At 36.8% G+C, this 57,554-nt stretch carries 58 protein-coding genes, 2 tRNA genes and 1 other RNA gene (2 of these 61 cut by a window edge); 36 read left to right on the top strand and 25 right to left on the bottom strand.

Translation table 11 applies throughout. The features are described 5' to 3' along the window. The 3 genes from H6850_00620 to H6850_00610 form a co-directional block, all read left to right on the top strand. On the top strand, positions 1-305 hold the end of the coding sequence (locus H6850_00620) for a CDP-alcohol phosphatidyltransferase family protein (GenBank protein ID USO02489.1). 313 nt of this gene lie to the left of the window's left edge; only the last 305 of its 618 coding nucleotides appear in the window; its start codon lies beyond the left edge, outside the window; its stop codon occupies positions 303-305. Between the two features lie 206 nt (positions 306-511). Continuing rightward, complete coding sequence (rpoD, locus tag H6850_00615) at positions 512-2,353, top strand: RNA polymerase sigma factor RpoD (GenBank protein USO02488.1); 1,842 nt, start codon at positions 512-514, stop codon at positions 2,351-2,353. 80 nt (positions 2,354-2,433) lie between these two features. Further along, a complete protein-coding gene (locus tag H6850_00610) occupies positions 2,434-3,195 on the top strand; it encodes a Fic family protein (protein USO02487.1) in 762 nt (253 codons plus the stop codon). A gap of 31 nt (positions 3,196-3,226) precedes the next feature. On the opposite strand, the gene H6850_00605 is transcribed toward H6850_00610, so the two are convergent. The 10 genes from H6850_00605 to H6850_00560 form a co-directional block, all read right to left on the bottom strand. Beyond that, on the bottom strand, positions 3,227-3,775 hold the full coding sequence (locus H6850_00605; protein USO02486.1) for a hypothetical protein: 549 nt from the start codon (positions 3,773-3,775) through the stop codon (positions 3,227-3,229). Positions 3,776-3,886: 111 nt separating this feature from the next. Continuing rightward, positions 3,887-4,096 carry a Fe-S cluster assembly protein IscX gene (gene iscX, locus H6850_00600; GenBank protein ID USO02485.1) on the bottom strand — a complete coding sequence of 70 codons (210 nt, stop codon included), beginning with the start codon at positions 4,094-4,096 and terminating at the stop codon, positions 3,887-3,889. Positions 4,097-4,120: 24 nt separating this feature from the next. Next, a complete protein-coding gene (gene rpsP, locus H6850_00595; GenBank protein ID USO02484.1) occupies positions 4,121-4,426 on the bottom strand; it encodes a 30S ribosomal protein S16 in 306 nt (101 codons plus the stop codon). A 14-nt stretch (positions 4,427-4,440) separates the two neighbouring features. Continuing rightward, entirely contained in the window at positions 4,441-5,763 is a 1,323-nt protein-coding gene (ffh, locus tag H6850_00590) for a signal recognition particle protein (GenBank protein USO02483.1), read from the bottom strand. A gap of 47 nt (positions 5,764-5,810) precedes the next feature. Further along, a complete protein-coding gene (locus tag H6850_00585; GenBank protein ID USO02482.1) occupies positions 5,811-7,028 on the bottom strand; it encodes a M23 family metallopeptidase in 1,218 nt (405 codons plus the stop codon). 59 nt (positions 7,029-7,087) lie between these two features. Beyond that, positions 7,088-9,688, bottom strand: a complete 2,601-nt coding sequence (locus H6850_00580) for a hypothetical protein (protein USO02481.1) — start codon at positions 9,686-9,688, stop codon at positions 7,088-7,090. Between the two features lie 230 nt (positions 9,689-9,918). After that, the gene (locus tag H6850_00575) at positions 9,919-10,392 is read right to left on the bottom strand and encodes a hypothetical protein (protein USO02480.1); all 474 of its coding nucleotides are present in this window, start codon (positions 10,390-10,392) and stop codon (positions 9,919-9,921) included. A 74-nt stretch (positions 10,393-10,466) separates the two neighbouring features. Further along, positions 10,467-10,958, bottom strand: coding sequence for a CarD family transcriptional regulator (locus H6850_00570; protein USO02479.1), 492 nt, complete (start codon positions 10,956-10,958; stop codon positions 10,467-10,469). Between the two features lie 163 nt (positions 10,959-11,121). After that, a complete protein-coding gene (locus H6850_00565; protein ID USO02478.1) occupies positions 11,122-11,865 on the bottom strand; it encodes a hypothetical protein in 744 nt (247 codons plus the stop codon). A gap of 293 nt (positions 11,866-12,158) precedes the next feature. Beyond that, positions 12,159-12,232 (bottom strand) — tRNA-Cys (locus H6850_00560). Positions 12,233-12,309: 77 nt separating this feature from the next. Between H6850_00560 and xseB the strand changes: the two genes are divergently transcribed. From xseB to H6850_00545, 3 genes are read left to right on the top strand one after another with little or no spacing between them, the layout of a single operon-like run. Next, positions 12,310-12,516: an exodeoxyribonuclease VII small subunit gene (gene xseB, locus H6850_00555; protein USO02477.1), complete on the top strand. Its 207-nt coding sequence runs from the start codon at positions 12,310-12,312 to the stop codon at positions 12,514-12,516. Between the two features lie 60 nt (positions 12,517-12,576). After that, complete coding sequence (locus H6850_00550) at positions 12,577-13,260, top strand: hypothetical protein (GenBank protein ID USO02476.1); 684 nt, start codon at positions 12,577-12,579, stop codon at positions 13,258-13,260. Further along, a complete protein-coding gene (locus H6850_00545; GenBank protein ID USO02475.1) occupies positions 13,236-14,414 on the top strand; it encodes a hypothetical protein in 1,179 nt (392 codons plus the stop codon). The genes H6850_00550 and H6850_00545 overlap by 25 nt, the downstream gene beginning before the upstream one ends. Before the next feature lie 15 nt (positions 14,415-14,429). Here the strand turns inward: H6850_00545 and H6850_00540 are convergent, their stop codons facing one another. Beyond that, positions 14,430-15,008 carry a hypothetical protein gene (locus H6850_00540; protein ID USO02474.1) on the bottom strand — a complete coding sequence of 193 codons (579 nt, stop codon included), beginning with the start codon at positions 15,006-15,008 and terminating at the stop codon, positions 14,430-14,432. Between the two features lie 159 nt (positions 15,009-15,167). On the opposite strand from H6850_00540, the gene H6850_00535 reads away from it, so the two are divergent. From H6850_00535 to H6850_00515, 5 genes are all read left to right on the top strand, one after another. Next, on the top strand, positions 15,168-17,471 hold the full coding sequence (locus tag H6850_00535) for a hypothetical protein (GenBank protein ID USO02473.1): 2,304 nt from the start codon (positions 15,168-15,170) through the stop codon (positions 17,469-17,471). Between the two features lie 86 nt (positions 17,472-17,557). Then, positions 17,558-18,256 carry a sigma-70 family RNA polymerase sigma factor gene (locus H6850_00530; protein USO02472.1) on the top strand — a complete coding sequence of 233 codons (699 nt, stop codon included), beginning with the start codon at positions 17,558-17,560 and terminating at the stop codon, positions 18,254-18,256. Positions 18,257-18,298: 42 nt separating this feature from the next. After that, positions 18,299-18,988, top strand: coding sequence for a cyclase family protein (locus H6850_00525; protein USO02471.1), 690 nt, complete (start codon positions 18,299-18,301; stop codon positions 18,986-18,988). Positions 18,989-19,102: 114 nt separating this feature from the next. Continuing rightward, positions 19,103-20,338, top strand: coding sequence for an exodeoxyribonuclease VII large subunit (locus H6850_00520; GenBank protein ID USO02470.1), 1,236 nt, complete (start codon positions 19,103-19,105; stop codon positions 20,336-20,338). A gap of 35 nt (positions 20,339-20,373) precedes the next feature. Beyond that, positions 20,374-20,709, top strand: a complete 336-nt coding sequence (locus H6850_00515; protein ID USO02469.1) for a hypothetical protein — start codon at positions 20,374-20,376, stop codon at positions 20,707-20,709. On the opposite strand, the gene H6850_00510 is transcribed toward H6850_00515, so the two are convergent. After that, complete coding sequence (locus tag H6850_00510) at positions 20,684-21,175, bottom strand: DnaJ domain-containing protein (GenBank protein USO02468.1); 492 nt, start codon at positions 21,173-21,175, stop codon at positions 20,684-20,686. The genes H6850_00515 and H6850_00510 overlap by 26 nt on opposite strands. Before the next feature lie 123 nt (positions 21,176-21,298). Between H6850_00510 and H6850_00505 the strand changes: the two genes are divergently transcribed. Further along, positions 21,299-21,541: a hypothetical protein gene (locus tag H6850_00505; protein USO02467.1), complete on the top strand. Its 243-nt coding sequence runs from the start codon at positions 21,299-21,301 to the stop codon at positions 21,539-21,541. Position 21,542: 1 nt separating this feature from the next. Here the strand turns inward: H6850_00505 and H6850_00500 are convergent, their stop codons facing one another. Then, entirely contained in the window at positions 21,543-22,214 is a 672-nt protein-coding gene (locus H6850_00500) for a polyphenol oxidase family protein (protein USO02466.1), read from the bottom strand. 89 nt (positions 22,215-22,303) lie between these two features. Here H6850_00500 and H6850_00495 point away from each other — a divergent pair, with 89 nt between their 5' ends. The 7 genes from H6850_00495 to H6850_00465 all read left to right on the top strand — a co-directional run bounded on the left by H6850_00495 (position 22,304) and on the right by H6850_00465 (position 26,244). Then, positions 22,304-23,044 (top strand): peptidase M15, encoded by a 741-nt coding sequence (locus tag H6850_00495; protein USO02465.1) that lies wholly within the window; start codon positions 22,304-22,306, stop codon positions 23,042-23,044. After that, entirely contained in the window at positions 22,998-23,630 is a 633-nt protein-coding gene (locus H6850_00490) for a hypothetical protein (GenBank protein USO02464.1), read from the top strand. Before H6850_00495 ends, H6850_00490 begins: the two co-directional genes overlap by 47 nt. A 61-nt stretch (positions 23,631-23,691) precedes the next feature. Then, complete coding sequence (locus H6850_00485; GenBank protein ID USO02463.1) at positions 23,692-24,030, top strand: hypothetical protein; 339 nt, start codon at positions 23,692-23,694, stop codon at positions 24,028-24,030. A gap of 11 nt (positions 24,031-24,041) precedes the next feature. Then, a complete protein-coding gene (locus tag H6850_00480) occupies positions 24,042-24,377 on the top strand; it encodes a hypothetical protein (protein ID USO02462.1) in 336 nt (111 codons plus the stop codon). Between the two features lie 166 nt (positions 24,378-24,543). Continuing rightward, a tRNA-Met gene (locus H6850_00475) sits at positions 24,544-24,620 on the top strand. 20 nt (positions 24,621-24,640) lie between these two features. Then, positions 24,641-24,874: a DUF2312 domain-containing protein gene (locus H6850_00470; GenBank protein USO02461.1), complete on the top strand. Its 234-nt coding sequence runs from the start codon at positions 24,641-24,643 to the stop codon at positions 24,872-24,874. 98 nt (positions 24,875-24,972) lie between these two features. Further along, positions 24,973-26,244: a proline--tRNA ligase gene (locus tag H6850_00465; GenBank protein USO02460.1), complete on the top strand. Its 1,272-nt coding sequence runs from the start codon at positions 24,973-24,975 to the stop codon at positions 26,242-26,244. On the opposite strand, the gene H6850_00460 is transcribed toward H6850_00465, so the two are convergent. After that, positions 26,241-27,089: a hypothetical protein gene (locus tag H6850_00460; GenBank protein USO02459.1), complete on the bottom strand. Its 849-nt coding sequence runs from the start codon at positions 27,087-27,089 to the stop codon at positions 26,241-26,243. The two genes, H6850_00465 and H6850_00460, sit on opposite strands and share 4 nt — an antisense overlap. A 21-nt stretch (positions 27,090-27,110) precedes the next feature. Between H6850_00460 and H6850_00455 the strand changes: the two genes are divergently transcribed. The 5 genes from H6850_00455 (at position 27,111) to H6850_00435 (ending at position 32,163) form a co-directional block, all read left to right on the top strand. Further along, positions 27,111-28,736 (top strand): Hsp70 family protein, encoded by a 1,626-nt coding sequence (locus H6850_00455; protein USO02458.1) that lies wholly within the window; start codon positions 27,111-27,113, stop codon positions 28,734-28,736. Positions 28,737-28,793: 57 nt separating this feature from the next. Continuing rightward, positions 28,794-29,285: a hypothetical protein gene (locus H6850_00450; protein USO02457.1), complete on the top strand. Its 492-nt coding sequence runs from the start codon at positions 28,794-28,796 to the stop codon at positions 29,283-29,285. Between the two features lie 11 nt (positions 29,286-29,296). Continuing rightward, positions 29,297-29,824, top strand: a complete 528-nt coding sequence (ysxC, locus tag H6850_00445) for a ribosome biogenesis GTP-binding protein YsxC (GenBank protein USO02456.1) — start codon at positions 29,297-29,299, stop codon at positions 29,822-29,824. 46 nt (positions 29,825-29,870) lie between these two features. Then, positions 29,871-31,295, top strand: a complete 1,425-nt coding sequence (locus tag H6850_00440; protein ID USO02455.1) for a hypothetical protein — start codon at positions 29,871-29,873, stop codon at positions 31,293-31,295. Between the two features lie 91 nt (positions 31,296-31,386). Next, positions 31,387-32,163, top strand: a complete 777-nt coding sequence (locus tag H6850_00435) for a hypothetical protein (GenBank protein USO02454.1) — start codon at positions 31,387-31,389, stop codon at positions 32,161-32,163. 117 nt (positions 32,164-32,280) lie between these two features. Here H6850_00435 and H6850_00430 read toward each other — a convergent pair whose 3' ends face one another. The 4 genes from H6850_00430 to H6850_00415 form a co-directional block, all read right to left on the bottom strand. Then, positions 32,281-33,636 (bottom strand): ABC transporter ATP-binding protein, encoded by a 1,356-nt coding sequence (locus tag H6850_00430; protein ID USO02453.1) that lies wholly within the window; start codon positions 33,634-33,636, stop codon positions 32,281-32,283. Next, positions 33,620-34,234, bottom strand: coding sequence for an ABC transporter permease subunit (locus H6850_00425; protein USO02452.1), 615 nt, complete (start codon positions 34,232-34,234; stop codon positions 33,620-33,622). The genes H6850_00430 and H6850_00425 overlap by 17 nt, the downstream gene beginning before the upstream one ends. A gap of 190 nt (positions 34,235-34,424) precedes the next feature. Continuing rightward, on the bottom strand, positions 34,425-35,066 hold the full coding sequence (locus H6850_00420; GenBank protein USO02451.1) for a hypothetical protein: 642 nt from the start codon (positions 35,064-35,066) through the stop codon (positions 34,425-34,427). Then, positions 35,063-35,437: a biopolymer transporter ExbD gene (locus H6850_00415; protein ID USO02450.1), complete on the bottom strand. Its 375-nt coding sequence runs from the start codon at positions 35,435-35,437 to the stop codon at positions 35,063-35,065. The genes H6850_00420 and H6850_00415 overlap by 4 nt, the downstream gene beginning before the upstream one ends. A 92-nt stretch (positions 35,438-35,529) precedes the next feature. Here H6850_00415 and dnaN point away from each other — a divergent pair, with 92 nt between their 5' ends. Further along, positions 35,530-36,684 carry a DNA polymerase III subunit beta gene (dnaN, locus tag H6850_00410; protein ID USO02449.1) on the top strand — a complete coding sequence of 385 codons (1,155 nt, stop codon included), beginning with the start codon at positions 35,530-35,532 and terminating at the stop codon, positions 36,682-36,684. A 2-nt stretch (positions 36,685-36,686) separates the two neighbouring features. Here dnaN and H6850_00405 read toward each other — a convergent pair whose 3' ends face one another. Next, on the bottom strand, positions 36,687-37,952 hold the full coding sequence (locus H6850_00405) for a hypothetical protein (GenBank protein USO02448.1): 1,266 nt from the start codon (positions 37,950-37,952) through the stop codon (positions 36,687-36,689). Positions 37,953-38,273: 321 nt separating this feature from the next. Here H6850_00405 and H6850_00400 point away from each other — a divergent pair, with 321 nt between their 5' ends. The 6 genes from H6850_00400 (at position 38,274) to H6850_00375 (ending at position 48,752) form a co-directional block, all read left to right on the top strand. Next, positions 38,274-39,041, top strand: coding sequence for a hypothetical protein (locus H6850_00400; GenBank protein ID USO02447.1), 768 nt, complete (start codon positions 38,274-38,276; stop codon positions 39,039-39,041). A gap of 86 nt (positions 39,042-39,127) precedes the next feature. Further along, positions 39,128-41,578 carry a CTP synthase gene (locus H6850_00395; protein ID USO02446.1) on the top strand — a complete coding sequence of 817 codons (2,451 nt, stop codon included), beginning with the start codon at positions 39,128-39,130 and terminating at the stop codon, positions 41,576-41,578. 130 nt (positions 41,579-41,708) lie between these two features. Further along, on the top strand, positions 41,709-43,004 hold the full coding sequence (locus H6850_00390; GenBank protein USO02445.1) for a type VI secretion system baseplate subunit TssK: 1,296 nt from the start codon (positions 41,709-41,711) through the stop codon (positions 43,002-43,004). After that, positions 42,994-43,641 (top strand): DotU family type IV/VI secretion system protein, encoded by a 648-nt coding sequence (locus H6850_00385; GenBank protein USO02444.1) that lies wholly within the window; start codon positions 42,994-42,996, stop codon positions 43,639-43,641. The genes H6850_00390 and H6850_00385 overlap by 11 nt, the downstream gene beginning before the upstream one ends. Before the next feature lie 132 nt (positions 43,642-43,773). Next, positions 43,774-47,838 (top strand): hypothetical protein, encoded by a 4,065-nt coding sequence (locus H6850_00380; protein USO02443.1) that lies wholly within the window; start codon positions 43,774-43,776, stop codon positions 47,836-47,838. After that, on the top strand, positions 47,835-48,752 hold the full coding sequence (locus H6850_00375) for a type VI secretion system ImpA family N-terminal domain-containing protein (GenBank protein USO02442.1): 918 nt from the start codon (positions 47,835-47,837) through the stop codon (positions 48,750-48,752). Before H6850_00380 ends, H6850_00375 begins: the two co-directional genes overlap by 4 nt. An 82-nt stretch (positions 48,753-48,834) precedes the next feature. On the opposite strand, the gene H6850_00370 is transcribed toward H6850_00375, so the two are convergent. The 4 genes from H6850_00370 to H6850_00355 all read right to left on the bottom strand — a co-directional run bounded on the left by H6850_00370 (position 48,835) and on the right by H6850_00355 (position 50,715). Beyond that, entirely contained in the window at positions 48,835-49,167 is a 333-nt protein-coding gene (locus tag H6850_00370; GenBank protein ID USO02806.1) for a hypothetical protein, read from the bottom strand. A 29-nt stretch (positions 49,168-49,196) separates the two neighbouring features. Then, the gene (gene dnaX, locus H6850_00365; GenBank protein ID USO02441.1) at positions 49,197-50,264 is read right to left on the bottom strand and encodes a DNA polymerase III subunit gamma/tau; all 1,068 of its coding nucleotides are present in this window, start codon (positions 50,262-50,264) and stop codon (positions 49,197-49,199) included. A gap of 44 nt (positions 50,265-50,308) precedes the next feature. After that, positions 50,309-50,403, bottom strand: an RNA gene (gene ffs, locus H6850_00360) — signal recognition particle sRNA small type. A 111-nt stretch (positions 50,404-50,514) separates the two neighbouring features. After that, positions 50,515-50,715, bottom strand: a complete 201-nt coding sequence (locus H6850_00355) for a 30S ribosomal protein S21 (GenBank protein USO02440.1) — start codon at positions 50,713-50,715, stop codon at positions 50,515-50,517. 91 nt (positions 50,716-50,806) lie between these two features. On the opposite strand from H6850_00355, the gene trpS reads away from it, so the two are divergent. Together trpS and lnt are read left to right on the top strand one after the other, a co-directional pair. Further along, the gene (trpS, locus tag H6850_00350; GenBank protein USO02439.1) at positions 50,807-51,784 is read left to right on the top strand and encodes a tryptophan--tRNA ligase; all 978 of its coding nucleotides are present in this window, start codon (positions 50,807-50,809) and stop codon (positions 51,782-51,784) included. Next, positions 51,781-53,061 (top strand): apolipoprotein N-acyltransferase, encoded by a 1,281-nt coding sequence (gene lnt, locus H6850_00345; protein ID USO02438.1) that lies wholly within the window; start codon positions 51,781-51,783, stop codon positions 53,059-53,061. The genes trpS and lnt overlap by 4 nt, the downstream gene beginning before the upstream one ends. Positions 53,062-53,462: 401 nt before the next feature. On the opposite strand, the gene H6850_00340 is transcribed toward lnt, so the two are convergent. Further along, complete coding sequence (locus tag H6850_00340) at positions 53,463-54,827, bottom strand: 30S ribosomal protein S1 (GenBank protein USO02437.1); 1,365 nt, start codon at positions 54,825-54,827, stop codon at positions 53,463-53,465. A gap of 142 nt (positions 54,828-54,969) precedes the next feature. Beyond that, positions 54,970-55,659, bottom strand: a complete 690-nt coding sequence (locus tag H6850_00335) for an ATP-binding cassette domain-containing protein (protein USO02436.1) — start codon at positions 55,657-55,659, stop codon at positions 54,970-54,972. Between the two features lie 210 nt (positions 55,660-55,869). On the opposite strand from H6850_00335, the gene H6850_00330 reads away from it, so the two are divergent. The 3 genes from H6850_00330 to H6850_00320 form a co-directional block, all read left to right on the top strand. Further along, positions 55,870-56,499 carry a phosphatidylserine decarboxylase family protein gene (locus H6850_00330; GenBank protein USO02435.1) on the top strand — a complete coding sequence of 210 codons (630 nt, stop codon included), beginning with the start codon at positions 55,870-55,872 and terminating at the stop codon, positions 56,497-56,499. Next, positions 56,489-57,259 carry a phosphatidylcholine/phosphatidylserine synthase gene (locus tag H6850_00325; protein ID USO02434.1) on the top strand — a complete coding sequence of 257 codons (771 nt, stop codon included), beginning with the start codon at positions 56,489-56,491 and terminating at the stop codon, positions 57,257-57,259. Before H6850_00330 ends, H6850_00325 begins: the two co-directional genes overlap by 11 nt. Before the next feature lie 62 nt (positions 57,260-57,321). Then, positions 57,322-57,554 carry the 5' portion of a DUF2608 domain-containing protein gene (locus H6850_00320; GenBank protein ID USO02433.1) on the top strand. The gene runs 493 nt beyond the window's last position, so the window shows 233 of its 726 coding nt (coding positions 1-233); its start codon is at positions 57,322-57,324; the stop codon falls past the right edge of the window.

Genomic DNA, 57,554 nt, shown 5'->3' with positions numbered 1-57,554 from the left:
CTGATAAGATTTTTGTTATCAGTACATTTTTGATGATGGCTATTTTGAAGTGGATGAAGAATGTAGATTTGATCCCTGTCTTTCTTATATTATTTAGGGATTTTGCAATCTCAGGGTTGCGTCAATTTTATAAAATGCGCGTTGATATTTTTGGAAAATTTAAGACGGTGTTTCAAATTATTACACTTTTTCTTATTTTTCTTTCGGTTTTTTCTGGTGGTTTGTATGGGCTGGAGCGCGTGTTTTTATGGGTTTCTTGCTTACTAGGACTTTTAAGTTTTCTAAATTATTTAAGATATATGTGATTTTCTCTTGGCAACTACAATAATTCACCCTATAAATACGTTAAAGAAAAACCTAGGGCAAAATCCGCTAAAAAATTGACATTTTTTACAGAATAATGCATTAAAATTTATTCAAAATTTGGAGACTGATTTTAGCTTTGCTACTATAGAATAGAGTGGTGTTTTAAAAAAGCACCTCTTTTTTTAATTTATGCTGGGAGATCATAATGGCGAAAAAAAAGATGTCAAATAACAAGGCTTCGAAACTATACACAGATATAGATGGAGTGTATGACTCCGAAGAAGAAGATAACTTGTTAGAGACAAGCAAATTACATCCAAGTGTTAAGCAACTTATCGTTAAAGGTAAAAGGCGAGGTTATGTAACTTATGATGAGATTAATGACGCTTTGCCACACGATCAACTAACATCGGATCAAATCGATGATACGATGAATTTAATTACAGACATGGGTATTTATATCATCGATAGTGATGAAGTGGAAGAAAGTGACAACACAGAAGAAGGCAGCTCATCAGAAGATAGTCTAGATTTTCACGAAGAGATAGAAGTCCGTGATGAAGGTGTTGCGGCTGGTCATGCTGATGATCCTGTACGCATCTATTTACGCGAAATGGGTAATATTGAGCTTTTATCACGCGATGGGGAAATTGAAATCGCAAAACGCATTGAGTCAGGGAAGATTCAAGTATTGACGTGGATTAGTAAAAGTCCATTGACATATAAAATGGCAAAGATCTGGCATGAAAATCTTTCAGAAGGAAAGTTTGTTCTGAAAGACATTGTTACAACAACAGATTCAAGCAGTGAAAATGATTTTGATGATGAAGATGAATTTGTGAGTGATAATACGGAATTAAAAGCAAGCGTTCTAAATGCTTTAGCAAAACACATTGAGCTGTATGAAAAGATCAATGCGATGCAAGAAGAAGATGAGATGTTAATAGAAGAAATTCGACAAAACTTTGATGCTTTATCAATCAATGCAGAAAAGATGGCTACACTTCTTGCGATGCATGCTGAAGAAGTGCAGCCCCTTAATAAGTTTGAGCGAGAATTGGTCGGCCCAGCAGAAACAATTGGTATTGGGCGTGAGGTATTTCTCAAAAACTTTGGCGAAAATGTCTTATATGATAAAGTTTGGCTTGAAGACTTGAAGGCTCTAAACGACTTCCGTTGGAAACGTTTATTAGAAGAGCATGAAGTTTTAATTAATGGTTTACAAGAACAAGCGCAGAGAATTCAAGATGAGTATAATATTTCTATCGTAGAATTTAGAAAAATTGTACATTCCCTTCAAAGAGGTGAGCGCGACAAGGAGCGGGCAAAGAAAGAAATGATTGAAGCGAACTTGCGTTTGGTAATTTCTATTGCAAAAAAATACAACAATCGTGGTTTGCAGTTCTTAGATTTGATTCAAGAGGGGAATATCGGCTTAATGAAAGCTGTGGACAAGTTTGAATATCGTCGTGGTTATAAGTTTTCCACATATGCAACGTGGTGGATCCGTCAGGCGATTACCCGTTCGATTGCGGATCAAGCAAGAACAATTCGTATTCCTGTACATATGATTGAAACAATCAACAAGTTAGTGCGTACTTCAAGGCAGATTATGCATCAAACAGGACGCGAACCTACGCCCGAGGAATTGTCAGAGAAGCTAATGATGCCAATTGAAAAGGTTAGAAAAGTCATGAAAATTGCCAAGGAGCCTGTGAGTCTAGAAACGCCAATTGGTGATGAAGAAGATTCACATCTTGGTGAGTTTATTGAAGATAAGAATGCGATTTTGCCAATTGAATCAGCAATGCACTCTAACTTAAAGGAAACTACGACTAAAGTATTGTCCTCGCTTACGCCGCGTGAGGAGCGTGTATTACGTATGAGATTTGGTATTGGTATGACTACAGATCATACGTTAGAAGAAGTGGGAACGCAGTTTTCTGTGACACGTGAGCGTATTAGACAGATTGAGGCAAAAGCGTTGAGGAAATTAAAGCACCCTAATCGTTCCAAGCCGCTACGTAGCTTCTTGCAGAATAATTAACAGAGCGCTGTTTTTATTTTTGACATAATTTTTGTCTCTTGTGTATACTGAATTTATTCCAATAAGAATTTATATCATCTATGTTATTTTTAAGTTTGTCAATAGTTTTTGCAAGCGCAGAGCTTAAGGTTATAAAGACTCTCACTGCTTTTCTTGCTATATCTACAGTGGCTTTATTGACTCCCATTCAAGCGGATGAAAGCTGTTCTTCTTCAGATTTAATGGGGCATCCAGATCCTTCGTGTGGCGAAGGTTATATGCAGTATAGAACAAGCTCTGTGTATTCAAGCAAAGGGCAAGAGCTTTTTAACCCGAGATGTTTTGCTTTTGTTGAAGGGTTGGAAGATATTTTATATGCAATTAAAAAAGATATAGAATTTCCTAGTGGAACAACAGTCCCAGATGTTTTATTGACGCTTTATCTAGATGGAAACTTAAAGCCTTATGTTTCAGAAGAAAAGTATAAAGAAATAGAGAGAGTTATTAGGGCAAACTTCCATATATTTGATAAGCCTGTTAAAAACATTGAAAATGATTTATTAAGTATCGGAAAGGATTTTGTTACTAAGACTCAGAAGATAGAATGTGTTAAGGAAGCGGCTAATGTGCATTTAGAGGTTGTAAAGCTACATCCTTTTAAAGATGGAAATGGGCGATATGCCCGCAAACTCTTAAGGAACTTGTTGTCAAAATATTGTGGTAAAAGTTTGAAATCGCTAGACTATCACTCCTACCGAAAATCAGTAGAGAATTTTTTGCAAGACGGTAATAGAGTTCATTTTCAAAAATACATTGCGCAAAACATTCAACCAAAATCAAAAAAACGTCAGAAGAGAAAATAGTTAGGGACGTGTTAATCTAGGAGATTTTAATTTAAGAGAGACGATTTGTCTTTTTATACTCCGGCGTTAACATATAATATGGTTCTTTCAGAATTTTCTCCTCAGCTTTCGCAATAGGATAATACGCTAAAAGTTTTTCTGCCAGATTAAATGTAACCTGTCCAGACATATCCTGAAATATATCTGCATCTGATGCAAAAGTCTCTTTATATTTCTCAGCATATTTACGCACATCTTGCTCTGACATAATCGCCTCGCCTAAGTCCTGGTGATAGGTGAAAAAATCCCCACGACGCGTTTCAAGGGCTAAAAAATAATTAGGAAACACAAAGCCTAAAAAGTCAAAACGCTTGATGAGATGACAAGGAATGCCATAGCCTTGAGCATACCCATAAGCTGTTGAAATAAAAATACGCATTCGAGTGAATGGGTAGGGGCCGCCAGGTGTAACAACCCCGTCATATTTTTCAGCGGGCAGATGTTTATAAACATCTTGTTCATTATCTAGTTCAACAGCATATGATTGTGTAGAGGTTGCTACATATAGTTTATTTCTGAAAATGCAAAAGGCTAGAGTCATAAGCAGTGTCCTTGGGATGGGGCGTCATCACGAGGCGCGTAGCGCCGTGGTGATCCAGTATAGATGGCCGCGGCACTTCGTGCCTCGCCATGACGACTGTCTGGAAAAACACTAAGCTTGCTCATTGTATTTTCGCTCTTCTAGCCATGCCATTTGAATAGCTTCTAAAATACGTTCATTGGATTTTTGAGGGTCATCTTCAAAACCAGGAAGATCTTGCACCCATTGCCACAGGTCTGTAAAGCGGATACTAAGAATGTCAACCTCAGGAAATTTCTCATCCAGCAAAATGGCGATATCTTCAATTTCTGTCCACTTCATGTTGACCTCTTATGACGCGACGTCTTATTTTTTCCCTTTAGGTTGAGATTTTTTTGGGCGCTCAGGAATTTCTGGCGCATCTGAAATTTTAAGTTGACCAAAGATCTTCGCTACACGCTCTGTTGGTTTTGCACCTACAGACATCCAGTGCTTTGCGCGATCTTCCTTAATTACATAGCGCTCTTTGTGATCTTTACCAACCATTGGGTTGTACGTTCCAATACGCTCTACGAATTTACCATCACGTGGGCTTGTGTTTTCTGCCACAACGATGCGGTAAAATGGTTTCTTTTTTGCGCCACCTCGTGTTAAACGAATTTTTAGTGCCATATTTTTCTCCTTCTTTACAGTCCAAACATACTTTTTAAGCCGCCTAAAGCGCCGCTGTTTTCACTTTTGCCAAACAACCCAAACTGTTTCATCATTTGACGAACATGTTCATATTGTTTAACCAGCTTGTTTACATCAGCTGCTGTGACACCTGCGCCTTGCGCAATTCTTTTCTTTCTGGATCCACCCAAAATTTTGTAATTTTTACGCTCTTTGGGGGTCATCGAGCAAATAATTGCAACTTGCTTTTTTAAAAGTTTATCATCTATCGACTGGCCTTGCAATTGTCCTTGTGCCATCGCACCTGGCATCATTTTCATAAGCGATCCCAATCCGCCCATAGAATCCATTTGTTTGAGGTAAGTCATCATATCATCAAGATCGAATTTACCTTTCTCTAGATTTTTAGAGACTTTCTCATTTTCTGCATCGTCAGCGAATTTTTCTGCTTGTTCTACAAGGCTAACAATGTCTCCCATATCGAGAATGCGCGATGCAATGCGCTCAGGATCAAACTCTTCCAGGGCATCGATTTTTTCACCAGTTCCAATATAACGAATTGGGCAATCTGTGATGATATTCATAGATAGTGCCGCACCACCCTTAGCATCACCATCCGTACGTGTAAGAATTATACCTGTCAATCCAATGTTATCCTTGAATGTTTTAGCCATATTCGCTGCGTCTTGACCAATCATAGAGTCAACAACCAGAAGTGTTTCAGCCGGATTAATCTCTTTTTCAATTATTTTTAATTCTTCCATCATTTCGTCATCAATATGTAGACGGCCTGCGGTGTCAAAAATAACATAATCAAATTTTTTGGCTTTACTATACTGTAGTGCGCTTTTGTAGATCTCTTTGATATTAGTCTGACCAATTGGAAAGACCTCAAATCCATGTTGTTCGCCAACTTGTTTCAACTGTTCTTGTGCGGCAGGACGGTATACGTCGAGAGAAACAAGTAAGGTATTTTTACTTAAACGATGAGCTAATTTACCTGCTGTAGTTGTTTTGCCTGCGCCTTGTAGGCCTACAAGTAGAATATTACCTTTCTTAATAGGTTTATTTTTTTTACCTAATGTATGAACAAGCTCATCATGAATGATTTTGATCATCATATCTGAAGCGGAAACGCTTTTGATAATCTTTTGATCAACAGCTTTATCGCCAACCGCTTTTAAGAAAGTTTTAATGACGGGTAAGGCAACATCGGCTTCCAACAGGGCAATACGTATTTCTCTGAGCGCTGTATTCACACTTTCTTGTGTAAGAAGGCCGCGTTTTGTTATCTTGTCAAACAGCTTACTAATTTTTTGCGAGAAAGTGTCAAACATGCATTTTAGGATTATTCATGTATTATGTTCATTATAGCGAATTCGCCTCAAGCATGTATACTTTCATGTATCATGCGTTTTAAGTGAGAGAAGTTCTTATAATCTACACCATAGAGCCTGGGACGTAGCAAGTAAACTTCTTTTTTTGGATCAAGAGGTTGGTTATTTTTCCGAATTTCAAAGTGTAAATGCGCGCCTGTTGCTAAACCAGAGCTCCCAACTTTTCCAATAGTTGCGTGTGTGTCTACAAATTGACCTCTTTTAACCAGAATTTTGCTCATATGCGCATAACGTGTGATGTAACCATTTCCATGCGCAATATCAACAACACGCCCATATCCGCCATTCCAAGAGGCAAAGATGACGCGACCTGGTGCAGCAGCGATAATATCAGATCCTCTAGAGATATTGTAATCAATACCCTTATGGAACGTACGCAAGCCTGTAATAGGGTGGATGCGCCAACCAAATCCTGAGCTGATGCGTGCAACGCGAGATTTTAAAGGCCTTTGAAAGCTATTTTGTCTGAATAATACACCTTTTTCATCAAAAAAACCTTTATAGCCTGATTTTTGCTCAAAGTAATAGAGCTTTAAGGGTGCGCCTTTCATCTGGCACTCAATATATCGCAAAGATGGACGTGTTTCATACCCGTTTGGCATTTTGACCACATCGTAAATAATTTTAAATGGAGAGCCTTTTTTGAAAGTTGTGTGATTTTGCTTAAGGCCAGAGACGCATTCTGCGATGACAGATGAAGGTGTGCCAATGTGAACAGCTGAGTTGTAAAATGAATTTACAACGTAGCCAGATATGCACTTCATTTCTCGTTTTAGCATCGCTTTTGAAGCAGTGAATTTTTTGTCCTTTATTTTTATATCTAAGTAGTAATCTTTGAGGTAATAGTGCAGTGTCTCAACCTGCATATCTTCACCATGTTGTTTCACTGAGAAAAACAGCTTATGCCCTTCTCTAGGATTAACATTCATTTTGCTGAGAAAGCGCGTAAATTCTTTAACTTGTTGAGGTGTGAAAAAATATAGAGCATTTCTAAGATGTCTCGGACCTTTCACTGAGATGGTTTTTGATGTCACCAAATCTACAGGTGTTGTTACAAACTCTTCTTGCGGTAACAACGCTGGCTTTACAGTAATATTTTCCACATCTTTCGGTCGTGTTGTGGCGAAATGTCTTGAGGCATATTCAAAAACTCCACCTGAGATAATGCCAAAAATTACAAAGAATGGTAGGTACTTTTGTCGCATTTCTACAGGTTAAGGTGATGATAAATAATATACACCATTATGGGGTATGAGGTCAAAAATTACTGACGCATGCGCATTGTTTCGTCGAATATATCTCTAAGCGCCTTACTAACTGTTTTCATATTTGACACATTGCCATCAGCTAGAAGTCTTTTAAGTATTTTTTCGCTTCTGCTATAAGAAGGTCCATGCTGGGCTATTGTGTCTAGGCTTTCTCGTTCTTGATAGGTTAATGGTTCCATGCCAGTGTCTTTAAGTTTCATTTCTGCTGTGTGTTTTGTACTTTCCATTAACTCAAAAACTTCTAATAATAATTTCCAGACGTTTAACTTCTCAATCTTAAGAGATAGCTGTTTTAACTCATCGAAAGCTCTGTGAGAAAACGCTAGTTTTATACTATATTGTCGTTCTTTTGTCAGAACTGCCGTTCTATAAGTCGATTCGCCTTTATTTAAAGTTTCTAGGGCGATAATATGTTCTTTTTTCTCCAGAGTAAGATTATCCCAAATTGTTTTTTCAACTTTTTCTCCGCTCATTTTTATGATAATTTCTTCTAATATTGTGTCTATGATAGCGTGTGTGGTTATATCTTCAATTTTAAAGGCTTCAAGTTTTTTAAACACAGGTTCTATAATGCTATAAAATATAGTTTCATGCTGACTCATGATTTCAAGTATGCTTAAGAACTCTACTTCTAGAAATCTTTCTCTAAGTGGTTCAATTTTTAGTAAAATATTTGTGGCGAATTCCGGAGATGTTTTTTGAAGAATTTGTATTATGCGTAAAACATCTGGTTTATTTTGCAACTTATCTTTCATAAAGCGCATAACTCTGATTATATTTTCTTTTAATGTATTGTTGTCTGAAAGTTTAGATTCAGACTCGTGAATGAGTCGATCAATTTCCCAGACCTCTAAGCTTTCTTGTAAAACTAACACTTCCTTTATAAAAGGAAGTATTTTTGTTTGCGTTTGTGAATTTACTTTTGACCAGCTTTTAAGGATGTAGTGGGGGGATTTTGAATTATCAGCTTTGGAGCAATATTTCATAAATATAATCATATTAGCTTTAATTGCGCTTTTTTTATCCAAATCTATGTTTCTCCATACCTCTAATGCGTCAGGAAGATATAACTCTTTGTGACCTTTAAACATCTCAATCATATCATTCATTATGGGTTCAGAACCTTTAGGGCCATATTTTTGATATATGTCTAGCCATATATCAAAAGAGACGCGAAATTCCTTAGAGAGTTTTAGCAGTTGATCAAGAAATCCAGGGCGGTCTTGTTCTGTGATAGTATTATTTTCATAAACTGCAATCCATTTTAGATAGGCATCTTTCCCAATATGTTTATTTAAAAATATTAGATCTTTAAGAAGTGCTTTTGCTTTTTCAAGGGGATTGTTAAGTATGAATTTCACCAGCTCTTCTGACACTATCCCAAAGTCATTGATAAGAATCTTGATATCCCCATCAACCTCAGTTCTTGTATTGGGATCTAGCTTGAACCAGATATCCAATAGTTGAGGTCCGTTTGAAAGTGAATAAAATAAATTGATTTGACTGATACTTAATCCATCAAGCCCGGACGTTTGGTTTCGATTGGTTTTCCACCATATCTCTAAGAAGGCTGTGAACTTCTCAAGATCATGGCCACAAAATTTAAATATATTAGGTAAATCTCCAATCTGTTCTATTGCAACCTCTTTTCTAGCGTGAGAAAGGCTAGGGTCTTTGCAAAAATCTAGGTAGCTTTTTACAGCATTAGTAATTCTCCCGCTACGTTCATTCGCTTCTCTGAAATCACTAAAGTAATACACATCTTGAGTGCCTACTTTTACGCTGAGCTTTTCTTGAGAATCTACAGGTCTAACAGTTTGAAGTTGTGTGAATATGAGTTTTCTTTGTTTATTATTCGTATGTTTATATATTTCTGCCCATAGCTTAATATCTTCAAAAACATTATTAACGTACCCTCCTCTTGGGTGACCTGGAAAAGTTCTGTTCATGAGAATAAACAGGGTTACCTGTTCTTGAATGGAGGTTTCTAACCACTCATGATTACTCTCAAGTATTTTATCAACTTGTTGGTTTGCGTGGAAAAAGGATTCTAAGTTCGTGGGGATATTGAGGGGGTGACTTCCATAAACTATAAATTCTGGTAATGCTTTAGCACGTTCGAGTATTTTTGCTATTTGCGCTAAGTTTGTGTCGGGTTTATTTTTATAGAGATTTGCATACACTTCTATAATTTTATCCATATGCATCCACGATTCCTTAAATAACACTTTGTTTTGCTTGATGTTTTGAAGGGATTGAAAAATCAAATGTCTATGTTCTGCGGGTGCGAGCTCATAAAGCTTTATCCATGCAAGAATAATTTCGGCGTGATGGTTGCTAAGGTTGTTTTGTAAAGCTAAAATTTGTTGCACAACCTCATCTATATCTGCTGCATCTTTTAGGGCTTGCCATAGAGTTGAAGCAAGTGTGCGAATATATGGATAATCATTTTTTTCATTGTAAGTTTTTGGGTCATTATGGTAACCACTTTTATAGCCATCTGGATAGAGAGGAGGAACGCCATATAGTGTGCTTATAAATGATTCTTGCTGATTTTTCGATAATGCATGCCAAGCAAGATCTTCTCTAAACAACATATGAACCTTTAAGGATACACCTTCCCTCCACCAACTTTCTCCCAGGGTAGCATTAGGCATATTTTTAGAAAGCAGATCAGGTGAATGAGCATTTAAATGTAAGGAGTTCAAAGCGACTAATGGTAAAAGCATCGAGACAGAGACGCCAAGTATGATTTTTCCTAAACAATTTTTAGACATTTCTAGAAATAATTCAATGACATAGTTCATTGTATCATTTTTTTACTAAATTATATATGACGAAAAATAACACTAAACATAAAACGGAGATATCCAAACTTTTTTATATCGTTGTTGTCTTTATGATCAAAAAGTGGACGGCCCTCAACGCCAAAACCTAAACCAAACGTACGTGTTAGATATATATCCACATTACCACCTATAAATAAATTACCCCTATTAAAGGATTCTTTTTCGCTGGTTTGGCGCTCAAAACCAATAGAGCCATACATCTGAACATTTTCTTCAAATTCATATCCAAATAGTCCCTTAGCTCCATAATATCCTTGATTATATGTGCCGCCAAAAAAGCCCTGTATGCCAAAAAGCCAGTCGTTATAAAAAGTTACATAGCCTAAAAATGCTTTTATGGATTTAAACGCCTCCTCTTTTTCTTGATCTGTTTCTTTTGAAAAAAATCCACTAATGAGTCGATGTGAGGCGGAGGCCCCATAATGAATTTGTGAATTTAAAAAGAAAAACATTATTGCTTCGGTCGTAAGAGTTTGTATTTATACTAGCTTAGATAAGGTGAGTATTACAATGAGTACGCAGAAGATTAAGCAGCCTCTAAAATATCGCGGATATATTCGTACGCTGCATCTTCTTTCATAGATTTTACAATAGCAAATTCTTTTGCCAATCTTGAAAGAGCTGTTTGGTAAATTTGTCTCTCACTGTAAGATTGATCGTAGTCGTTTTTCTTATAAAGTTCACGCACAACTTCAGCAATAAGCACAGGATCTCCTGAATTGATTTTTGTTTCATACTCTTGCGCTCTGCGGCTCCACATCATGCGGCGCATGCGAACACGTCTTTTTAACACATCTTCAATTTCATTAATTTGTTTTTTATTGAATAGCGGTCTAACGCCTAGTTTATCTGCATTTTTCAAGGGTATTTTTAAGGTTAATTTTTCATATGCAATTTTAATTACAAGAAATGTAGCCGTGATTGTATCAAATGTACACTCTTCAATTGCAGTGATTTCTCCAACGCCATGTACAGGGTATACAATAAAATCCCCAACCTTATATTTATGCTTTTCCATTTTTTATTTTAAAAAGTACCCAATTTTAAGTATTATATAGGGAAAAAGTATTAAAATTCAACCCCTGAGCGTATTATTTTAATCCTGAACGTAGTGGAGAAGGTAATCTTTTTGGCGAAAACTAGGAAGAGTCTTTGCCTTCGATTCAGAATGACCAGGTGTGTCAAAAAAATATCACTTTCTTACTATCACACCGTACAGATGTTACTAATCGTTCCGACAAAAATCTCGGTTTTTTGCCATAAAAATTTCGCTCACCGTTCCAAATTCTAAAATGTTGCATAAGTGCATCAAAAGAATGCAACCCTTCAAAGGTTAGGCGGAACATTTTACAGAGTTCGCGGGTCATAACAAAATTATCTTTCGTGCTAAACAAGACATAGCCGATTTGTGAAATAAATGCCTCAAAATCATTTCCCAGATCAAAAATAATTACATTATAGCCATGTTTTTGTGCTTTTTTAATCCATTCATATAACAGTGTCAATGCTAGGTTGATTTGGTATGCTTCCCATTTGAATACAAGATCAATTGTTTTCATTACAAACTGGGTAAGGGATTTTTTGTAAGGATGTTGTTTTAAATATGTTGAAAAAAACAATCTCCATCCTCTGTAATGTTGATACTCTAGATCTCCTGAAAAAATATCATGATATGGAAAGTCATATTTTTCTCTTACAAAAAGAGCGGCAAGATATGCATGAGACGCAACATTTCCGTCAAAGTACTGAACCAATTTATCCAAATCTTTAAACTGCAGTAGATCTTGAATCGTGCATGCATTTAGATAAGATGCAACAGAGGAGGATTCAATAAAACAACATATATTATACTTGCTAAAAAACTCTAACCATCTTGGATTTTGGGCAAAAGTTTTTGCATATATTGTGTCTATTTCATAAAGCATCGATATTCCTCATATTGGATAACACGCCATTTTGAATGAGTGACTTTTCTAAAGATGACTCATCACGAACACTCAAAATCATAAGAGCGATAAAGGTAATTAGCATGTTTTTTGTTATCTATTTGAAGCTATGTTTATTAAATCAGAAAGCTGTAAAGATTTTTATTGAAACAATAAATAATGTTTTAAAAAAGCAGTATGTTAACAGTTTGTTAAGAATTGCTCTGGCACCCTGAATAACGCGAGCGTTCAGGGATTGTGTATAGCTAGATAGATTGGAAAATAAAGTAAGATGGAGGCCGGAGCCGGAATTGAACCGACATAAAAGGATTTGCAGTCCTCTGCATAGCCATTCTGCCATCCGGCCTCTAATACCATTGTAACATGTTTCGTTTTGGTAAAAAATATGATACTCATGTTTTAGATAATGAAAAGGCATGAAATATGAATTTTGAAGAATCTCTAAAACGACTTGAAGAAGTGGCGCGAAAATTAGAAGCAGGAAATATCTCTTTGGATGAGTCTGTAAAATTGTTTGAAGAAGGATCTAAATTAAAAAAACACTGCGAAACTTTACTTAAAGAAGCGCAGCTTAAAGTTGAGAAAATTATCGAAAACCCAGATGGGAGTATTTCTGTTAAAGAAGAGTAGTTTGAGTCTTTTATGAAGAAGTGTTAAAACAATCTAGCGAAACTTTTATGGGTTGTTGTGATGCTTTTATTTTTAATGGCGTCTGGGGCTGATCAGCCTGTTTTTAATCCTGTGGTTATGCAAGAGCTGCTTGTGAATATGAGCGCATGTTCTGAGCATGCAACGAATAAAGATGTCATCATCTTAGGAGGTCTTGCGCGAACGGGCAAAAGTACGCTGATCAATCATCTTTTGTTTGGCATTACTTACCAAAGAAAGCCCAGAGGGAGAATTGAATATTCAGGAGATCTCCCTGTTCCAACGAGTCCTCAAATTACAGGGCACACCTTTTATCCCCATGTTTATGAAAGAGATGGTAAGATTTTTGTTGATATTGCTGGCATGGATGGTTTCGAAGATTTTGAGCACAGGCTTGCAGGTAATATCGGATGGGAGATGATTATCAAAAAAGCTAAAAGTGTTAAGCTTCTATTCGTTGTGGAATCAGACTTTGATAAACCATCTGCGAAGGCAATGTTTGTGAAGTTTTTAGCAAACGTGAATCGTTTATTAGGCGGTTTGCCTGTTGATTTGAATAGGTTGCCAGATGGCATAAAATATCAAACAAAAGGGTTTTTACAAGAAAAATCTCAGTCAAATTTAACTCTTGGTTTTCTTATTAACAGCAAAGCATCTGAAGACTCAACGGATACTGTATTAGAAGCTATCAGAGAGGAGTTTTGCCAGAAGTTGCAAGGAATTTGACAGACTATATAAAACGCAAAAATGATGGACAGCCGTTTTCATCAGATGATCAGATTAAGCTTGAAGACTGGTCAGGTGCATTTTATGCTTTGGTTTACATGGTGCAAAATCCACAGTTTGTAAAAACAGTTAATCCTGCAAGAACCAGTGAGTTAAAGGAAAAATCTGATACAAGAGAAGTTGTTATAGAGATGATAGATGAAGTGCTGCAGCCTGTTCCTAAAGAAATATTTAGCTTTGGAACTTATTCTCAAGATCGCAAATTATTTTTACAACATCTTGGTCATATAGTGCATGCGTATCTACTTTTGCTGGAAGCGCAGAAGCGTGGGGAAATCAGACAAAGATTCGTTGAAGAGGAGGTGAGACAAAACCTTCAGAGACTTGAGAAGTATAAAAGTTCAGAAGGTGTAACGGTTGAATTGGATATTGTTCAACTTAAGAAAGAGCTAGAAAACGCGAGAGATGCGTTAAAGTTACGCTTGGATAGTTTGCAAAAACGGATGGAAGCCCAGCGCGCTTCAGCAGATCGTGGGTTTAGTATCTCAGATGCAATTTCTCTTATGTTCTTGGTTCCTGTGTTCATTCTGGCGCCTCATGTATTTTCTACCAAAGAAGATAATGAAGCTGATTTGAAAAGAGCTATTGACGCTGCTCAAAAGAAGATAGATAGCTTGCCAGAAACAGTGCGAGTTTTTTCTGGAAAAGCGTCTGCAGCGGTTATTGAGTTTCTAGAAGCACGTTTCAAAACAATGCAGAGCCTGCTAAGCGCTTTGGGTAGAGTGAGTGCGTTATATAAATCTCAGATCGATAAAATGAAAGCAATTCACAGTGTTATTGGGCAGTTAGATATTGGCGATATTCAGCAAAAAATGAAGGAATTTAAAGGTGCTTTTGAAGCGTTCGATAGTGTGGTTAGTGTTTCAGATCAACATATGTTTATGGATATTCAAATTGGGGCTTGTAGGCATGTTGTGTCTCAGGTTGAGTGCGCTATGGCGGGAGAGAGGTTTGAATGCCCTGCATGTGGCGAGGCTTTGGATATGGAGGCACTGGAATTATTTTGTTGGAAGGGGTTAGAAGAATCACTTGCGGATATGATTTTGGCTGAGAAAAGAGCACAAGAGGAAGAGTTGAGGAAAGTGTTGAAATAAAGGGGGGTGTGTTATTTAGCCTTCTGGGTTGTAATAGTTTTCGCCGTGGATTCTGAGGCCGAGGGAGATGGAGGCTGAATGCGTGGTTAAGTTTTCATAAGGCTCCCTTGAGAGATATAGTTTATATGCGGCTTCACAGAAAATTGATGCATAGCGTGCTACACAAAACTCACACCCAAGATGCACTTTTCCAGAGGCAGTTAAATCTTCTTCGGAATGGATAAAAGAAATTTTCGGCATAGACACACCTGCATAAAGTGATTTATTTTTATGAAATGTTTTGCCAAACCGTAAGCTGAGGTCTAAATTTATTCGAGCTTTTTTGTCATAAAAATTGAAAGGCGTTCTAGAAATTACTATACTGTTGGTTCTATCGTAATATTGGTCAGATATATTTACTGTTACATCAATAAATGCTCTATCTGTGCTTTTAGCAAAATATCTTTGTCCAAGTTGGGCGTATCCATATGCAATGATTGTTTCAAACTCTTTTTTACTATTATTAAAAGGTGAGATTTTTTCTTTGCTTGTGAAGTGTTTTGAAATTTCTGTTCCGATACTAAAAAACTGCACTCCATCTAAAATAAAAAACATATTCTATCATGCTTCATATGTCATCTTTGATTGTGCAATTTTTGTTTTCTATGTGTCAATTTAATGCTTTGCATTTGTTGAAAATTTTTTTTATTTTTTACTTGCGGTTTATTTTAAAAAAGTGTTAAAACGATTTAGAAAAACTTAAATTGATTTTGAATGTTTTTATCGATCTGCTTTTTAGAGGCGTCAGAGACTTCACAATCTCGCCCCACATTTAATCTCCCAACTATGCAAGAGTTTCTTATGAACATGAGTATGTGTTCTGAGCACGCAGCAGGTAAAGATGTTGTTATTATAGGAGGGCTTGCACGAACAGGAAAAAGCACGCTTGTTAATAATCTGCTTTTTGAAATTGATTATCAGAGAAAACCTCGAAGAAAAATTGAATATTCAGGAGAGCTCCCTGTTCCAACGAGCCCTCAAATTACAGGGCACACCTTTTATCCCCATGTTTATGAAAGAGATGGTAAGATTTTTGTTGATATTGCCGGCATGGATGGTTTCGAAGATTTTGAACATAGACTTGCGGGCAATATTGGCTGGGAAATGATTATCAAAAAAGCAAGAAGCGTTAAACTTCTATTCGTTGTAGAATCAGATTTTGATGCGCCATCTTCCAAAGCAACATTTGTGAAGTTTTTAGCAAGTGTAAATCGTTTGCTAGGCTGTTTACCTATTACCTCTGATAAACTGCCCAATGGTGTAAAAGATCAGATGAAAGAGTTTTTGGAGGAGTTTGCTCTGCAGCAAAAAATCAAAGAAGATCAGAAAGACTCTCAATCTAAACAACAAAGCTCAGCAGGGGAAAAGAGGATGTCTAAACAAGGCGTTTCTGGGTCGCAAAAAACTGAAGATATTAAATCTCAACTATCCCCTAAATTAACCCCAACCCTTGGCTTCCTCATCAACAGCAAAACCTCAGAAGATTCAACAAGCTCAGTATTAGAAGTTATTAGAGATGAATTTATGCCAGAAGTCACAAAAAATCTCGTTACTTATCTCAAACGTAAACATGAAGGGCAGCAATTTACAGCAGATGATAACAGCAAACTCGAAGATTGGTCAGGTGCGTTTTATGCACTAGCTTATATGTTGCAAAATCAACAGTTTATTAAAACAGTTAATCCTGCAAGAACTAATACTCCAGAAGAGGCGTCTGATACTAGAGAGTCGGTTTTAGAGATGATATATGGAACAGGCTTAAAACCTGCCGTTTTGCAACCCATCTCCAAAGAAACATTCAACTTTGGCACCTATTCCCAAGATCGCATGTTATTCTTACAACATCTTGATCGGATGTCGCATGTATATTTACTTTTGTTGGAAGCAAGGCGTTTTGGAGATGCGAGAAAATTATTTGTTGAGGGAGATATAGAAATAACATCTGAGAAGCTTGAGAAATACAGAAAAGCGAAAGAAAATCCAGACACAACAGATGTGCCATTGGATATCGCTGCGTTAAAGAGAGAATTAGAGAATGCGCGGGATGCGATCAGATTTAAGCTTGTTGGATTGCGGGAGCGAGAAACTCAGCAACGTGGGGGCAGATTAATCAAAGAAGACTCAAGAAGCTATAGTGGATCAGGTAGAAGTACAGGCATGTCAGTGTTTAGTGGAGCGGTTGCTGCAGTGGTTGGATGGTTTTCAGGCGGGTTGCTTGCGCCAGCTGCAGCGGCCGTTGCTTCTGAGGCGGCAAATTATTTTAGCTCATGTGCAGGCGGTCCTTCTTCATATGCATGGGAAAAGTTTAGCTATGGCTATGGAAAATGGGATCTTTCATATGAGCCTAGTTTGGTTGTGCAAAGCTGTGAAAATGGAAAATTTGATGCAACGATTGTAGATAATGGGTCAAAATATGAAGTGATATTTCAAGGTAATTGCAGGAGTGGCGTTTTTAAGGCCAAAGTCAGCTTTTTCCAAAAGTATCCAGGATACGATGAGTTGCTTGTAGAGATAAGACAGTTAGATGCCGAAGTATCCGCAATTCAACAAAAGATAAACGACCTTCCTAAACAAGCGCAATCCAGTTCTACAAATATCGCAGCAAAGATTGTTGAAGGTTTAGAAAGACGCCTAGATAGGCTAAAGAACTTGGCAGAGACTTTGGAAAGACTTGATGAGTTGCATCAGGCACAAACAGCTCAAATGCGGTCTCTCCATGAAATTATCGAATATACAGGTGTTTCAGATACACAGCAAACAGCAAGAGAGTTTAAGGCATTGTTCGAAGAGTTGCGTAACAAAACTACGCCTGCAACGCCAGCACAGCCTTCGTTTAGTGATATGCGCATTACTCCCGAAGGAGGTGTAGTTGCTAAGGCGGAAATAGCTCTTGGAAAGGTTGCTATAGAGGGAAGGTTAGCACCGTTCCCTTGGATAGGTCTCGAAGAGCAAATACATGAAACAATGATCGAAGAGCAAAAAGCGCAGGAGGGTTTTATGAAGGGAAATGTTGCTTAGGACGTATTTCACTATATATTTTGCTTAACCATCTGTTCATTTTTAAAATACTAATCTCACAATAAAGAAATGAATATGTTTTTTATATGTATCAAAAACATTTTAAGTGCCAAATTTTACCACATGAATTAGAATTAAAACTTTGGACGGATTATTCATATGACGAGCGTGTTAAAATTCTTATAGAAAGTCATTTGAAGTTAATTTTTAAAATTGCACGCGGATATAAAAATACAGAAATTCCTTTTGAAGACTTGGTTCAAGAAGGGATCATTGGCTTAATTAAAGCTTCAGAAAAATATGAGCCGCAAAAGGACAAGCGTTTTTGTGTGTATGCAAAAATGTGGATTCAAGGAACGATTCAAAATTATATCATGACCAATTGGTCTATTGTGAAAAATGCATCTGCAGGACAGAAAAAAATGTTTCAAGAAACGCCAAAACCAAATAATCCACAAGCGACTTTTGTTTTAAAAAAGGATTATTCTTTGGATGAGCCAAGTGCAGATTATTTAAGCATGTCATCACAAAATTCAGAAGCCTTTGAGGATGCGTATTTTGAGAAAGATAATGAAGAGTCGTTAAATATTATTTTAAAAAAGGTCATGAAGGTTTTAACGCCAGAAGAAAGAAAGGTTATTTTGTCCAAGTTTTATGAAAAGAGAATATATGACAACTTAAAACCAGCCCAGATACATAAATTGGAAGTCTCAGCTATGCGAAAGATGCACTTTTATTTTCGAGAGCATGTGGATTTGCTACGTCAGATTGCGCTATTGCGTTAAATTTTTTATTGTGTGCGTAGGGAGAGTGAATGTGCAGTTTTGATGCTTAATGGTTATCGAGTGATATGTTTAACACATAAACTGAATTCTGGCATTCCATCATGGGATATGAGTTGTGATTTTCATAGTCACAAAATTCAGGATTATGATGCATGTGAGACAGAAACCAAGTTTTGTGTTCAGAAAATCAATATGCCAGCAGGAATAGGTACGCACATTGATGCGCCTGCACATTGTATGAAGGAAGGTTTAACTGTTGATCAGTTATCGTTAGATGATTTGATGACACAGTGTGTTATGATTGACGTTTCTAGTCAGGCTCATGAGAATTTTAAAGCTACGATTCAAGATGTTGAAAGTTTTGAAACACAATATGGTATTATTCCAAAAAACAGTTTTGTGATTTTTTACACAGGGTGGTCAAAGCATTGGAGCGTGCCTCAAAAGTACAGAAATAACCTTACATTTCCTAGCGTAAGCGCTGAGGTTGCATATTTTTTGGTTAAGAGGGGAGTTGCAGGTATTGGTATAGATACATTAAGTCCTGATCGTCCAAAAGATGGTTTTAAGGTGCATGAGATTATTTTAGGCGCTGGAAAGTATATCATTGAGAATATTGCCAATGCTGATCAATTACCACCTATTAATGCTTACAGTATTGCTTTACCTATCCATTTTGAAGGAGGAACAGAAGCCCCAATTAGGTTAATTGCCTTTATTCCGAAAAAATAATTTTTTAAAAAGATTTTGAAGACTGAATTTTTATTCTTTAATTTGTAACTTGAGTTTGGATATTGCATAAAATAATCTGATATTATAAAAAAACATTCAAGCATTTCCGGGTTTATGGCTGAAGACGATAAAGATATTTTATCTATCAAAGAAATTGCAACCTTGATTAAAAATTGCGTTGAAATAAATTTTTCAAATGTGAAGATTCAAGGAGAAATCTCGGGATATAAGCAGCATACGTCAGGGCATCATTATTTTGCGCTAAAAGATCAAGACGCGGTATTAGATGCAATTTGCTGGCGAGGAACGCAGTTGGCAATTCCTTTGCAAGAAGGGCAGGAAGTTGTAGCAATTGGGCGCATCACAACATATCCTATGCGTTCAAAGTATCAGATTATTGTGGAGCAGATCTTACCAAAAGGCGAAGGTGCTTTGCAGGCGTTACTGAAAGAACGAACAGCATATTATAAGAAGCTTGGATATTTTGAGCGCAAAAGACCGTTACCAAAGTTTCCTCAAACTGTTGGTGTTGTGACATCTGAGACAGGGGCGGTGATACGAGATATTTTGCACCGCATTTCTGATCGTTTTCCTATACGAGTGATATTATGGCCAGTTACAGTGCAAGGCCCTGGAGCTAAAGAAGAGGTCGCTAAAGCGATTCACGGCTTTAATGCATTAGATCATAAGCCTGATGTACTCATTGTTGGTCGTGGTGGCGGAAGTTTAGAAGATTTATGGGCATTCAATGAGCCAGAGGTCCTTGAGGCAGCTTTTAAAAGTGATATTCCAATTGTATCAGCAGTTGGACATGAAACAGATGTAACTCTGTTGGATTATGTGGCTGACAAGCGCGCACCTACACCAACAGGTGCTGCGGAAATGGTTGTACCGTCTAGATTGGATCTTTTGCAAGATTTAGGGCAGTGGAACAACCGTTTGTTATTAACTATAACGAATCAGCTAAAGCATAAGTTTATGCATGTTAAAATGATCAAAGTATTATCACCAGAGAAGATCGTAGAAAATTGGCAAATGCGTTTGGATGATTTGTCTGAAAGACTTGAGTTAGCTGTGAAAACGGCTTTTGATGCGAAGCAAGGTATGAAGATTAAAATGCTATACGACACAATCTATTTCAAAGTTACAAGCTTGATAGACAGAAAAAAACAGAATTTTACTATGTTTGGAACAATTTTAGAGCAAAATTCTGTAAATAAAACGCTTAAGCGAGGGTTTTGCATTCCAACATTATCAGATGGACATGTTGCGCGTTATGAGGATTTGAAAAAAGATGATCAAATTGAGTTGAAATTCTATGAAGGTCTCAAAAAAGCTGTTATTTCATGATATAATGTAACAAAGCACTTTTCTGTATTAATGTGATGGCAACGTATCTTGTGCCTCAAGAAAACAGCATTCCAATTTTAACTGCAACTGCATTAACGGAAGCTATGACAATACCTCATACAATTTTGCTTCTTAGTCCAACGCCTATGCTGAACATGGATGTTATTTGCGCAAAGTTCAGAAGCAAGGCTCAACCTGCTCTATCGACTGACTTGAAAAGTGGAGATGTGGTATTGTTAGAACTTCCACTTTCAACCTCAGATCATGCAATTTGGACAGGTTTGTCGCTTTATAAAAAAGCAATTCAAAATAAAATCGGTGGAAATGCTGTTTTGAGTGTGTTGCCTATAAGTTGTTTTGCATGGTCTTAATTGGTTTTGATACCGACTTGCTCAAATATTTCATTGTCGAAAAACTTTTTTTCAGCAAAGATAAGTTTTTTTCTAAAAACGCACGCGCAAAGTTTGTTTGCGCCTTATCAAAAGTTCGTTGAATCAATTGAGAATCTCTTATTTCTTGTAGTTGTATTATCTCTTCTAAAAATTCAAGGTCAGGCTGAGATGCAGTTGCATCTACATCTATGTGTAAGGTTTCTAATAATATGCTAGCGCGTTGAATAGGATCTCTAAGTTTTTGAAACGCTTGATTAATCAGCATGGCTTTTGCGGTCATAAAATCTTTTTCTGTTTGTGTGTGATAAAGGTCAGGGTGTACTGTTTTCATTAATTTGTGATAATTGCGCTGCAAAAGCTCATCAGGTATATCAAATTCAAGAGGCAGACGTAGCAATTCGAAAGGATTTTGCATCATAACAGTCGCGTAAATTTTACCTACCATATGAAAACATATTTTTCATAATTGCTAAAGTGAGAAATAATTTTATTTTTTAAATATATTTAACTATTGACATAATATTTTATTAATTATATAATAATAGTAGAAAAATCAATAAATAATCAGATGACAGACAATACAGACGGTAACTTTTTTTCAGGTGACAAAAGATCCATACTTAAAAAAATTTTTGATATTGCTGCAAGAATTTGTTTGATTGCAACGATAATCACAGCGATGACGCCAACAACAGCTGACAACAAGTTTGTTGAGAACTTTATGTTAAAGCCTCTTAACATGGCTGCGGGTAACTTTGGTTACAACGTGAATGCTGACTCTGGTGAAGTAACTGATACTCAAGCAGAGTAATTCAGATCAGGCATATTGCTGCATTTTGTCGGTCTAATAGACTTTTAGACTGATGTGTTGCATGGCGATAACTGAAAAAATTTGGGTTATCGTATGTATCTATGAGAATTGTTTCGATTTCTACGAATCCTAGTTTGTTGAATTTATGTTTTATATATGATGGGAAGTCGAAATAATTTTTTTTGTTTATGAATATGGAAGAGATATTATTGTAAATTGCTGGACCTGCCTGAAAATTTTTTTGATGTAGGCAAGGGCCTAATGCTACAATATAATTTTTCAAATTATCTAATTTTTGCAGTTCTTGTGCTGTATTTTCAATAATCTTTCCAAGAATAACCCCTCTCCACCCTGTGTGGATGGCTGCGATAATCGGTTTTGATTTATGTGCAATTAAAATGGGCGCGCAATCAGCTGTTCTTATACATATTGCTAAAGACGGTTGCGTTGTGATGAGAGCATCTCCAATTAACCTTGCTTTTGGCGGAGTGTTAATTGTATGAACTATTGACGAATGCGTTTGATAAAGTCGCACTATATTTTCTGCGTTTAATTGGTTTTTGGTTTGTATAAGATTATGTCTTTGATCAACATATTCACCCGTAGGCAAGGTTTTGTCAAAAAACCCATGACGGACATGCGGAAGTTTTTGAAGATTTTTTGCAAGAAGCACAGCAGCACTTTTTTGATTTATTATAGACGATTGCTATGAAAAGCATAAACGTTATATTATGTCGCTAGAAAAAGCGTTACATCTATGTCATGGAATGTATAGATACTTTTGAAAAGGCTGAGTGGATTGATATTAAAGAGCTTGTTCCTGATGCAATTGTGCATTTGATCCTTTTAACAGATGAGAATTTTGTTGGGGAAAAAATTGACGGATATCATGCGAATATTGCATATATGAAACTTGAAGCTGCGCAGGCGTTAAAGAAAGCGGCGGATATATTAAGGGTGCAAGGATATAGAATCGTGGTGAGCGATACTTATAGACCTTATCGAGCGGTTAAGCATTTTTTGAGATGGGCAAAAGATCAAAACGATACAAAGAAAAAGGCAGAGTATTATCCGCATTTGGATAAAAAGACAATTTTTGAAAAACAGTATATTATGCATGATTCGGAGCATTTGAGAGGCGGAACGGTTGATTTAACGATTATTGAATTTGATAAAGAGCTAAAACCCCTTCAAAAGATAAAGCGTAAATTAAAAGATGGTTCTGAATTTTTATTTTTGGATGATAATACAGTAGATATGTTTACGTCGATGGATTTATTTAGCTCAGCCTCACATCCAGGAACGGAATTAATTCCTGAATATGCGCTGAAAAATAGAAAAGTTCTGCAAGATGCTATGGAAAGAGCTGGGTTTAGAATAAATCCTCAGGAGTGGTGGCATTTTTGTTATGATGCGGTTACATTAAATCAAAGATATGATTTTCCGATAAAAGATTATGCTGTTAGTAGTAGGAAAAGGCAAAACAGGCAGTCAAGTTATTAATCAAATGAAAGATAGTGAGTTGCTAGCTGTATGTGATACAAAGCAACCCCTTACTTTGGAGCTGGCAAAGAAAGCGAGCTGTATTGTTGTGTTTGTCCCTACAAACGCTTTTGCAGATCTCAAATCTTTGCTTGAATTATCAGAAAAGCCCGTTGTTATAGGAACATCGGGTATTAACCTTGATGGAATAATACCAAAAGCACCTTGGATTATAGGTAGTAATTTTAGTGTTGGAATGAACTTAATGTATAAATTTGCACGTGAATTGCCAAAAGAACTTTTGAATCAGGTGAAAATTGAAGAAACGCATCATGTTCATAAGCAAGACAGTCCTAGCGGTTCAGCGTTGTATTTAAAGAGCTTATTTCCAGATTTTGATGTGAAAATTGACGCAAAAAGAGAAGGTGATGCAAAAGGAGAGCATAAATTAACACTCAAACTAGAAGGTGAAACGTTGAGCGTGCATCACAAATCCTTAGATCGCAGTATTTATGCAAAAGGCGCGCTTCTAGCTGCGCGAAATATTGAAAAATTTTCAGCTGGAATCTATCGATTTGAAGAAATTTTTGAAAAGTTTTTTCATTGATCCTTGTAAGATTTATATTTTGAACATATAATAATAATATATTTCTTATATTTCGTTTGATATGCATTCTATTCACTATGCGCTTAAAGATCTTAATAAGATAATCAAGGCGTTTAAAAAAGAAATGCCTCAAAATGTTATCAAGTCTTCATTACGTGAGATTATTGGAATTCTAACGGGGTTAGAAAACTGTTCTGATGTTGAGGTTGGCGTTATAGGTACAGATTTTGAGAATTACGTAACAATTGATGGAAAAAAAGCTGTATTGCCAGATAATACAAGCATTTTGACAATGGCAGGACAATACTTCTTGGGGCAAGATGAAGTGCAAGACGAAATTCAAGAAGGTTGTGTATATATGATTGGTACAGAAATAGAGGAAATTAAGCCTAAGAATTAAGGAGGTCTCTCATGCATGCACATAGGTCTTTAAAACAAAGCGCTGCTTACAGGGCGGAGCATATTTATAAAAGATTAAGAACAATGGAAGAGAGATTTAGATCTCTTAGAGGTTGTGATTATCGGTTAAAAGAATTGAGGAATGAAATTAATTATACAGAGCAAAAATTGTATGATATTCAAAAATACGCCATCAAAGAAGTGAAGTGTATTAGTATTAGTTTGCTAAAAATGATTCAAGAGAATGTGCCAGAAGCTCAAATTCTTACAGAGTTTGCAGACTTGCTAGCGCAAGAGGAAGAGTGGCGCAAAGATGTTAGTGGATATGAACATTGTTATGAGTGTTGATAAAATAGGCGCGTCATCACGAGCCTTGCGTAGCAAGGTGTGGTGATCCAGAAAATATGGATGACCACGATTTTCTAAGGAAAATCTCGTCATGACACTTTTTTTTGCGTATAATTCATTTCGATTTTTCCTTGCTTTTTCTCTCAAAATTTCCTATACATAAGTTAGCGGGGTAGAGCAGTCCGGTAGCTCGTTAGGCTCATAACCTAAAGGTCGTTGGTTCAAATCCAGCCCCCGCGCCCAATTTTTATGGCGAGGAATTTATGACAACAGTTGCGATTGACAAATTAAAAGCCATTATAGAGCGCGTTGAAACGCTTGAGGAGCAAAAAACAGAAGTAGCATCTCAGGTAAAAGAGATTTTAGATGGTGCGCGCGCTGATGGATTTGATATTCCAACCATCAAAAAAGTGATGCGCCTTCGTAAAATGAAGCGCGAAGATTTGCAAACACAAGATGCGTTACTTCAACTATACCGCGATGCGGTTGGTGTATAACTCGTCATGGCGAGGTTTTCCTTAGAAAACCGTGGTCATCCAGTTGGATCACCACGTCGCTACGCTCCTCGTGATGACGACTAAGAGAGTTTGAACACATGAAAAGATCATATGCATTCTGTCCTACATTAAAAGAAGTTCCAAAAGAAGCGGCACTACCATCACACAGGTTGATGCTCCGCACGGGTATGATTTATCAAACTGTTTCTGGTATTTATTCTTGGCTGCCACTTGGTCAAAAAGTATTAAAAAATATCGAAGCGATTATTGATAAAGAAATGAGTAAAATTCATTTCCAGCGTATTATTATGCCAACAATTCAGCCTGCAAGCTTGTGGAAAGAGTCTGGGCGTTATGACGCGTACGGAAAAGAAATGTTACGAATTCAAGATCGTCATGATCGTGAGATGTTATATGCGCCAACGAGTGAAGAGGTTGTGACAGATATTATGCGGCATTTTACGCATTCATATAAATCTTTGCCACAGCATTTATATCAAATTCATTGGAAATTTCGTGATGAAATCAGACCGCGTTTTGGAGTGATGCGTGGACGTGAGTTTTTGATGAAAGATGGTTATTCTTTTGATTTAACGGAAGAAGCAGCGCGCAAGACATATGAAAATGTTTTTAACGCATATATTCGGATTTTTGATGAGATTTTTGTTGATGTCCCAGATTTGAAAGCCGTGCCTGTAAAAGCGGATACAGGGCCAATTGGCGGGGATTTGAGTCATGAATTTCAGATTTTAGCACCACATGGTGAGTCTGATTTATTTTTTGATAAGAAGCATTATGAAGTGAAAGATCGCTCTTATGAAACTTTGAAAGATTTGTATGCCGCAACCGATGAAACACATGATCCTAATGCAGTTGATGCAACTCAGCTAGCAACGGCAAAAGGTATAGAGTTAGGGCATATTTTTTATTATGGTGATAAATATTCTAAGGCATTAGATTTTAAGGTAACAGGCGAGGATGGTAAGCCGGTATATCCATTAGGTGGATGCTATGGTATTGGCGTATCTCGTTTGGTAGCGTCTATTATTGAGGCGAGTCATGACGACAGAGGTATTATATGGCCTGTATCTGTTGCGCCTTATAAAGTTGGGATTGTAGATTTGTTGAAAGGCGAAGCTATTGCTCAAGAAATTTATGAGATGCTAGGTGATGAGATCGCGTTATGGGATGATCGCTTAGATGTGAGTCCTGGCATTAAATTTTCGGAGATGGATTTGTTGGGTATGCCGTACCAGATTATTTTAGGTAAGAAATGGAAAGAATCTGAAATGGTTGAGATTAAAAATCGCAGAACAGGTGAGGTTTTTGCGGTTAAAAAGAATGAGATTTTGGCGAAATTGCCTGTTTAATTATCTCTGTTAGCTTTATGGAATTCTAGACCGATTGAGATGCGATGGCGAATGGCTTCTGCAGAAAGCGCTGGTTTGATGATAGGCTCTAACATTTCATTATATTGTTTTAGATCTTCTTCAGACATGCTGTTTTTGAGTTTTTTCTGAAGCATTTCAGAGCTATATATGTCAAAATAGCTTATTTGAAGATTATATTCAGCAATAAAAGATGCGCCAGAGCTGATTTTATAGGATATTCCCAATCCTGCTCCGAATCCTAATCCATGAAATGGAACTAGATAATCTAGGTCTTTAAGAGCTTTATTTGCATCCTTTTTTCTGTATGCTTCTATTATTTTTAAGCTATCTGTTGCCATAAGAACACATGGGGAGATGCTTCCGTAAAATGATAGACGATTTGAATAAATTTTTCCTAGTCTAAAATTTGTAAAGAATGAAAAACCTTTTGAGAAATCTAAAAAGTTCCAATCCAAAAACCATTGCTGAGGAAGTGCCCACCTGTAACCTAAATATAATCCAAAACTCCAGTCAAAAATCTTGTTCCACTTAGTTTGTTTATATAGGACGTTTGCTATAGTTTTTTTGTCTTCGTATGTTCCAGGCAAGTTTGAATCCATTGCTACTTTTTCGATTCCTTCACCTTTTTCAATCTCTAAAAAATACCCTCGAAGTGCTTCTAGCTTGAGTGAATCAGAGGCTTTTTTTGTTTTATCTGATTGGCGAGGGCCATAATGCACATAACCAAAATTTGCTAGCCCGCCAAAGTGAAACCCATTTGCGGATAATGTAAAAAATAACAAAACTTTAATATTGTTAATCTGTGTATTACCATAGCTTAACATGGAGAAAAACAATCAACAAATATGCAAATTGTCAACCCCTTTCGCAAGAAGGTAAAAATAGAGGCAATTCCTTTGGGAATTGACCTTGGGACAACGCATACGTTAGCAGCATACTACGATCCTCAAAAGGGTGTGCAATTTATCAAATGGGATGATGGGGGTATTTTATTGCCGTCGGTTGTGTCTCATGAGGGTGTGATATTTTCTTCTACAAAGCGATACATGACAGATGCAACAAAAGTGATTAAAGATGGAAAAACCGCTCTAGATATAGCATCAGATATTTTATTGCATGTTAAAAAAAGAGCGCAGCAGCAGCTAAATAAGGAAATTGCGCATGCGGTTATTACGGTCCCAGCTTATTTTGATGATGCTGCAAGGCAGGCTACGAAGATAGTGGCAGAAAAAGCTGGTTTGAATGTGCGCCGTATTATCAATGAACCGACAGCTGCAGCCCTTGCATACAATATTGATAAAGAAGGAGTGTATGCTGTCTATGATTTCGGTGGTGGAACATTTGATTTGTCAGTTTTGCGCATGAGTCAAGGTGTGTTTCAAGTGTTAGCGACGATTGGTGATTTGCAGTTGGGGGGTGATGATATTGATCAAGCTATTGCGGATGCATTAAGCATTGATATTGCGGAGGCAAAAAAGATGAAGGAAGGTATTGGTCGTCATCACGAAGCCTACGAAGTAGGCTGTGGTGATCCACAACAGATGGCCACAGCCCCTTCGGGGCTTCACCATGACGGTTTAATGAATATCACAAAACCTTTGATTGATAAAACCTTGAAATTATCACAAAAAGCTTTGAGTGATGCTAGGGTCACAAAATTAGACGGCGTTATTTTAGTAGGTGGGTCGACGCGTCTCAAAGGTTTAAGAAAAATCTTAGAAGATTTTTTCAAAGCTCCTATATATGCAGATAAAAACCCAGACCTGATTGTTGCAGAAGGTGCTGCGTTGCAGTCTTATGCGCTTTTGCATGGATCTGAGCATGTTTTAATTGATGTCAATCCCTTATCTATCGGTCTTGAAGTTATGGGTGGTTTAGTGGAAAAAATTATTTCAAGAAATACACCTCTTCCAGTGTCAAAAGAACAAACTTTTACAACGGGGGCAGATGGTCAGACGGCAATCGAGTTTCATATTGTGCAAGGTGAGCGTGAGATGGCTTGCAATAACCGCTCTCTAGCTAAGTTTGTGCTAAAAGATATTACACCAATGCTGAAAGGGCGCGCAAAAGTAAGAGTAAAATTTTCTATCGACACAGATGGTCTGCTGACGGTTGAAGCGGCAGATACTATAACAAATAAGAAGATATCTGTCGAAGTTAAGCCAACATTTGGATTGTCTAATAAAGATATAAATGCTTTTGTATTAGATGCGCAAACACATGCAAAAGATGATATTGAAAAGCAGACCTGGATTGCAAAAAGTATTGAAGCGCATAATATTTTAGAGGCTGCTAAAGCATATAAGTGTGATGCATATGATGATATTGCTGCGCTGCAAAATGCCCTTGATACAAACGACCTTCAGGCGTTGAAGATATGCTTAGAGAAGGTTATTGAGATTTTAAAGCCCTTAATAGAGCAAAAAGTTGCTCAAGATCTTAAGAATGTTTTGTTGGAGCAGGAATTTTAACTTTTCTGCAGGATTTTAAGGTGCAATAATACAGAAGATCAGCGGTGAATTGGCTCAATGTTTTTCTTATTTTTAAATGCAGATGTAGGCGTTCAGACTGAATACATGCTAGATAGATGTGCAACAAAATGTAAAATATGCACAAAAGGATGTATCAAATGCTCAAAACATTGTGAGGACAGCCTCAAGGATTTGGTATCAAAAATGCATCAAGAAATGCTTAAGGTATGTATAGAAAAGTGCAAAAATTGCGCTCAAGAATCTTTTAATTGTTTAAAACAGTGCCGTTTAACAAAAAATAAAATGGATGATAAAAAGGCGCTGAGAAAGATGCAGCAAAATTTAGCTGTTTGTATTGACGAACTGAAAGAGTGTGAAAAAGTCTGCAAAAAGTGCGCTTACCAGTGTGAAATTGAGCGTAATAGAAATCCGGAAAATGATATGGTATTTATGTGCATTTATGAATGTTATGATTGTGCAGATTTGTGCATTGTTTGTAAAAAAACATGTGAAGAAGCTTTGGCGCAAGTGGAAAAACTGTTAAGCTAAATAAAAAAACTATGTTTGTTTTTAAACATGGCGCATATGCCCCAGGGCACGTTCTTAAGTATCACCCTTATAAAGAAGTTGCGTTTGTGGGGCGGTCTAATGTTGGGAAATCGTCTTTAATTAATGCAGTCACAGGGCAAAAAAATCTTGCGCGTATTTCAAAGACACCAGGACGCACCCAGCAGATCAATTATTTTCTTGATGAAAAACAAAAGTTATATCTAGTAGATTTGCCAGGCTATGGATTTGCGAAAGCGGATAAGAAAATGCAAGGCAGATGGCAATACCTTATGGATGCATACTTCGCAGATAATCCAGCATTACGAAAAGTATTTATTCTGATAGATGCGCGCAGAGGTATTTTGGATGTGGATCGCATGATGATCGATTATGTGCAGGCATACGGACATGATTGCAGCTTAGTTTTAACAAAATGCGACAAAAAAGATACCGTTAAAGTTGAGCAAGCTGAGTTTTGCACAAGTGTGACAAAGAAAACAGGTATTGAGCAGTTAAAAAAAACTATGAGTGCATTGTAATAGAAAAGATGATATAATTAGAACATAGAATTAAGTCGTCTGATCTATGTCGAATCGTTGTATAGAAAAGCTCCTTCTTGGAACGTGTGTTGCATGGATTTTACCTGCTTTAAGTTTGCTGTTATCTAAAAATATAAAACGAGATTCTACTGATTCACTGCCCACTGCGTCTTTGTATGCACTTGAAGATTTAACCCCATTTCGCTCTTTTGTAGATGTATTGAATGAAGTTAAAATTGAAGCAAAGGAAGATTTTATTCTCGCTGCACAAGATATTTATTCTGCCGCTCAAGCAGATTGGGCGTTTGCGCAAGATGCAAGAATCAAAACGTTAACAATTGAATTTATTGTCCGAGCAGACTCTGTAACTGGCTCAAGTCATGATATATATTATGTCAGAAGAATTTTGGAAAAGTTGCAAAATAAATTTGAAACAGTGCATTTTATTATAAAATTTCATAAAGAGAGTCAGTTACCTGAGAGTGTAGATAGGTTTTTAAGAGAAAATTTAAATCTTGAAGGAGTTTCATTCACCTTTGGCGATATTGAAGCAGGGGCGATATTAGAAGATGAATTAGATTTAACACTTTATCCTGACATCGAGAGCTTCGAAATTTGTAGTGTAGAAAAAAAAGATAAAAAGCAGCCTAAGCTTAACTCCCAAGCAACTCTTAAGATTGGTGGGAAGTGTAAGTGGTTAAAATTTACTTCTATCGATGAAAATAAACGGTCAGTTAAGCATATAAACCTAGACCTTAGCGAATTAAAGAGCGCAGGATTGATTTTAGAAGCAGATGATTCACTCGAAGTGTTTGTTGATTCTGTAATAGTGCCCAAATCATTAAGGGAGTTAAACATAAAGCATATTAAATTTATAGATTTAAGCGCTTTCAAAAATCTGCAGCTTAATAAGCTTGTTATTCTGAATTCAGATGAAACCATTCAGAAGTTAAGCATTCCTGTTTCTTTGGAAGAGTTGAATGTTTCACTCAATATACCTTTAGATAATCAATCAGCTCCTGAATTGGACTTAAAAACAGGCAAAAATTTGAAGAAGTTGGTTATAGAAGGTATGGGGTATTTAACGCTCAATGGGTCGCTGCAGCAATTAGAAGTTCTTGAGATAGGATCCTATTCTCCATTTCTTTATCAATACAAAGATGTGTTGATCAATGAATTGCTAAAGTTTTTCAAGCACGTACCTAGATTGAGAGAATTAAGTCTTACAGGTTATTTCTCTATGTCAGATGCATTTTTTAAAAAGTTTATTTTTGCCTTGAGGGAGATGCGCTATCTTGAGAAATTGGATATTTTTTTGCAAGGGGAATTTGGTGAGCATGCGAAAGAAATTTTGCGCAATACAAGAGGGTTAAAAGTTTTAGGGATAAAGACTAACTATGTCGGGCATGAAAAAATTGTTGGGGAGTTGAAAGAGGAGTTTTCTGGGGTGACGGTGTATGGCTATATGTAGTTAAGATTTATGGTAAAAATTTATGAATTAACTATTTTTTAAGATTTTGGTGTGTTTTAATTAGTCAGATTGTTTTTAAAGTGTATAAGTTATGTTTTTCTTGTATAATTTTTTTGCGGTTGCGAGCGATGCGGAACCAGCTACCGCGTCTACACCAACCGCTAGTGAATTAGGTATAGCATGGAGGTTTTATGGAGAAAGAGCTAAGTTAATAGCCTTGTTTTCTAAGGTGGAGGAGAAAGCTCAAAGACAAGGGACTGTCATTAAACAAAAGGCAGAAGATTTAAGAAAGATGGATGATGTGAGTAAGTTTGATTCTGCATTCGAAGTCCTGCCTGATCAGCAGGGAGATGGAGGGTCTCAAAAGGTTGGAAAATTTATGGGAGTAGATTTATTTGACAATATTAGGGCATTAACTACGGCCGATGATAGTCATGTTGATCAGGAGGCGCCGAAGGCTTGTGAGTTTTTAAAGATGAAATTCCCTGAATTTTCTTTTGACGCAAATCCACAAAGTCAAGAGAGGTGGAAACTGGGAGGAAAGGCCTGGGTAGATGCATTTAAGCGTTTCAGAATGAAGGCAGTAGATGAGTTGAAAACAAATGTGGCGGTGGATGCTATTGAATGCGTTGCGAAAGATTTACTAGCTCTATTTGCGGCACCTAACATAGGTACATTTTCTATCGCATTGAATGAAATGCTAAAAATGCACATAGAGTTAAAGGTGCCATCTAACGGTCCTCAAAAAGCGGTCGCAGAGCTTAGAAAAAGATTCTTTAGAGAAGACAGCGCTTTGGAAATTTCAACTCTGAAAGGGGTGATCAATACTGTTTCGTGCGCCACCTTTTGCGGTATTCCATGCAAATAAATAAAGCACTGTTTTCTTTTTAAGATTCAATTTGTATAATCAAAAACAAAACATGATTTTGAAGCGGAGCGTAACTCAACCTTCAATTTATGTAATTTTTTTGTTTGGATTTTTGTCCTAGAGGCAGTAATGAAGTTTTAGAGTATTATGTGCAATCGAGTTCAAAACTTTCTTGTCATGAGAGATGAATATATACGTTAATCCTAAATCTCTTTGAAGCTCTTTCAACAATAACAAAATTTCTTTTTGAATCGTTTTGTCTAATGACGCGGTTGGCTCATCTAAGATTAGCAACTCTGGCTTAAGTCGAAGTGCACGATATAAAGCAACACGTTGTTTTTGTCCGCCTGATAACTTGTCAGCTCTTAAGGACATAAGCTCGTCTGATAATCCAAGTCTTTTATATAAAACCTCATCGAGCTCTGGATGTGGTTCTTTTAAAAGATTCAAAACACTATATTTTGGATTCAAACCAAAGGTTTGTAAAATCAACTGAATTTGTGGCCGCAGTTTGCGGAATGTTTTTTCTTTTAAATGTGTGATATTTTGATTGTTAAAAATAATCTCGCCATATGTAATTGGAATAATTTTAGACAAAATATAGGCAAGCGTTGTTTTACCTGATCCAATTGGACCCATAATTCCAAGCGTTTTGCCTTGAGTCACCTGAAAAGACAAATTTTTATAAAGATTTTTGTAGGTTAAATTCTTAACTGAAAGTATAGTATTTTCATATTGACGCAAAGATTGCACAGGCCTGCCTTGAGGGTCTGAAGAGATCAACTCTTGCGAGTAAGAAAGTTTAGGTTTTTGAGAAGGTTTAAAAAGCTCAATGAGCGAGCCATCCTTCATAATACCAACACGATTCGCAATGTTTTTCACAAGAGAAAAGTCGTGCGTTACAAGCAAAACAGCTGTTTGTTTTTTGAGCGCTTTGAGCTGTTTCAAAATCATCAGTTGATTTTCTTGATCTTGTGCTGTTGTTGGCTCATCTGCAATGATTAGTTTCGGGTTTAATGCAACAGCCATTGCAACCATGATCTTCTGCTTTTGTCCTCCCGATAATTGATGTGGGTAAGTTCGTTTTGTGATGTAGTCTATATCGAGATTTTTCAGTAAGGCATCTGTTTCGTCCTTTAGGTCATGCAAGAAAAAAACCTCCTGAAGTTGCTTATATACTGTAACGGTTGGATTAAGCAAAGGCTCTTGGGGGATATATGCAATATCTTTACCTCTTAAGTTTTGTAAATTTTTTTGGTTGAGTGTGAGGAGATTCTTACCTTGAAATATAATCTGACTATTTTTTGTATAGTTTGCGTTCAATAAATTCAGAATAGATAAACATGTGATAGATTTGCCTGAGCCACTTTCACCAATAAGCGTAAAAAATTCTTGCGGCTGGATATCAAAATTTACATTATGAAGCAGCTTTTTTTTGTTAACACTAAGAGATAAGTTACGAACTTGAAGCATAGTAATTTAACTCCTCGCTTATAAAAATTAACAAACTCAATGTGAGTGTCATAACTATAATGATACTTCCAGTGAGCCAGGGTGTTTGAAAGTATTTATCTTGCAGCAAAAGATCGCCCAAAGATGGGTGTTGGAATAGTGTTTTGTAATTGCTTAGAAAATTAAATGATGCCAGTTGTACAAGACTCAAATTAAAAATAAAAGGGAAGTGTGATTTAACGCCAATATATGCATTAGGCAGAATGTGTTTAATAATAATCTTAATGGGGTGCAGCCCCAATGCTTGAGACGCAATGACATAATCCAATGTACGAGCTCTTAAAAACTCGATTCTTATGGTGTTTGCAAGAGAGAGCCAATTAAAAAACAGCATAATGGAAATCAATATTGTAACTGTAGGTGCAGGAATCATTAGAATCAAAAATAAACTTGGCATACTTGCCCATATTTCGATAAGGCGACCAATCAATATATCTGTTTTTCCTCCGAAATATCCCTGTAATGTGCCAAAAATAATCCCCAGAATACTTCCAAGAATGGTAAGCAGAAGTCCAAAAGCAAGGGATGTACGCGTGCCATATAAAAGCTTTGATAACATTTCATTGTGAATCCAGGGGGCGAAAAGCGGGAGGGTTATTAGAATGCCAAAGAAGATAAAAGGCCACCTCTTCATAACGTGCCTTTATGTACGGTTGTCATCACGAGGAGCGTAGCGATGTGGTGAGCTAGGATAGATGGCCACACCCCCTTCAGGGTTTCGCCATGACGGGCTGCACTGCATTTTTTCATCATGTGTCTGTATTTGCTTCAAATATAACTTCAAGCCCTCGCTTGCCTAACATTTTTCTTGTTTCTTCACTTAGTGCTAAGAAATTGATCTCAGGGTTTCTTACTGTTTGCATAATGCGATTTTCGAATAAAAGATAGAATTCACTCGGGCCTGTTCGATCCTTTATATGATAGTTTAAAATCTTTCCCGTATGTTCATCAATCCTTAAAAAGACACGCATTTTTACGCCTGAGTTTTCGGCAATTTCAGGCGGATTCCAAAATTGCTTGAGTTTTGAAATAATCAGTGAGGCTTCTGAGGTAACAAGCTCTAGACCAAATTTGTTAGCCTTTTGCGCGTCATTTGGTGTGAGTTGAATGGGCTTGGTAGATTCTTTAGTTTTTTTTACAGATTTTTCTTTGATGCCGTCTTTGGATTTTTTTTGTTCTACTTTAGCTACTTCTTTTTTGGTGGAACTGGTGGTTTGTGCTTTCGTTCCAATTATTGGCGCTTGTGAGACTTTGCCAATTTTAACAAAATTGACCATGATCGCTGTGTCATTGGGTATTTCAACACCTTGTTGTCGAAAGATTGCATCTACACCAAATAGAAAAAGAAGAGAGAAGTGCAGAAGGAGGGAAAATAAAAGTTGTTTTTTCATTTAGTTTGTGCACTCAGTGATATTTTGGAATATCCTGCTTTAACTAGAGCGTTTATAATTTCATAAACTTTATCATAAGGTGTATTTTTATCTGCTTTGAATAATAACGGATCTTGCGGTTTAACGCGTTGTTTTAATGTAGACCCTAACGTTTTGATATCGACAATTTTATCGTTAATATAGAGCGCGCCATTTCTTGCGACAGAAACTGTTACAATGTCGGGACTTGCAGTTGATTCGTTGCTTGTTTTTGGGAGCTCTAAATCAATATTTGTATGCATCATGGGTGATGTGATCATGAAAATAATAAGAAGCACGAGCATAACATCCACAAGAGGGGCGATATTGATAAAAACTTTCTTTTGAGACATTTGTGGCGCTGGGCTATTTTCTTAATAAATTATTGCATAAAACACATGTCATATGACATACTATATAACAAATACGCACACTTATTGTCATCATGTCTGAACCCGCAGTTAAAGAGCAAGTAGCTCCAGAAATATCTAATGTAACTTTAGATTTTAGCGTTTCTCAAAAAACATTAGAAAAGGCACTTTCTTTCGTTGGCGGTGTAATGACAAAAAAGAACCTTGTGCCGATTTTATCACATATCAAGATTATTGTGGGCGAGAAAATCACAATGACCGCAACAAATATGGATTTGGTGATTAAAGAGACGTTTGATGCTGAAATTAAAGAAAAAGGTGTGGTGTGCGCGCCTGCCTCGCTATTGCATGACATTGTGAAAAAGGTTGATCGAGATGATAGGGTGCATTGCTGTCTAAGAAAAGGGATTTTATATATTAAAACCAAGAAGTCAGAGTTCCGTATTCCAACTATGGAAGCGACGCAATTTCCTGATATATCAGAGATGCCTTTTGATAAAGTTATTACCATGAAGGCGCCAGAACTTTTAGATCTGTTAAAGAATGTGTCGTTTAATATGAGTACAAATGAAGCGCGTTACATATTGAATGGTGTGTATTTTCATCAAAATGAAGAAAAAAGCGTGACATGTGTTGCTACAGACTTTCATCGTTTAGCATATGCAAAATCAAAGCAAACATTCAGTGAGACTTTTACACCTTGTGTAATTGGAAAAACAACTGTACAGGAGCTTGAAAAGGTTCTTGAAGACAGTGATCAGGAAGTGGAAATTCATATTTCTGAGGCACGCATTCAGTTTGAGATTATAAGTAATGGCATCAAGGTAGTTTTGGGCTCTCGTTTACTAGAGGGGAATTATCCGGATTATCAAAAAGTTATTATGAAAAATCATCCAAACATGGCGATCGTTTCAGCAGACCCATTCAAAACAGCATTAGAACGCATTGCTTTGGTGTTGTCTGAAACAGAGTGTCATGTGTCGTTAAATTTTGAAGCCGATCAATTAACACTGAAGGCAAAAAGCCAACATCTAGGGGCAGCTGAAGAAAGTTTATCAGTAGAGTACAAAGGTGAGCCTTTAAAAATTGTCATCAACATTAATTACATTATGGATATAACGCGTTATGTAAAAGATGCTGAGTTTAAGTTTTTCATGAAAGGGAATTATGATTCTTTGATTGTTGAGAGTAAGCATGCTCAGTATTTCATTATGCCACTGATTCATTAGAATTAACCTTCGCTGCAGTTACGTCCATCTATCAGTAGCTTTACTTGCAATGGGTCATTTAGCGCATCAATAAGCTGATCAGCTGTTTCCATGCAAACCGTTGTTACACCATGACAATCTGAGCGCCATGCAATAATACCGTCTTTATTAAATACAAAACGCGCTGCTGCGTTTAAGCGCGGAGACTTAGAATCACGTCCAGTTTGAGAGAGGTCTATTTTATAAGTACCATCTTCACATTTGAATGAATCCCAATTAAAGCATTTTCCAAGTGTTAAAACAGGGCGGGATTTTGGTGGAATTTCATATACATTGCAGCATGTGGATTCATTTTCGTGATGGTTATCAGAGTCATCGCAACACTCTTCTGTTTTCTGCGCTTCACTTTCACAGCCCTCAGCTTCTTGACTTTCGCCTTCACAACTCTCAGTCTGATGACCTTCGCCTTCACAAGCTTCAGTCTTATCACTCTCTGCTTCATATCCTTCATCACATTTCGCTTTGCAAGGATCTTCTGCTTTTGGCTCATAGCAGTCTTTACGACATTGGTGTGGATCGGTATCGCCTCCTTTGTTCTGCTTAGGATTTTCCTCTGGACATGCTTCATAACCTGTGTTGCAGTCATGCTCACAATGGACATAACTTGGTGCAGGCGCTGCCTCATAACATGCTTTTCGTTCATGAATATCTTGAATTTCATAATGATCAGGCTTTTGGAATTTATGAGCAAACTCTTTCAATTCTTCGCACGTCAAAGAATCCCTCAGAGAAAGATTCAAAGGGATAGGGCAAATGCAATCACTAAAGTCTTCATACAAATCATACAATACACGTGCATTTAGATAGCAGTGGTGGTGACGACAGAAGTTTGTGTGAAAATATACCGGAGCATGTTTCTCACAAAAATAGAGTTGAAAAATATGAAGAAATTTGTGCAAGACGGAATGAAAGCTTTCCTTTAAGCGTGCACAGACAGGGTCACAGTATTTCGGTGTATCTGGAGAGCATGTGATAACAACAGCCTTGGCATAAGGCAATTGATCATCTCTTTTATAGTAACTTTTGTGTAATGGATGTTGGTGGTTTCTAAGGAGATGTTTGCAGATATGCTCAAAGTAATCGTGACACTTAAGAGCGCTATCATACAGGAAATTATCCTGTTCTAGCGTGTATTCACTGGAAAAATGATGATAATTGCAGGATACGTGAATTTTGTTGGGTGCAAGTGTTAAATGCACGTATGCAATGGTGTCAGAGTGTGGAAGCATTGCTTTTAGTATTATAAGATTTCTTGGTTACATTATATCACAGAAAAGTGTTTTGGGCTAGTGCGGATAGTCATGGCGAGCGTAGTGTGGCCATCCAAGGATGGAGGTATATAATTTTCAAAAATTTGGCGATTGTATAAAATTTTGAAACAAAATGCAAAGATGAAAATTGGCTGAAAATGACCTTGTAAAGACCCGCATCCCCCTAAAATGCGAAAAAGTGAAAAAAATTAACTTTATTTAAATAATTGCAAAAAAATGTGTTGACAACGTTAAAAGGCAGTTCTACAATTCAGTACGAAATCCGAATTGGAGTTTGTTATGTTTGGTTTATTCTTATTTGCCACTAGTTCTTTTGAGTCTACTGTGCAAGAAAGGTCACCTGAGAGAGCTGCGCTAATGAATGGTACAAATATGATTTTTGTTACAGGGGCGTCTGAAGAAGAAGGGCTTGCAATTGCTAGATCAATAACTTCAAAACTAAAAGTTTTGCAGAAAAGCTTTCGTGAAACTAGGGTTGATTTGGATATGTTTAAGCACGTGATGTTAAAGCCGGCTGGAGAATCTAAGTCTATTATCGATACTAGAAGTATCCAAGATTTTATTGATAGCATGATAAGGGGTGTTGTGGAGACAGGTGATAGCACACAATTTATTGTTTGCAGAGTTATAGGAACTGATAATGTAGATCCTATCCTTCGCTATATAGATGATGTAAAAAAGGCTAGACAGCAAGTTGTAGATAGAGTGGCTCAAGGTGGTGATGCGCCTAACTTTAAAATGGAAGTGGTGCATTTTGAGCGCCTAAAATTCGATAAAAGACTTCAAAAATTTTACAGAGTGGGGACAAATACCCCTCTTTTGACTGAGTTGATTCGTAGAAATTTCTTGACATCTCTTGTGTTTCGATCAGCAATAATAGGCCCTTCAATAACTCCTGATGTTTATGCTACCGAAGGGTTTTCAGGTCCAAAGTCTATGATTTTTGATGGTCCAGATCTGCCTGAGTCGATAGAGGCTTTATCAGGAGATTTGGTAGGTTTGTTTTTAGGTAGGGCTTCTGATAGTCAAGCAGGTCGCTTTCATTAAGTTTTTTTAAATAGTTTTTAATTTAAATTGACAAGACCTATTTTTTTTTGCAAGAATTTCTTGGGAAAATCTAAATTAAAGTTTTTTTGTTTTTTTTATTCGCTGAAATGGATTTTGAATCCGAATCTTTGATTAGAGATAGGTCGTTTAACTATAGAGCTATCATTGAAACCCTTTGTGTTTTTGATGCAGGAGAGTTAAGATCTACGCCTTCTATGCAATCTTCTTCACAAGCTCAACGCCTTATGACCCGTTTAATGCTTGTTACTGGAGGAGGGATATCTGGACTAGGAAAAGGAGTGGTTACAGGCAGCGTGATGAATCTTTTAATAGCTAGAGGGTACAAAGTTAAAGGTATGAAAGTAGACCCTTATTACAATAGGGATACGAGTGACATGAAGCCAGACGATCACGGAGAATCTTATCTAACTCCAAAGGGTAGGGTTACAGATCTAGATGGAAAGACTTACCAAGATTTTTCAGGCATAGTTGCCGATTTTTTAACGAACGGAATTGTCGATCATATATTTCAAGCAAGGCAGCGCTTAGGTCACTATGCAGGTCGCACGATACAAGATTCTCATAAGGTTGATATTATCAAAGAGTTAATTTTGCGCGTGATGCTTGATAAAGGTCCAGAAGAAGAGGCAAGTGATTTTTTGGTTTGCGAGCTTGGAGGTGCTTTAACAGATAGTGAAGCGGCACTTTTTCTTAAAGCTTTTTCTGAATTGAGGAAAGATTTAGGATTTGCAAGAATGATGTCTGTTCATGTAGGTTGGGTGCCAAGTATTTTAGGTGAGCAAAAAACAAAACCTACACAAATCTCTGTTGAAAGTCTTGCTGAGTTAGGTTTAAATCCAAACTTGTTATTTTGCAGGTCTGAAATGCTCTTAACTGCTGAAGTGGTGTCTAAAATAGCTTTAAAAACTTCTTTAAGGCCTGAATTGATAATAGATTCATCTAATGTTTCAAATCTTTACACGCTACCTATCTTATATGAAGAAAGGGGAGTGGGAAAAAGAATTTTCGAATATTTTGAGTATTTATGCGCAGCTGGTTTAGTGGGACGTGCAGCTCCTGAGACAAAATTGAAAGAATTTGCTCCTGTTTTTTTGAGGCAAATGGGGGTTGTTCCATTGAAAGATCCTGATCAAGACGGGATTGTGGCAAATTTGGAAAACTGGAAAGCGATTGATAGAAGTAATTCGGTTAGAAATAAAGGCGCTCCAATTAAGATTGCTGTTGTTGGGAAGTATTTTAAACGCGAAAACGGAACTGGTAAACTAGTTTTTGAGGATGCCTACAGATCTGTATTTAGCGCCGTAAGAAATTCCGCCAATGCCTCGGGTTATGAGGTTGAGGTTGTTCCATTGATGGGTGAGGATTTAGAAGATTTGGATGATGCGTGCATTCGTCAAAGGTTTGTGCAATTTAATGGAATTATTGTTCCAGGAGGGTTTGGAGCTCGAGGAACAAAAGGTATGATAAAAGCTATTAAGTATGCTCGTGAGAGTGGAACTCCTTATTTTGGAATATGTTTTGGATCTCAGCTAGCGCTTATTGAATATGCGGAAAATGTCTTAAAGAAAAAAGCCCATGCTTATGAGCTTGTAAAAGATGAAATTGAAGAAAATGTTAGAAAGCGTTTTAAAGCTGAGGTTGAGCAAGCTTTAACAGAAGAGAGGTCAGCTGAAGTTTTGGAAGCGCTTATTCAGCAAAAGCTGGATGAGAAAAAAGAAGTAATTAAAATTGAAGCTGAAGAGGAATTTAGGGCAGAATTAGATAGAATAAAACGAGAGAATGAGCTAATGCTCATCAAACCTCTTAGAGAGTGTGTAGTACACAGGGAGACTTTGAGAAGCGAAACATCAAAACAAGAGCATGATATGTTCTTGGGTGAGATGGTTATTCAGCTAACTAAAGGTACGAAAGTGCATAGAATTTATCAAGAGCACAATAGGAAAGCGAGTGAAAATGGTCAAGCTGTTGAGGTGTTTACTGGAGAAATCAAAAGACGTCATAGACATCGCTTTGGAATAGATCCTGAACTTCATAAAAGCCGTATATTAGGTGATGGGTTAGTATTTTCAGGTTTTGGAGCCGGGCTACCTGAAATTATAGAAATACCCTCTCATCCACATTTTTTTGCTATCCAGGCGCATCCTGAGTTTAGCGATGGCCCTTTAGAAAGAGAAGCTCTCTTCGAGGCTCTTTTTGATGCAGCTATAAGCAATTTTAAGGATAGGCAATGCCATTTGGAAGCTCAAAAAGCTTGCGTAGCTTTAGAGGAGCAACAGAGAAAAGACATAGACACATCTTCATATACAGAGTTTATTTCAGCTCTTGTTAAGTGTTCTTTACCTAGTGCTGTTCCTTTAATAGATGCGCCTCTTACTTCTCAAGTTTCAGATGGCGTATCTGACCGCTCATCTTCTGCTCGTTTAAACGGATCTGCTAATGGTGGGAAGGTCTTGCTAGTTGAAAGCCTTACCGGAGATCAAGCTGGTAATGGTGGAAAAGTCATGCAAGTTATGTGAAGGACTTGATGCTCCAGGAGACGTTCATACTCCAGCTGACTTAACGGTGTTAATTGATAGTTTTTTCACCCCATTTGCATCCCAAAAATTTTTCCTGCTACGATAAATTAGTAGTGCTTGATTTTGAAACATGGGTCACAAATTTAACATCTCTCCTGCGATAGGGTGGCACGAGGGTATGATGCTAGCGCCGCATCATTTCGAGCAGCAGGATTTACGACATAAGCAAACATTAGCAACCAAGTTCAAACTTCTCACCCCTTATGCATACGGTGTGTCTAATATCGAGATTGATGATGTTGCGCTATCAAAAGATATTTTCACCATAAAAGAAGTTGATGCAATTTTTCCCGATGGTGAAATGGTGAGTATCAAAAACTCTATTGAAATCTCACTCAAAGAGTTTTCTACACATGCAAAATCTCACCAAACAGTTTGGATGGGGATTGTGCCATTTAATAAAGATGTGTCTCCGCTCAATAAAGAAACACCTCGATATCAAGTGCAAGATACAGAGCCTGTGGCATCATTTGAAGATCAATCAAATCTTTTGCCTATATCAAGACTTATTCCTGTTGTGACATTATATGTGGCAGCGCATCCGAATCCACGGTTTGTTTCTATCCCTGTAGCAAAGCTTGAATGTAAACGTGATGTGTTTACCCGCTTACCATTCACACTCCCATGTTTTGCTATTGAAGATAGCGAATCATTTTTAATGAACATTAGAAAATTAATTGTGTTATGCCGTACAAAAGAAAAATTTTTGATGAAAAAATATGAAAAGGTGATTGGAACAAAAAAAGAACCTTATGTATCGTTAGTTCTCACAAAAATAAAAGAGATTTTACCGCTGATGGAGATGTTATTAGGGCATTCGCATATGCATCCTTTCCAAGGATATCAAGTGTTATGTGATATTGTTGGTAGGTTATCGCCTTTGCAAATGTTAAAGCCTGCCTTTAATGTTCCACCATATAAGCATGATGATATAGACTATGCATTTGGTCATTTGTTTTCAAAAATCCAGGAAGAATTTGAGGCAATTGAAGAAACGTACAAATATATTCAGTTGGATGAAAATGAAAATGTGTTCAGTGTGCATATTGATGAAACTAAAAATAAATTATTGCTTTCTGTCACGTTTAAAGAAGAGGTAGACACAAAAACAGATTGGGTGAATAATACAATCATTGTCTCAGACTCTATGTTGGATACAGCAATTAGCGAACGTATTACAGGTGCAAAGCGTCGTATTTTGAAAGTTTCAGAATATCCAGATGATTTGTTTGATGTTGGGGATTTACTTGTGGAAATTGAGATTGATGAGAAGTATGTATTTAACAATAAAAAGCTGATTTTATTCAACCCAATTGATAAAGAGCTTCCTGAGTCTATATTTTGGTGTGTGAAGCATGTTGATTGAAAATTTTAAGCGTTATTACTTGGTGTTACAAAAGGTTTACAACAACCTTTCTGAGTCTATGGAGACAGTGCAAGTAGAGTTGCTAAAAGTTCTAAGAGATCAAAAAGAAGCTGCATCTGAAAATGATGAGATTCTAGAAGGCATTTACCTGGAAGCCGCTTTAACAGACGAGCTGTTTATTCCAAAGTTTACAGATTGGAAAAAAAACATGTTGGAGCACCAGTTATTCAATAGTCAAAACTCTGGGGATAAGTTTGTTGAAAATCTCAAAAAACTTATTGACAATCCATTGGATTATACAAGAGAACATATCCGCTTATATTTTCTCGTTTTGTCTCTTGGATTTAAGGGTAAACTAACCAAATCAGCGGCAATGAAATATAAAGCACATTTACATCAAATGCTGTTTACTGATGATACAAAACAAAGCAAATATCTGATTGATGAAAACTTTGCGTTTACACAAACAAGACCACCTAAGGGGTTTGTGCCAAGTGTTCGTTCATGGATTAAGGTGGTTGGCGTAGCATTTTTTGTATATGTTTGCATTACCAGTGTTTACTGGTTTTATGTGCAAAGAGATATGAAAGATATTGTGGATGTTTTAGCAAAGAAGACAAAGGTGGAGTTACAGTAATGTTGAGAATGTGCAGTGAATCGTCATGGCGAGCATGCCGCAGCTTTAGCAAAGGCGGCGTGGCCATCCATATTATAGATCACCACGGCGCTACGCGCCTCGTGATGACGAAGTGTGAAGGGGTTACAGTAAATGTTTGATCATTTCGCACATACCCTCAGTTCAATTCTCATGAATCATAAAGGTGCTTTATCGACATTTATTTTGATTGCGGTTATGGTTGCTGTTATCCTATTTATAACTCTTGTTGTGGTTATTATTAGGGCGAAGAAATCAGGCTATATTCAGCCTATTCATACAGTAAAAGTGGAGCATGGAGATGGTAGAAAGGTTTCAACTACGTGTAGCGCAGATCAGTCAGTAGACGAGTTTCAGCTTCCGCCATTTTTATGTGGTTTATTGGGCCCATTTCAAAAATACTTTAAGAGCGGTTCGTTTTCTCAAGCATTTTTTAAAGCGCAAAGATTTTTTGAGCAAAATTTTCAAGATAAGTACGAGCTTCCTTGGTTTGCTGTTTTAGGCTCAAACGATTCAGGCAAAACACTTTTATTGGATACATTAGAGCGAGATTTAGGCGGTGTAATGCCGGACTTTGATCAAGAGGATGTGAAAAAATATTGTTGCTTTAGTTTTTTGAATGATGCGGTTATGGTAGATCTGAATGGTCGATTTTTCCTTAAAAAAGAAGAGGAAAAAGTAGATGAAAAAGGCTTTCGAACGTTTCTTTTGTTATTAGCACGCTATCGTATGGAGCGTCCAATCAATGGTGTTGTTTTAACAATTCCGATGACGGAGCTTTATGGGGAAACAGCTTTATCCAAGGTTGATATCCAAAGACGTGCATTTTCGATTAAAGAAAAGCTGAAAGCATTGCAGGAGACACTAGGCATATGTGTGCCTGTATATGTGTTTCTTACTAAAACAGATATTGTGCCAGGTTTTGGAGATTTCACAGGCGCTTTGGATATTACGCAGCTTAATAATTCTTTGGGCTGGAGTATAGATCGCTTTGATCAAAAAAGTGTTGAAGATGGGCTGTATGGGCTAGCGAAAAAGCTGGATCAAATTTTATCGCAGATCTTTGTTGGTATGGATGATGCAAAAACGGCAGGGCGTTTATTTTCTTTTGCACATGAACTGTTGAGTATAAGGGGGAATCTATCCTTTTATCTCAATACAATTTTTGACAATTATTTAGAAGAGCATTCTCCTATTTTAAGAGGCTTTTACTTTACAGGATCTAATGATCAAAAAACTGTGTTATTTGCCAAAGATATTATGCAAGAGAAAATCTTTATGGAGCAGGGGATTGTATATCCGCTTGTTCATCTTATGCAGGATAAACGCGCAAGCTTTAGAAAGATGCAAGTTGGGTTAAGCGTTATGGCGCTTTTATGTGCAGGTGGTTTTTGGCGTGCGAAACAAAGGTTTGATGCGCAGAAAGATAAAGTGAGACCTGTCCTCCTTGAATTTGTAAAACTTGCCGATCAAATGCATGATGTTAAAGCAAATCAAGCAGAGAAGTTAAGATACATATCTGAAGAAACATTACGCAATTTGACGAATCTTTCAGAAGTCACATCAAAGCGCTTTATGTTTTTTTCTGTATTTATACCATCTACGTGGTTTAGCGGATATCGAGATTATCTTAATACAACAATTCACAAAGCGGTGCAGCTACTTATTGTTGGATCGCTTTACACACATCTAGAACAGAAAACAAAACAGTTTTTATATCTAAACCTTCAAAAAGAAAGTATGCAAGAGAATTTAGGTGCGCTTATTTTTCCTACAGATTCAAATGGATTTAGGTCTTTGGCGGCATATGTAATTGAATTAGATCGTTTGCTTGCGTATGTACAGAAATATAATCGCTTAGGTTCTGGAACTTCTATTCGGGAGTTTAATGAGCTGTTTCACTATTGTTTTGGCGATGCTTTGCCTGAAGATTTCAAAGAAAACTTCCATCGCATCAATCAATTTTTAGGTCATAAAGATTTACCAAAAATTGATATGACAAAATATCGCAGTCAATATCGCAAGAATTTAGCGTTACTTTTTCAGAATTTATATAATAATCTTTTTGAGGATAAAAATCCAAATAGTCTAATTGGTAAATTAAAAAAGCTGGAGCAAACATTTAACCCTGCTGATCATAATTTATACGTGTCAATTGAAGAATTGCAGGAATCAAGTGTTATATTATCCAATCATATGAACATGTTAAAAAATTCAAAAACACTTTGGGTGGATGAAACCTATTTTGATCCAGGATTGCATGCCGATAATGAGTTTTCAAAATTGATGGAAATGATTAAAAACAATCAATTATTTGGTGGGGAAATTGTGCATCTAGTGCTTGCACGATTTAATCAAGGATTTGATGTGTTAAAAAAAGCTTTAACAGGATTGAATAAATTCTTCTATGCAAATCTATCTAAAGATGCTTTAGCAAAAAAGACCTATTCGGATGGTGTTTTTGCGCTTGAAAGATCGCTAAGGTTTTTGAATCATATGACACCGCTCGCTTCAGAAAAAATGAAATTAACACCATATGTAAGAGAGGATGAAATCTTTGTTTGGGATGGATTAACTGTTGATCAAATTTTTGAGCAAGTGAGTCAAAAACTTGATCTTACGAATGTTCCTGCGGTTTTGACGCCAAAGTTAAAGGTTATCTTTGAAAGAGCAGCTAGTTTATTTATCAAGGCGTCTTTGATGAAGAATTTGTCTATAGAAAAAGCGATTGATTTGCATGCAGGTCCGTTAGATATTGAGCGATATTTGCGTCAGAAAAAATCTTATATTAAGCGTTTTGAAAAAGAATGGACTGAAATTTTAACACTGGCAAAAGGGCGCGGCGGTGAGTTTGTGTTCTTAAGAGAAGAGTTAAGTAAAGCGGCTTTGTATTTCTTAAAGCTAATCGATCAAGTTTTAGAAGCTGATGCGCTTTATGAAGCAAAAGATGCATCGCAATGGAGTGGCGAAACCAATGAGGCGTTTGAAATTTTTGGCGTGACGGGTAAGGAAGCGTTAGGTAAATATTTAGGCACGCAATTCCAAAGATTGAAGTTTTTAAAAGAGTTAGCGCAACCTTTGGTTGTATTCTTAAGTTCGGATGCATTAAAAGCAGAATTGAATGATCCAGATATGGTGATGAAATGGGAGAGTATTATTAGGGCGATTGATGCAAAAGAGAAGAATCAAAAAGATAATGACCTAGACGATTTGGAGCATTTTATTCGAGAGGATATAGAAAGCTATTCTGAAGAGAAATTATTTTCTGAACTTCGAGAGCAAACTCTAGCGTTAAAATCTTTGAATTTCTTTAAACGACAAAGGGCAAAAGTGCGTTATATGATGTTAAAGCGTTCAGAGAAAATTTTAAAAGCGCGCTCAATTCGTAATTACCATAAATTACGCGCCTTTTTTATGCGACGTTTAAAAGGTAAATTCCCTTTTGGGAATGACCCTAAAAATGAAGTAAGCCTTACAGATGTGCGTGAGTTTTTTGAGATGTATGACAATCTCGGAGGAAATGCAGAGAAAGTCTTTGTGAAATTGAAAGCTGGAAAAAGTTATATGGATGCATGGAAATGGGTTCAAGATATGGACAAGCTCAGAAAGTTTTTTAGTGCATTTATTGAAAAGAAAGTGGATGTGCCAGAAGTGCATCTTGAGTTAGAGTTTCGTGTGAATCAAGAGCAGGAGCGAAATGGTGAGAATGTGATAGATTTTACATTCACACCCCACAATGGTGAAGAACTTATTTTTGTAAGCAAGCAAAATAAATCTTTAAGATGGCGATTTGGTGATGCAATTGAAGTTGGATTTAGGTGGTGTAATGATGATGTCAACGAGATTGCATTTAAATGGGTACAAGATGAGGATGTATTACCAGCTTCGGATCCAATGCAACAATATCTTAAGATCCAGGGACGAAAAGCGGTCTTTTCTTATAGGAATAATTGGTCCATTTTTTCTTTGCTGCATTTCCATAGAACATTTCATATGCTTCAAGGAGAAATTTTAAAATTTGAGGTGCCACAGGGTGATGGATCTAATTTTATAGGTTATAATAAAATTAGATTTATGCAAGATGGTTTAACGCCAAAAGATCAAAAAGAATACATTGAGTTAGGTGAAGTTCCAAAAGATGCTCCAGATATTAAGGAAGACGAAGGAGGTTGTTCATGAATAACGATATTTTAAACCCTATTTCAAAAGAAAAGCCTTGTGGGGACAATATAAGGCATACTGAAGAATTTGACGCCTTAAAACAACTGAGAAAAGAAGAAGACCATTCTGTTTCATATGATATATGGGCGCGACCATTAAAGTCTGCCAATTGGGATGCTTTAAAAGAAAAAACAGGCAAAATACTGCAAACAAAAAGCAAGGATTTGCAGATTCTTGTTTGGTATACAGAGTGTTTTTCTAATAACTTTGAGAATTTGTTATCGGCATTGACGCTTGTGAATAAGTTTGTGAAAAAGTTTTTTGGCGCATTTCATCCGCTAGATGAGAGCACACGAATTTCTTTATTTGAATGGATTGAGCGTGTATATGTGGATCGTATTTTGCGTGTTAGCTTAAGAGGCGATCAAGCTTTAACGTTAGATATATGGCGACATACATTATTTCCTAAAGAGCAAAATATTGATAAGTTACGTAAGAAATTAAATTTTGTTTCAGATAAAGAAATAGAGACAATGAAAGAGTTGGTTGAAGACTGTTTCGAAGAGATTCAAGATATTAAAATGTTTTTGAATACGCGCATTAAAGAAGCGCCAACATTTCAAGAATTTATTGGATGTCTGAATGAGCTCGTAGGTATTTTTGAGTATCGTCTTGAGCATAAAGAAAAAGTTACGCTAGAAACATCCCCGGTTGATTCAATTTCTTTGGGTGAAAGAGATGATGGAGTCAGTATGCCAGGGATTGAAGAAGAATATGAAAGTGCTGAAGAAGACTTGGATCAAGAGAAAACCCTGTTGCGCAAAATTGATGATTTAGAGGAACTGTTAGCAAGAAAACAATATATGCTTGCAAGTGAGCAGGTGAGGCTTGCTGGGCAGATTATTAAGCAACAAGGGAAGGGTAGGTCATAAGACACACATCATCACGAGGCGCGTAGAGCCGTGGTGATCCATGGATGGTCACGCTTCGCTCGCCATGACGGCGCAAAGTTCATTATTCTTCCACTTCAATTTTTGTTTGCGGAAACTTTTTAAGAATTTTTTGAATTTCAGGAAGTGCCAAAAACTCCTTTTTAATCTGTTCATTTTCAGATATAGATTGCTCCATTAATGATGAGGTTGGTTTTACATCTTCCTCTATCACATCAATGGTCCAACGAGTTCCAGTTAAGGCATAAATTTTATCTTTAAGTGTTGTGATAAATGTTCTCGGTAATTCGGATAGAGTAAGTGAAATAAGACCAGGTTTGAAGGTGTAAACACGCACGTATTTTTCTAAATTTGAGTAAAATAACGGCTCTTTAGGGTCTTTTAAAGCAAAAGCCAGGTCTGCAAAGGTTTTAAACTCAGGCGTTTTTAAGCTTTTTTTTTTACGAAATCATCCACGTAAACGATGCGCATCAGAATCATGTCTAAGGTCTGTGATTTCAATGGAGATTCTACAAGTTCTTGATAACCATCATGCAAGAGATGCCAGATTTGGAAGAGTGTAGGGAGATCTAAATGTTCTTTAATTTTTTCCACAAGCTCTTTGTGGATTAATCCTGTTCTGATGTTTTGTTTTTCACAGATGAGGCTATACATAGCATCCATAATCTGTTGCAAAAACACCGTTGTGTCCTTAGTATTTTTGTGAACAATTTCTAGCGCACCTTCAACATTACCTTGGAAAAGCAAGTCTAAAACTGTCAGAATTTGATCTTCAGAGGTCAAGGAAACAACGTTATGAACGCTTTCTTTAGAAACATTTTGATTGAAAATGACAATTTGATTTAAAAGCGTTAAGGCATCACGCATAGAGCCTGAAGACGCCATTACAATTTCGTTTAATGCATCAGGCTCAAATGGAATGCCCTCCTGCTTCAAAACGCGTTCAAGATGTTCTTGAATTTGCAAAGCTGAGAATGGGGATAAATTCAAATGCATACAACGTGAAAGAATTGTTGCAGGGATTTTATGAATTTCTGTTGTGGCTAAAATAAAATATGTATGCGCAGGAGGTTCTTCTAAGGTTTTTAACAAGGCATTAAATGCGCTTTTAGAAAGCATGTGTGCTTCGTCAATAATAAAGACTTTCGATTTTCCTGTTACCGCTTTATATTGGCTAGATTGAATGAGCTCACGCATGTTATCCACACCCGTATGGCTAGCAGCATCGATTTCAATAATATCAAGATGCGCATCTTGCTCAAACGCTTTGCAAGAAGCGCATTCTAAGCATGCATCACCGTCTTGAAGGTTTTCGCAATTAAGTGCTTTTCCAATGATGCGGGCGAGGGTGGTTTTTCCGATCCCGCGTATACCGGATAAGACAATTGCGTGAGGTAAGCGATTTGTTTTTAAAGAGTTTTTAAGCGTTTCAACCGTTGTTTCCTGTCCTTTAACCTCGGCTAATTTTTTAGGTCTATACTTTAATGCAAACATGTCCTAACCCTGCGTCATCCTGCGTTATGTTTCAAGGATAACATTAATAAAAAAAGGGGCGCATCTTGCGTTATCAGCGAGGGCTGCTTTCTTTCGAACCTGACCCAGTCTGCTGCATCTACAAATGCGCCTTACCAGTATACTAGTGATTTTAGAGGGAATAGTCAAGAAGCTGATTTTCGTCATCACGAGGCGCCGTGGTGATCTAGTGGATGGCCACGACCCTAAAGGGTCTCGCCATGACGGTGTTTTAAGATACGAAAGCTTTTTCCTGTCTCTTGCGTTTCATGAGTTTTCTCATGGATTCTTCTTTGCGACGCTTCTTGCGTTCTGAAGGTTTTTCATAATGACGAATGCGCTTCATATCATAATTGATACCATTGCGTTGCATTTTCTTTTTTAATGCGCGCAAAGCTTGATCAACGTCATTTTCGTAAACGTTAACGAGCATAAATATCACCTCCTTTTCACTCCATTATAGGTTTTTTTTAAAAATAGGGCAAATGCGTTAACATAGTATAAAAGGACCAACGGATTTTTTGATGAAAATTGTTTCAGGGATACGACCAACTGGTGTTTTGCATATAGGAAATTATTTTGGCGCAATACAAAACTGGTTAACACTTCAAGGTAACGCAGAGTGTTTGTTTTTTATGGCGGATTTACATGCCTTAACAACAGATCAAGGGCAAGATATTCAAAAAAGCACTTATGATACAGCAGCGCTTTATTTGGCATGCGGTATTAAACCTGGGTCTATTTTTATTCAAAGTCATATACAGGAGCATACTGAGCTTGCGTGGATTTTAGCATGTCATACATCTATGGGTTGGTTGAATCGCATGACACAATTTAAGGAGAAAGCCTCCAATAAAGAAAAAGCGAATTTAGGGCTATACGCTTATCCAACACTTATGGCGGCTGATGTGTTGTTATATGATGCAACGCATGTGCCTGTTGGTGAGGATCAAAAGCAGCACGTAGAGTTGGCACGTGATATTGCGATTAGTATGAATAGCAAATATAAGCATGATATTTTCACGGTTCCAGAGCCGATGATTCAAAAAATGGGCGCGCGAATTATGAGTTTACGGCATGCAGACCAAAAAATGGGCAAATCGAATGCATCAGATTATGAGCGTATCAATTTACTGGATTCAGATGAGTTGATTATTGAAAAAGTTAAAAAAGCTACATCTGACTCTTTTCCTACTCTGCCAGAAACTATGAATGAATTAGAAGATCGTCCGGCAGTGAAAAATTTATACACCATTTATGCAATGTCGATGAAATTTACGATGGAGCAGACTGTTAAGTATTTTGAAGGAAAAAACTTCGCATTCTTAAAAAAAGAGCTATCTGATGCTTTGATAAATGTGGTAGGGCCAATTCGCGAAAAAGCTAAAACCTATCAAGAAGACAGAGCGAGTGTAACAAAGGTTTTGGAAGAGGGTCGTGAAAAGGCTCAAATCAAAGCAAGTAAAATGGTGAAAGGCATCAAAGATATTTTAAAGTTATGAGTATTTATTACCTGCTTTTTGGCGCAATTTTAGGTAGTGCTTTTAATATATTTGAAGGCATTGAGATGTCATCCGCTAGCACAGTTTTAGCTCTTATAGGTTTGATTGGTCTGAATCAATTACCCAAAACTTACAAAGGGTTTTACTTATTTGGTATTGCGTTTCATACAGTAAGTTTATTTTGGGTAGGGCAATCACTGAATTTTGCCAAATATACTATTGGTGTTGATCTTAGTTTTTTTGTCCCATTTGTGAGCTTTGCTATAAGTTTAATTTTAGCGCTTCAATTTCCTATTGCTTTGAGGGTAGGTGGCCGAAAATACTGGATAATTCCATTTATGCTATTAGATTTAGTGCGGTCATTTAGCAGTTTGTTGTTTCCGTGGAATTTTATTGGTTATACTGCGACTTTGTGGCTATCGAGCTTGAGGTTTGTTGGTGTTATTGGAATGTCTGCTTATACGCTACTTTTAAGCCAAATAAAAGATTTTCCAAAAAAGATTCAATTTGGTTTTTTAGGCTTATCTTGTGTTTTGATAGTAGATCATTATTTTTATCAGCGCATAGAATTTCAGCGATCTCCTTATACCGTGAAAATTGTGCAAACAAATTTCTCCCGAGACACAAAGATATTAGAAGATCACACAGATGAAATTATGGAACTTTCATTAAAAGGTGATAGGGTAGCATTTATCGTATGGCCAGAATCATCAGTCTTAAACTGCTTATATAGTTATCCAGAATTGCGTGGTAAAATTTCTCAAATTATTCCAGAAGGCACTCAATTGCTTTTAGGGCACTTGCGTATTGAAACAGGTCTGCACGTATGTGTTTCTGCTTTGGATCATATAGGAGATATTGTGTCGACTTATGATAAGCAGTATTTAGTGCCATTTGGTGAGTATACACCTCTTTCATGGATTCCAAGATTATCGCATGGAACGCGTTCATGTGAGCCAGGTATATTTAAAAATGTGCTAAATACTATACCTAAAGCTGCGCCCCTGATATGTTATGAAACAGCTTTTCCTTATTTGCTGAAGAGTTATCGAGATGCCAAATGGATTGTAGCTGTATCAAATGATGCATGGTTTGGGATATCAAATGGTCCTTATCAGCATTTTCACCTTGCAAGGTGTAGGGCGATTGAAGAGAAAAAGCCATTTGTAAGAAGTGTGAATGCAGGGGTATCAGGGCTTATTGCCCCAAATGGGCGTGTGTTGGCTCATATCCCATTCCGGGAAACAGGAGTTGTTGACACTTTTCTTGTGTTTTAAATAAAAAAGGCGGCTTTTTAGCCGCCCATCTATTCATTTGTGTTTGTAGGGTAATCAAATAAATATAAATAAAGAAAAAAATGCGTGTGTTTTTACTGCGGCGGCGATCTTATACTATCATGATTTGGACATATCTTCTCAGCAAAAACTCGCTTTTTGTTTTCTAGTTCTAATTGAAATAGATACACAAATCTCTCCACTAAAGTTGCTTACGAGGCATGCTACCTATATTCCAATGCATATAATTAAAATTGTGTATATTTTTTTATCTTTTTTAGTTTGTCTATTGCAAATTTACTTAAAAAAACGTTAGATTATTTCTGACCCGCCTTTAGAAATATATATTTAACTTAGGCTTTATTTGAGATAATTTTTAAATTTTTATATGGGGGAGAGCTGAATTAATCAGCTTTTGCAGACTCTTTTTTTACTACAGTGTCTTTTGATTCATTTTTTTTTAAACCAAGGCTGATGCGTTCTTTTTCAGGACTTACATCCAATACAACTACCTCAATTTCTTGCCCTTTTTGATACATTTCCGTTGCATTAGCTGTGTTTTTATGTGCAGTCTCTAAATCAAGAAGATTAACCATTCCATCCAATTCAGGCGTAAGTGAAACGAATATACCGAATTCAGTTACATTTTTTACCTGCCCTTTTACTACAGTGCCTGCTGGATGTGCCTCAAGATAGGCTTGCCATGGGTTAGGAAGACAGCGCTTATAACTTAAGCTAACGCGTTTTTTCTCTAAATCTACATCCATAATTTTTACTTTTACTTTTTGATTTTGTTTCAAAAACTCAGCAGGATGAGCATTTTTCTTTGTCCAGCTAATTTCTGTAATGTAAATTAAGCCTTCGATACCTGGCTCTAGCTGAACGAATGCGCCATAGTCAGTTAGGTTTGTAATCTCACCTGTTACCTCATCGCCAATTTTCAGCGAATCTTTAATTTCAAGCCAAGGATCTTGTCCAAGTTGTTTCATACCAAGAGAAATTCTTCCTGTCTCTTTATTGAAGCGAATAACCTTTACCTTAATTGTGTCTCCAACTTTTAATACATCAGATGGATGGTTGATTCTCTTCCAGGAAATATCAATAACGTGCAATAGACCATCAACACCCCCAAGATCTACGAATGCACCGTAATCTGTGATATTTTTCACCACACCTTCAACTATTTGATTTTCTTCGAGATCTTGAACAAATTGCATGCGCGCATCCGCTCTTTCATCTTCTAGATGAGCGCGCCTTGATACAACAACATTGTTACGAGCGCGGTCTACTTTAATAATTTTGAATTCAAGCGGAACATTGAGAATCTCTTGCGTATCTTTAATTGGTCTTACGTCAAGTTGACTCTTAGGCAAGAATCCAACAACACCATCAATGTTTACAGAAAAACCAGCTTTTACAAAGGCGTAAATTACACCTGTGATGCTTGTTCCATCTTTCATAGCGTTTTCAAGTTTAAGCCATACTTTTTCACGGTTTGCTTTTTCAACGCTCAAAACGATATCGCCAAGATTATTTTCTAGGCGTTCAACGTACACGTCGATCACATCTCCAACTTTAATATCTTCGCGCTTTTCAAATTTTTTAATATTTGCAAGAGATACTCTGCCTTCAGCTTTGAGACCAGCATCTACAACGGCCATATCGTCTCTGATATCTACAATAGTTCCTTTCGTTAGGAAGCCTTCAAAGTTTTTTCCGCTTTTAGGGATTGAATTCAATAATTCTTCAAAATTTAGTTCTTGTTCCATGTTTTCTTTTCATTTCAAGGGCTGTTTAGGTTAGCTTGGAAAAGTTTTGCTCATATTTACAAAATCGCCCTAAGTTCTGTATAAATATGCGCAAACCGCTACCTTCAAGTTAAACAATTTATGCGCAATTTACAATGTTGAGTTACGCAGTCTTTTTTTTCTTTACTTTGCTTTCAAAGAATAAAATGCCTTTATCTAAAAGGATTTTGGGGTGAGGGTACCATTCGATGATATTTTCATGATGTGTAACGCATACGATAGGTGTGCCGTTTTGATTAACGGTTTCAAGTAGTTTCATAATTTTTTGTGAATTTTCAATATCTAAATTGGCCGTTGGTTCATCGGCCAAGATGATAAGCGGTTTTGTGATGACTGCTCTTGCGATACAAACCCGTTTTTTTTGGCCGTCCGATATTTCGTCAGGTTTTTTTGCATATTCATATGACATATCTACCCAGTCGAGAAGTGCTTTTGCTTTTTCCATAGCAGATTTTTTATATTCACCTAAAATTTGCAAGGGGAGGGCGATATTTTCGCAAAGGGTGAGATGTGGAATCAGTTTTGAATCTTGAAAAACAATACCAATGTTTTGACGAATAGATGCAAGCTCTGCTTCGTTCATAAGTTTTGTATTCACGCCAAATACAAATAGATCTCCAAGAATAGGTTGTTCTTCACCATATATGAGTTTCAAAAATGTTGTTTTTCCTGCCCCATTTCGACCGGTCAGATAATAATAATCACCATGATGTATAGAAAAATCAAAGTGACTCAACAGATAAGGGAAATTAGGATAGCCAAAACTAACTTTTGAGAATTTTATAAGTTCCATATTTTTCGTTATGATTGTATGCGCTCGTCATCACGAGGCGCGCAGCGCCGTGGTGATCCATGATGGATGGCCACGACCCCTAAGGGGTCTCGCCATGACGACTTATCGCATAATTACGCCTCTTTATTTATGTTAACCCGATTTTAACCTGTATTTGCAACCTGTATAGCAAGGTAGTAAACTCACTTATGCTTTGAGAGTTATTATATTATGACGATTCATAAAGAGGGTCGCGTTTTTGTTATTTTAGGCGCGATTTGTACAGTTTATGCTTTTTTGGAAGTAAAACCATTTTTTTATCCCTTGTTTATTATAACAATTTGGATTTTCTATTTTTTCAGAAATCCACAACCACATTTGCCTGTCAATGAAAAAGTTATGGTAAGTCCTGCTTCTGGAAAAGTTGTGCTGATTCAAGATGTTGTCCCACCAAAAGATTACGATCTAGGCGATGGACCCGTTACACGTGTAAGTATTTTTCTCAACATTTTTGATGTGCATGTAAATCGCTCTCCTGTTACAGGAACAATTTTAAAAACGATCTATAAAAAAGGTCAATTTTTGAATGCTGCTTTTGATAGGGCTAGTGAGGTGAATGAAAGTAACACCACAGTGATTGAATATAAAGGCAAGAAGATGGCTGTAAAACAGATTGCAGGCGTTATTGCTAGGCGTATCGTATGCTCGGTTGAAGAAGGGCAGGGCGTTGAAAAGGGTGAAGAGTTGGGAATTATACGCTTTGGAAGTCGTGTGGATTTGTATTTTCACAAAGTTGTTAAGCCATATATTCAAGTTGGACAAAAAGTGCGCGTAGGAGAAACGGCGATTTATGAAATTTAAGAAGCGAGTTGCGCGACTTAGGCAAAAACAAAAAGAGATCAAGCTCCGCAATTTGATTCCAAATTTTATTACACTCATTTCTTTGTGTTTAGGATTAACGGCTATTCGTGTATCTTTCGAGGGTTTATTTGAGAAGGCAATTATTTTGATTTTAATTGCGGGTGTGATGGATTTTTTGGATGGCAAAACCGCCAGATTGCTAAAGGTCAAAAGTAAGTTAGGCGCTTATTTAGATTCTTTGGTTGATATGGTGAGCTTTGGTGTGGCGCCAATGTTTGTTATGTACAATTTTGCATTATCAGCACATCAAAAAGTTGGTTGGACTGTTTGTTTGTATTTTTCGGTTTGTATGGCATTAAGATTGGCTCGTTTTAACGCTATGATAGATGAAGATGCGCCAAATGTTGAAAGACAATATTTTTTCGGCGTTCCTGCACCTATGGGTGGATATATTATTTCCATTCCTTTGTTATTGTTTTTAGAAACTGAATGGGAATTCTTGAAAAACTTTTCATTAAACTTTGTTCTTATTTGGGGAACAGGCGCCTTAATGATATCAAAGCTTCCTGTTTTTTCATTCAAATATGTACAATTTTCAAAACAGCAATTAAAAATTCTCGTTTTTGTGTTTTTAAGCTCTTTGCCGTTTTTCTATACACATCTTTATTTGATGCTAGGCTTGATAGGGGTGCTGAGTATAGCATCGATTCCTATTAGCTTCAATTACTATAAGAAAAATCACAACGAAAATTTATATTAAAAAACAAATAAATTTAATATTAAGTTATAATGAACATGAGATTTTTAAATTATATATAAATTATGGTTATAAGATGCAAAAATTGGGAGGAAATTCCATCCCATGCGCAGGATTGGGTTTTATTGGATTTAAACCATGTTCTGTTCGAGGGTAAAGATTTGGCACTTTCTCACAGATGCCAAGGTATAAGACATGCTTATAAGAAGAAATGGAGAAATGAAGGGACATATGTGAAGCATTGGGGGAATTTGTTGAGACAATGGCGGTTTAAGTTGATGCATCCAAATATCCCGCA

The sequence above is a fragment of the Alphaproteobacteria bacterium genome, from assembly GCA_023898745.1.
Classification (GTDB): Bacteria; Pseudomonadota; Alphaproteobacteria.
The sequence above is the reverse complement of the archived record's forward strand: the minus strand, read 5'-3'. Positions and strand labels throughout refer to the sequence as shown.

Excerpts from the sequence above, each read along its gene's own strand:
- rpoD (USO02488.1), top strand. The coding sequence starts at position 512 with ATGGCGAAAAAAAAGATGTCAAATAACAAGGCTTCGAAACTATACACA.
- H6850_00610 (USO02487.1), top strand. The coding sequence starts at position 2,434 with ATGTTATTTTTAAGTTTGTCAATAGTTTTTGCAAGCGCAGAGCTTAAG.
- H6850_00605 (USO02486.1), bottom strand. The coding sequence starts at position 3,775 with ATGACTCTAGCCTTTTGCATTTTCAGAAATAAACTATATGTAGCAACC.
- iscX (USO02485.1), bottom strand. The coding sequence starts at position 4,096 with ATGAAGTGGACAGAAATTGAAGATATCGCCATTTTGCTGGATGAGAAA.
- rpsP (USO02484.1), bottom strand. The coding sequence starts at position 4,426 with ATGGCACTAAAAATTCGTTTAACACGAGGTGGCGCAAAAAAGAAACCA.
- ffh (USO02483.1), bottom strand. The coding sequence starts at position 5,763 with ATGTTTGACACTTTCTCGCAAAAAATTAGTAAGCTGTTTGACAAGATA.
- H6850_00585 (USO02482.1), bottom strand. The coding sequence starts at position 7,028 with ATGCGACAAAAGTACCTACCATTCTTTGTAATTTTTGGCATTATCTCA.
- H6850_00580 (USO02481.1), bottom strand. The coding sequence starts at position 9,688 with ATGTTGTTTAGAGAAGATCTTGCTTGGCATGCATTATCGAAAAATCAG.
- H6850_00575 (USO02480.1), bottom strand. The coding sequence starts at position 10,392 with ATGTTTTTCTTTTTAAATTCACAAATTCATTATGGGGCCTCCGCCTCA.
- H6850_00570 (USO02479.1), bottom strand. The coding sequence starts at position 10,958 with ATGGAAAAGCATAAATATAAGGTTGGGGATTTTATTGTATACCCTGTA.
- H6850_00565 (USO02478.1), bottom strand. The coding sequence starts at position 11,865 with ATGCTTTATGAAATAGACACAATATATGCAAAAACTTTTGCCCAAAAT.
- xseB (USO02477.1), top strand. The coding sequence starts at position 12,310 with ATGAATTTTGAAGAATCTCTAAAACGACTTGAAGAAGTGGCGCGAAAA.
- H6850_00550 (USO02476.1), top strand. The coding sequence starts at position 12,577 with ATGCTTTTATTTTTAATGGCGTCTGGGGCTGATCAGCCTGTTTTTAAT.
- H6850_00540 (USO02474.1), bottom strand. The coding sequence starts at position 15,008 with ATGTTTTTTATTTTAGATGGAGTGCAGTTTTTTAGTATCGGAACAGAA.
- H6850_00535 (USO02473.1), top strand. The coding sequence starts at position 15,168 with ATGTTTTTATCGATCTGCTTTTTAGAGGCGTCAGAGACTTCACAATCT.
- H6850_00530 (USO02472.1), top strand. The coding sequence starts at position 17,558 with ATGTATCAAAAACATTTTAAGTGCCAAATTTTACCACATGAATTAGAA.
- H6850_00525 (USO02471.1), top strand. The coding sequence starts at position 18,299 with ATGCTTAATGGTTATCGAGTGATATGTTTAACACATAAACTGAATTCT.
- H6850_00520 (USO02470.1), top strand. The coding sequence starts at position 19,103 with ATGGCTGAAGACGATAAAGATATTTTATCTATCAAAGAAATTGCAACC.
- H6850_00515 (USO02469.1), top strand. The coding sequence starts at position 20,374 with ATGGCAACGTATCTTGTGCCTCAAGAAAACAGCATTCCAATTTTAACT.
- H6850_00510 (USO02468.1), bottom strand. The coding sequence starts at position 21,175 with ATGGTAGGTAAAATTTACGCGACTGTTATGATGCAAAATCCTTTCGAA.
- H6850_00505 (USO02467.1), top strand. The coding sequence starts at position 21,299 with ATGACAGACAATACAGACGGTAACTTTTTTTCAGGTGACAAAAGATCC.
- H6850_00495 (USO02465.1), top strand. The coding sequence starts at position 22,304 with ATGGAATGTATAGATACTTTTGAAAAGGCTGAGTGGATTGATATTAAA.
- H6850_00490 (USO02464.1), top strand. The coding sequence starts at position 22,998 with ATGCTGTTAGTAGTAGGAAAAGGCAAAACAGGCAGTCAAGTTATTAAT.
- H6850_00485 (USO02463.1), top strand. The coding sequence starts at position 23,692 with ATGCATTCTATTCACTATGCGCTTAAAGATCTTAATAAGATAATCAAG.
- H6850_00480 (USO02462.1), top strand. The coding sequence starts at position 24,042 with ATGCATGCACATAGGTCTTTAAAACAAAGCGCTGCTTACAGGGCGGAG.
- H6850_00470 (USO02461.1), top strand. The coding sequence starts at position 24,641 with ATGACAACAGTTGCGATTGACAAATTAAAAGCCATTATAGAGCGCGTT.
- H6850_00465 (USO02460.1), top strand. The coding sequence starts at position 24,973 with ATGAAAAGATCATATGCATTCTGTCCTACATTAAAAGAAGTTCCAAAA.
- H6850_00460 (USO02459.1), bottom strand. The coding sequence starts at position 27,089 with ATGTTAAGCTATGGTAATACACAGATTAACAATATTAAAGTTTTGTTA.
- H6850_00455 (USO02458.1), top strand. The coding sequence starts at position 27,111 with ATGCAAATTGTCAACCCCTTTCGCAAGAAGGTAAAAATAGAGGCAATT.
- H6850_00450 (USO02457.1), top strand. The coding sequence starts at position 28,794 with ATGTTTTTCTTATTTTTAAATGCAGATGTAGGCGTTCAGACTGAATAC.
- ysxC (USO02456.1), top strand. The coding sequence starts at position 29,297 with ATGTTTGTTTTTAAACATGGCGCATATGCCCCAGGGCACGTTCTTAAG.
- H6850_00440 (USO02455.1), top strand. The coding sequence starts at position 29,871 with ATGTCGAATCGTTGTATAGAAAAGCTCCTTCTTGGAACGTGTGTTGCA.
- H6850_00435 (USO02454.1), top strand. The coding sequence starts at position 31,387 with ATGTTTTTCTTGTATAATTTTTTTGCGGTTGCGAGCGATGCGGAACCA.
- H6850_00430 (USO02453.1), bottom strand. The coding sequence starts at position 33,636 with ATGCTTCAAGTTCGTAACTTATCTCTTAGTGTTAACAAAAAAAAGCTG.
- H6850_00425 (USO02452.1), bottom strand. The coding sequence starts at position 34,234 with ATGTTATCAAAGCTTTTATATGGCACGCGTACATCCCTTGCTTTTGGA.
- H6850_00420 (USO02451.1), bottom strand. The coding sequence starts at position 35,066 with ATGAAAAAACAACTTTTATTTTCCCTCCTTCTGCACTTCTCTCTTCTT.
- H6850_00415 (USO02450.1), bottom strand. The coding sequence starts at position 35,437 with ATGTCTCAAAAGAAAGTTTTTATCAATATCGCCCCTCTTGTGGATGTT.
- dnaN (USO02449.1), top strand. The coding sequence starts at position 35,530 with ATGTCTGAACCCGCAGTTAAAGAGCAAGTAGCTCCAGAAATATCTAAT.
- H6850_00405 (USO02448.1), bottom strand. The coding sequence starts at position 37,952 with ATGCTTCCACACTCTGACACCATTGCATACGTGCATTTAACACTTGCA.
- H6850_00400 (USO02447.1), top strand. The coding sequence starts at position 38,274 with ATGTTTGGTTTATTCTTATTTGCCACTAGTTCTTTTGAGTCTACTGTG.
- H6850_00390 (USO02445.1), top strand. The coding sequence starts at position 41,709 with ATGGGTCACAAATTTAACATCTCTCCTGCGATAGGGTGGCACGAGGGT.
- H6850_00385 (USO02444.1), top strand. The coding sequence starts at position 42,994 with ATGTTGATTGAAAATTTTAAGCGTTATTACTTGGTGTTACAAAAGGTT.
- H6850_00380 (USO02443.1), top strand. The coding sequence starts at position 43,774 with ATGTTTGATCATTTCGCACATACCCTCAGTTCAATTCTCATGAATCAT.
- H6850_00375 (USO02442.1), top strand. The coding sequence starts at position 47,835 with ATGAATAACGATATTTTAAACCCTATTTCAAAAGAAAAGCCTTGTGGG.
- dnaX (USO02441.1), bottom strand. The coding sequence starts at position 50,264 with ATGTTTGCATTAAAGTATAGACCTAAAAAATTAGCCGAGGTTAAAGGA.
- H6850_00355 (USO02440.1), bottom strand. The coding sequence starts at position 50,715 with ATGCTCGTTAACGTTTACGAAAATGACGTTGATCAAGCTTTGCGCGCA.
- trpS (USO02439.1), top strand. The coding sequence starts at position 50,807 with ATGAAAATTGTTTCAGGGATACGACCAACTGGTGTTTTGCATATAGGA.
- lnt (USO02438.1), top strand. The coding sequence starts at position 51,781 with ATGAGTATTTATTACCTGCTTTTTGGCGCAATTTTAGGTAGTGCTTTT.
- H6850_00340 (USO02437.1), bottom strand. The coding sequence starts at position 54,827 with ATGGAACAAGAACTAAATTTTGAAGAATTATTGAATTCAATCCCTAAA.
- H6850_00335 (USO02436.1), bottom strand. The coding sequence starts at position 55,659 with ATGGAACTTATAAAATTCTCAAAAGTTAGTTTTGGCTATCCTAATTTC.
- H6850_00330 (USO02435.1), top strand. The coding sequence starts at position 55,870 with ATGACGATTCATAAAGAGGGTCGCGTTTTTGTTATTTTAGGCGCGATT.
- H6850_00325 (USO02434.1), top strand. The coding sequence starts at position 56,489 with ATGAAATTTAAGAAGCGAGTTGCGCGACTTAGGCAAAAACAAAAAGAG.